At 68.8% G+C, this 56,348-nt stretch carries 54 protein-coding genes and 1 tRNA gene (2 of these 55 running past the window's edge); 24 read left to right on the forward strand and 31 right to left on the reverse strand.

Annotated features, from left to right (window positions below; all coding sequences use genetic code 11):
• The 5 genes in view from AB0P18_RS02305 to AB0P18_RS02325 are tightly spaced (at most 14 nt apart) and all read right to left on the reverse strand, a layout consistent with a single transcriptional unit that may run on beyond the window.
• Positions 1–226: the beginning of a penicillin-binding transpeptidase domain-containing protein gene (locus AB0P18_RS02305; RefSeq protein ID WP_363358708.1), read on the reverse strand. It extends 1,232 nt beyond the left edge of the window; only the first 226 of its 1,458 coding nucleotides appear in the window; it begins with the start codon at positions 224–226; its stop codon lies off the left edge, out of view.
• Positions 226–1,632 (reverse strand): FtsW/RodA/SpoVE family cell cycle protein, encoded by a 1,407-nt coding sequence (locus AB0P18_RS02310; protein ID WP_344050983.1) that lies wholly within the window; start codon positions 1,630–1,632, stop codon positions 226–228. The genes AB0P18_RS02305 and AB0P18_RS02310 overlap by 1 nt, the downstream gene beginning before the upstream one ends.
• The gene (locus tag AB0P18_RS02315) at positions 1,629–2,867 is read right to left on the reverse strand and encodes a PP2C family serine/threonine-protein phosphatase (protein WP_344050985.1); all 1,239 of its coding nucleotides are present in this window, start codon (positions 2,865–2,867) and stop codon (positions 1,629–1,631) included. The genes AB0P18_RS02310 and AB0P18_RS02315 overlap by 4 nt, the downstream gene beginning before the upstream one ends.
• 14 nt (positions 2,868–2,881) lie before the next feature.
• The gene (locus AB0P18_RS02320) at positions 2,882–3,406 is read right to left on the reverse strand and encodes an FHA domain-containing protein (RefSeq protein WP_363358709.1); all 525 of its coding nucleotides are present in this window, start codon (positions 3,404–3,406) and stop codon (positions 2,882–2,884) included.
• Positions 3,403–4,140 carry a DUF3662 and FHA domain-containing protein gene (locus AB0P18_RS02325; protein ID WP_363358710.1) on the reverse strand — a complete coding sequence of 246 codons (738 nt, stop codon included), beginning with the start codon at positions 4,138–4,140 and terminating at the stop codon, positions 3,403–3,405. Before AB0P18_RS02325 ends, AB0P18_RS02320 begins: the two co-directional genes overlap by 4 nt.
• A 158-nt stretch (positions 4,141–4,298) precedes the next feature.
• Here AB0P18_RS02325 and AB0P18_RS02330 point away from each other — a divergent pair.
• Positions 4,299–4,382, forward strand: a tRNA-Leu gene (locus AB0P18_RS02330).
• Positions 4,383–4,428: 46 nt separating this feature from the next.
• Here AB0P18_RS02330 and AB0P18_RS02335 read toward each other — a convergent pair.
• Both AB0P18_RS02335 and AB0P18_RS02340 read right to left on the reverse strand, forming a co-directional pair.
• On the reverse strand, positions 4,429–4,914 hold the full coding sequence (locus AB0P18_RS02335; protein ID WP_363358711.1) for a GNAT family N-acetyltransferase: 486 nt from the start codon (positions 4,912–4,914) through the stop codon (positions 4,429–4,431).
• Positions 4,915–5,061: 147 nt separating this feature from the next.
• Positions 5,062–5,700: a GntR family transcriptional regulator gene (locus AB0P18_RS02340; protein WP_363358712.1), complete on the reverse strand. Its 639-nt coding sequence runs from the start codon at positions 5,698–5,700 to the stop codon at positions 5,062–5,064.
• A gap of 261 nt (positions 5,701–5,961) precedes the next feature.
• Here AB0P18_RS02340 and AB0P18_RS02345 point away from each other — a divergent pair, with 261 nt between their 5' ends.
• Complete coding sequence (locus AB0P18_RS02345) at positions 5,962–6,168, forward strand: cold-shock protein (protein ID WP_091485579.1); 207 nt, start codon at positions 5,962–5,964, stop codon at positions 6,166–6,168.
• 67 nt (positions 6,169–6,235) lie between these two features.
• On the opposite strand, the gene AB0P18_RS02350 is transcribed toward AB0P18_RS02345, so the two are convergent.
• The 5 genes from AB0P18_RS02350 to AB0P18_RS02370 form a co-directional block, all read right to left on the reverse strand.
• On the reverse strand, positions 6,236–8,308 hold the full coding sequence (locus AB0P18_RS02350) for a DUF2156 domain-containing protein (protein WP_363358713.1): 2,073 nt from the start codon (positions 8,306–8,308) through the stop codon (positions 6,236–6,238).
• A gap of 76 nt (positions 8,309–8,384) precedes the next feature.
• Complete coding sequence (locus AB0P18_RS02355; protein ID WP_363358714.1) at positions 8,385–9,650, reverse strand: hypothetical protein; 1,266 nt, start codon at positions 9,648–9,650, stop codon at positions 8,385–8,387.
• Positions 9,643–10,326, reverse strand: a complete 684-nt coding sequence (locus AB0P18_RS02360) for an HAD hydrolase-like protein (RefSeq protein ID WP_363358715.1) — start codon at positions 10,324–10,326, stop codon at positions 9,643–9,645. Before AB0P18_RS02360 ends, AB0P18_RS02355 begins: the two co-directional genes overlap by 8 nt.
• Before the next feature lie 24 nt (positions 10,327–10,350).
• Entirely contained in the window at positions 10,351–11,046 is a 696-nt protein-coding gene (gene nucS / locus AB0P18_RS02365) for an endonuclease NucS (protein WP_344051003.1), read from the reverse strand.
• A gap of 29 nt (positions 11,047–11,075) precedes the next feature.
• Positions 11,076–12,329 carry an MFS transporter gene (locus tag AB0P18_RS02370; protein ID WP_344051005.1) on the reverse strand — a complete coding sequence of 418 codons (1,254 nt, stop codon included), beginning with the start codon at positions 12,327–12,329 and terminating at the stop codon, positions 11,076–11,078.
• A 60-nt stretch (positions 12,330–12,389) separates the two neighbouring features.
• Here AB0P18_RS02370 and AB0P18_RS02375 point away from each other — a divergent pair, with 60 nt between their 5' ends.
• The 7 genes from AB0P18_RS02375 (at position 12,390) to mnhG (ending at position 19,953) form a co-directional block, all read left to right on the forward strand.
• Positions 12,390–13,469 (forward strand): LacI family DNA-binding transcriptional regulator, encoded by a 1,080-nt coding sequence (locus AB0P18_RS02375; protein WP_363358716.1) that lies wholly within the window; start codon positions 12,390–12,392, stop codon positions 13,467–13,469.
• 108 nt (positions 13,470–13,577) lie between these two features.
• Positions 13,578–16,535, forward strand: coding sequence for a Na+/H+ antiporter subunit A (locus AB0P18_RS02380; protein WP_363358717.1), 2,958 nt, complete (start codon positions 13,578–13,580; stop codon positions 16,533–16,535).
• A complete protein-coding gene (locus AB0P18_RS02385) occupies positions 16,535–17,095 on the forward strand; it encodes a Na(+)/H(+) antiporter subunit C (protein ID WP_363358718.1) in 561 nt (186 codons plus the stop codon). Before AB0P18_RS02380 ends, AB0P18_RS02385 begins: the two co-directional genes overlap by 1 nt.
• Positions 17,092–18,654: a Na+/H+ antiporter subunit D gene (locus tag AB0P18_RS02390; RefSeq protein WP_363358719.1), complete on the forward strand. Its 1,563-nt coding sequence runs from the start codon at positions 17,092–17,094 to the stop codon at positions 18,652–18,654. Before AB0P18_RS02385 ends, AB0P18_RS02390 begins: the two co-directional genes overlap by 4 nt.
• The gene (locus AB0P18_RS02395; protein ID WP_363358720.1) at positions 18,651–19,325 is read left to right on the forward strand and encodes a Na+/H+ antiporter subunit E; all 675 of its coding nucleotides are present in this window, start codon (positions 18,651–18,653) and stop codon (positions 19,323–19,325) included. The genes AB0P18_RS02390 and AB0P18_RS02395 overlap by 4 nt, the downstream gene beginning before the upstream one ends.
• Entirely contained in the window at positions 19,322–19,591 is a 270-nt protein-coding gene (locus AB0P18_RS02400; RefSeq protein WP_344051017.1) for a monovalent cation/H+ antiporter complex subunit F, read from the forward strand. The genes AB0P18_RS02395 and AB0P18_RS02400 overlap by 4 nt, the downstream gene beginning before the upstream one ends.
• Entirely contained in the window at positions 19,588–19,953 is a 366-nt protein-coding gene (gene mnhG, locus AB0P18_RS02405; RefSeq protein WP_363358721.1) for a monovalent cation/H(+) antiporter subunit G, read from the forward strand. Before AB0P18_RS02400 ends, mnhG begins: the two co-directional genes overlap by 4 nt.
• 13 nt (positions 19,954–19,966) lie before the next feature.
• Here mnhG and AB0P18_RS02410 read toward each other — a convergent pair whose 3' ends face one another.
• The 7 genes from AB0P18_RS02410 to argG all read right to left on the reverse strand — a co-directional run bounded on the left by AB0P18_RS02410 (position 19,967) and on the right by argG (position 28,366).
• A complete protein-coding gene (locus AB0P18_RS02410) occupies positions 19,967–22,585 on the reverse strand; it encodes a penicillin acylase family protein (RefSeq protein ID WP_363358722.1) in 2,619 nt (872 codons plus the stop codon).
• 142 nt (positions 22,586–22,727) lie between these two features.
• On the reverse strand, positions 22,728–23,222 hold the full coding sequence (locus AB0P18_RS02415; protein WP_363358723.1) for an SRPBCC domain-containing protein: 495 nt from the start codon (positions 23,220–23,222) through the stop codon (positions 22,728–22,730).
• Positions 23,223–23,230: 8 nt separating this feature from the next.
• On the reverse strand, positions 23,231–23,554 hold the full coding sequence (locus AB0P18_RS02420; RefSeq protein ID WP_363358724.1) for a metalloregulator ArsR/SmtB family transcription factor: 324 nt from the start codon (positions 23,552–23,554) through the stop codon (positions 23,231–23,233).
• A gap of 50 nt (positions 23,555–23,604) precedes the next feature.
• A complete protein-coding gene (locus AB0P18_RS02425; protein ID WP_363358725.1) occupies positions 23,605–25,506 on the reverse strand; it encodes a YhgE/Pip family protein in 1,902 nt (633 codons plus the stop codon).
• Positions 25,503–26,258 carry a hypothetical protein gene (locus tag AB0P18_RS02430; protein ID WP_363358726.1) on the reverse strand — a complete coding sequence of 252 codons (756 nt, stop codon included), beginning with the start codon at positions 26,256–26,258 and terminating at the stop codon, positions 25,503–25,505. The genes AB0P18_RS02425 and AB0P18_RS02430 overlap by 4 nt, the downstream gene beginning before the upstream one ends.
• Complete coding sequence (locus AB0P18_RS02435) at positions 26,255–26,875, reverse strand: TetR family transcriptional regulator (protein ID WP_363358727.1); 621 nt, start codon at positions 26,873–26,875, stop codon at positions 26,255–26,257. The genes AB0P18_RS02430 and AB0P18_RS02435 overlap by 4 nt, the downstream gene beginning before the upstream one ends.
• A 48-nt stretch (positions 26,876–26,923) precedes the next feature.
• Positions 26,924–28,366 carry an argininosuccinate synthase gene (argG, locus tag AB0P18_RS02440; protein WP_363358728.1) on the reverse strand — a complete coding sequence of 481 codons (1,443 nt, stop codon included), beginning with the start codon at positions 28,364–28,366 and terminating at the stop codon, positions 26,924–26,926.
• 149 nt (positions 28,367–28,515) lie between these two features.
• Between argG and AB0P18_RS02445 the strand changes: the two genes are divergently transcribed.
• The 6 genes from AB0P18_RS02445 to AB0P18_RS02470 are packed head-to-tail and all read left to right on the forward strand — an operon-like array spanning position 28,516 to position 36,726.
• A complete protein-coding gene (locus AB0P18_RS02445) occupies positions 28,516–29,052 on the forward strand; it encodes a restriction endonuclease subunit S (RefSeq protein WP_363358729.1) in 537 nt (178 codons plus the stop codon).
• 11 nt (positions 29,053–29,063) lie between these two features.
• Positions 29,064–30,596, forward strand: a complete 1,533-nt coding sequence (locus tag AB0P18_RS02450) for a type I restriction-modification system subunit M (protein ID WP_363358730.1) — start codon at positions 29,064–29,066, stop codon at positions 30,594–30,596.
• Positions 30,589–31,599 carry a virulence RhuM family protein gene (locus AB0P18_RS02455; RefSeq protein ID WP_363358731.1) on the forward strand — a complete coding sequence of 337 codons (1,011 nt, stop codon included), beginning with the start codon at positions 30,589–30,591 and terminating at the stop codon, positions 31,597–31,599. The genes AB0P18_RS02450 and AB0P18_RS02455 overlap by 8 nt, the downstream gene beginning before the upstream one ends.
• A complete protein-coding gene (locus tag AB0P18_RS02460) occupies positions 31,596–32,789 on the forward strand; it encodes a restriction endonuclease subunit S (RefSeq protein ID WP_363358732.1) in 1,194 nt (397 codons plus the stop codon). The genes AB0P18_RS02455 and AB0P18_RS02460 overlap by 4 nt, the downstream gene beginning before the upstream one ends.
• Complete coding sequence (locus tag AB0P18_RS02465; RefSeq protein ID WP_363358733.1) at positions 32,786–36,016, forward strand: HsdR family type I site-specific deoxyribonuclease; 3,231 nt, start codon at positions 32,786–32,788, stop codon at positions 36,014–36,016. Before AB0P18_RS02460 ends, AB0P18_RS02465 begins: the two co-directional genes overlap by 4 nt.
• Complete coding sequence (locus tag AB0P18_RS02470; RefSeq protein ID WP_363358734.1) at positions 36,013–36,726, forward strand: SprT family zinc-dependent metalloprotease; 714 nt, start codon at positions 36,013–36,015, stop codon at positions 36,724–36,726. The genes AB0P18_RS02465 and AB0P18_RS02470 overlap by 4 nt, the downstream gene beginning before the upstream one ends.
• 19 nt (positions 36,727–36,745) lie before the next feature.
• Here the strand turns inward: AB0P18_RS02470 and AB0P18_RS02475 are convergent, their stop codons facing one another.
• The gene (locus AB0P18_RS02475; RefSeq protein ID WP_363358735.1) at positions 36,746–37,459 is read right to left on the reverse strand and encodes a Pr6Pr family membrane protein; all 714 of its coding nucleotides are present in this window, start codon (positions 37,457–37,459) and stop codon (positions 36,746–36,748) included.
• 106 nt (positions 37,460–37,565) lie between these two features.
• Between AB0P18_RS02475 and AB0P18_RS02480 the strand changes: the two genes are divergently transcribed.
• On the forward strand, positions 37,566–38,852 hold the full coding sequence (locus AB0P18_RS02480) for an adenylosuccinate synthase (protein WP_344051037.1): 1,287 nt from the start codon (positions 37,566–37,568) through the stop codon (positions 38,850–38,852).
• Positions 38,853–39,018: 166 nt separating this feature from the next.
• Positions 39,019–40,278 (forward strand): beta-propeller fold lactonase family protein, encoded by a 1,260-nt coding sequence (locus AB0P18_RS02485; RefSeq protein WP_363358736.1) that lies wholly within the window; start codon positions 39,019–39,021, stop codon positions 40,276–40,278.
• Here the strand turns inward: AB0P18_RS02485 and AB0P18_RS02490 are convergent.
• On the reverse strand, positions 40,275–41,477 hold the full coding sequence (locus tag AB0P18_RS02490; protein WP_363358737.1) for an AI-2E family transporter: 1,203 nt from the start codon (positions 41,475–41,477) through the stop codon (positions 40,275–40,277). The two genes, AB0P18_RS02485 and AB0P18_RS02490, sit on opposite strands and share 4 nt — an antisense overlap.
• Before the next feature lie 106 nt (positions 41,478–41,583).
• On the opposite strand from AB0P18_RS02490, the gene AB0P18_RS02495 reads away from it, so the two are divergent.
• Positions 41,584–41,907 (forward strand): chorismate mutase, encoded by a 324-nt coding sequence (locus AB0P18_RS02495; RefSeq protein WP_363358738.1) that lies wholly within the window; start codon positions 41,584–41,586, stop codon positions 41,905–41,907.
• 17 nt (positions 41,908–41,924) lie between these two features.
• A complete protein-coding gene (locus tag AB0P18_RS02500; RefSeq protein WP_363358739.1) occupies positions 41,925–43,013 on the forward strand; it encodes an ATP-binding protein in 1,089 nt (362 codons plus the stop codon).
• Positions 43,014–43,109: 96 nt separating this feature from the next.
• On the opposite strand, the gene AB0P18_RS02505 is transcribed toward AB0P18_RS02500, so the two are convergent.
• From AB0P18_RS02505 to AB0P18_RS02515, 3 genes are read right to left on the reverse strand one after another with little or no spacing between them, the layout of a single operon-like run.
• Complete coding sequence (locus tag AB0P18_RS02505; RefSeq protein WP_363358740.1) at positions 43,110–43,796, reverse strand: hypothetical protein; 687 nt, start codon at positions 43,794–43,796, stop codon at positions 43,110–43,112.
• Positions 43,793–44,698, reverse strand: coding sequence for an ABC transporter ATP-binding protein (locus tag AB0P18_RS02510; RefSeq protein ID WP_363358741.1), 906 nt, complete (start codon positions 44,696–44,698; stop codon positions 43,793–43,795). Before AB0P18_RS02510 ends, AB0P18_RS02505 begins: the two co-directional genes overlap by 4 nt.
• Entirely contained in the window at positions 44,695–45,090 is a 396-nt protein-coding gene (locus AB0P18_RS02515) for a GntR family transcriptional regulator (protein WP_344051057.1), read from the reverse strand. Before AB0P18_RS02515 ends, AB0P18_RS02510 begins: the two co-directional genes overlap by 4 nt.
• 311 nt (positions 45,091–45,401) lie before the next feature.
• Between AB0P18_RS02515 and AB0P18_RS02520 the strand changes: the two genes are divergently transcribed.
• From AB0P18_RS02520 to AB0P18_RS02530, 3 genes are read left to right on the forward strand one after another with little or no spacing between them, the layout of a single operon-like run.
• Positions 45,402–46,742 (forward strand): glycine betaine/L-proline ABC transporter ATP-binding protein, encoded by a 1,341-nt coding sequence (locus tag AB0P18_RS02520; RefSeq protein ID WP_363358742.1) that lies wholly within the window; start codon positions 45,402–45,404, stop codon positions 46,740–46,742.
• Entirely contained in the window at positions 46,739–47,644 is a 906-nt protein-coding gene (locus AB0P18_RS02525; RefSeq protein WP_363358743.1) for an ABC transporter permease subunit, read from the forward strand. Before AB0P18_RS02520 ends, AB0P18_RS02525 begins: the two co-directional genes overlap by 4 nt.
• Before the next feature lie 57 nt (positions 47,645–47,701).
• Positions 47,702–48,601 carry a glycine betaine ABC transporter substrate-binding protein gene (locus AB0P18_RS02530; protein ID WP_363358744.1) on the forward strand — a complete coding sequence of 300 codons (900 nt, stop codon included), beginning with the start codon at positions 47,702–47,704 and terminating at the stop codon, positions 48,599–48,601.
• A gap of 58 nt (positions 48,602–48,659) precedes the next feature.
• On the opposite strand, the gene AB0P18_RS02535 is transcribed toward AB0P18_RS02530, so the two are convergent.
• From AB0P18_RS02535 to purL, 7 genes are all read right to left on the reverse strand, one after another.
• Entirely contained in the window at positions 48,660–49,094 is a 435-nt protein-coding gene (locus AB0P18_RS02535) for a universal stress protein (RefSeq protein WP_363358745.1), read from the reverse strand.
• Between the two features lie 2 nt (positions 49,095–49,096).
• A complete protein-coding gene (locus AB0P18_RS02540) occupies positions 49,097–50,563 on the reverse strand; it encodes an APC family permease (protein WP_344051061.1) in 1,467 nt (488 codons plus the stop codon).
• Between the two features lie 77 nt (positions 50,564–50,640).
• A complete protein-coding gene (locus AB0P18_RS02545) occupies positions 50,641–51,297 on the reverse strand; it encodes a hypothetical protein (protein ID WP_363358746.1) in 657 nt (218 codons plus the stop codon).
• A 71-nt stretch (positions 51,298–51,368) separates the two neighbouring features.
• On the reverse strand, positions 51,369–52,283 hold the full coding sequence (locus AB0P18_RS02550) for a hypothetical protein (protein ID WP_363358747.1): 915 nt from the start codon (positions 52,281–52,283) through the stop codon (positions 51,369–51,371).
• Between the two features lie 46 nt (positions 52,284–52,329).
• Entirely contained in the window at positions 52,330–53,085 is a 756-nt protein-coding gene (locus AB0P18_RS02555; RefSeq protein WP_363358748.1) for a hypothetical protein, read from the reverse strand.
• Between the two features lie 57 nt (positions 53,086–53,142).
• Positions 53,143–53,274, reverse strand: a complete 132-nt coding sequence (locus tag AB0P18_RS02560) for a hypothetical protein (RefSeq protein WP_344051070.1) — start codon at positions 53,272–53,274, stop codon at positions 53,143–53,145.
• Between the two features lie 10 nt (positions 53,275–53,284).
• On the reverse strand, positions 53,285–55,618 hold the full coding sequence (purL, locus tag AB0P18_RS02565) for a phosphoribosylformylglycinamidine synthase subunit PurL (protein WP_363358749.1): 2,334 nt from the start codon (positions 55,616–55,618) through the stop codon (positions 53,285–53,287).
• 98 nt (positions 55,619–55,716) lie between these two features.
• Between purL and AB0P18_RS02570 the strand changes: the two genes are divergently transcribed.
• On the forward strand, positions 55,717–56,097 hold the full coding sequence (locus AB0P18_RS02570; RefSeq protein WP_344051076.1) for a metalloregulator ArsR/SmtB family transcription factor: 381 nt from the start codon (positions 55,717–55,719) through the stop codon (positions 56,095–56,097).
• Between the two features lie 2 nt (positions 56,098–56,099).
• A protein-coding gene (locus tag AB0P18_RS02575; protein WP_363358750.1) for an SRPBCC family protein crosses the window boundary here: on the forward strand, positions 56,100–56,348 show its 5' portion. 732 nt of this gene lie beyond the right edge of the window; only the first 249 of its 981 coding nucleotides appear in the window; its start codon is at positions 56,100–56,102; its stop codon lies off the right edge, out of view.

A 56,348-nucleotide genomic window follows, 5' to 3' on the forward strand; every position in this document is an offset into this window, starting at 1 on the left:
GCTGCCACGCGTAGACGTCGTCCGACGGCACGGAGCTCGCGATCGCGGCGCCGCTGGCGATGATCGATCCGCGCTGCACTTCGTACGAGTCGTACAGCGCACGCGTGTTGCGGCTGTTCTCGGCGAGGGTCTCGGCCTGCACGACCTGGATCACGCTGGTGGAGGCGAACAGCGCGAGGAACATGAGCAGCATGAGGATGCTGAGCCGTCGGAGCTCTTTCGTCATCAGCCGATCACCACCCGGGGGCGGCTGCGGACGGCATCCGAGATGCGGAGGAGGATCGCCACGATCAGCCAGTTCGCCACGAGCGACGAGCCGCCCGCGGCGAGGAACGGAGTCGTGAGGCCGGTCAGCGGGATGAGCCGGGTCACGCCGCCGACCATGATGAACACCTGCAGCGCGATCGTGAACGACAGTCCGGTCGCCAGGAGCTTGCCGAAGTCGTCCTGCCCCGCCAGCCCGATGCGGATGCCGCGGCTGGTGAACACCATGTACAGGCACAGGATCGCGAAGACGCCGATCAGTCCGAGCTCTTCGCCGAGGCTCGGCAGGATGTAGTCGCTCTGGGACAGCGGCGTGATGTACGGCCGCCCCTGCCCGAGACCGGTGCCGATCAGTCCGCCCTGGGCCAGACCGAAGATCCCCTGCACGAGCTGGTAGCTGCCACCGGAACGGTCGATCACCTCGGGGTTGAACGCGTCGAGCCAGTTCGCGAAGCGTCCGTTCACATACGGCAGGACGCGCGAAGCGAGGAACGCGCCGCCGGCCGCGAGGACGACACCGATCACGACCCAGCTCGTCTTGCCGGTGGCGACGTACAGCATCGCCACGAACATGCCGAAGATGAGCAGACCCGTGCCGAGGTCGCGCTGCAGCACGATGATGCCGAGCGAGATGAGCCAGATCACCAGGAGCGGTCCGAGCTCGCGGGCACGCGGCCACGTCATGCCGAGGAAGCGCGTGCCCACCGATGTGAGCGACTCGCGCGTGCGGACCAGGTAGCCGGCGAAGAAGATCGCGAGCGAGATCTTGGCGAGCTCGCCCGGCTGGAACGAGAAGAACCCGAGAGAGACCCACACGTCGGCGTTCGCGTCGGTGCCGAGTCCGGGGATGATCGGAAGGATCAGCAGCGCCACACCGGCGAAGCCGAAGATGTACGTGTAGCGGAACAGGATCCGGTAGTTGCGCAGGAGCACCACGACGGCGATCGCCCCCACGATCGCGATCGCCGACCACGCCAGCTGCTTCGTCGAGTACGCGTTCCAGCCTTCGAGTCCCACGGCGATGTCGATGCGGTAGATCATCGCGATGCCGAGCCCGGTGAGGATCGTCGCGATCGGCAGGACGAAGGGATCGGCATCCGGAGCACTCAGCCGCAGCACGATGTGCATCGCCGCGACGAGCACCGTCAGGCCGCCGCAGTAGAAGAGGAAGGTCGCCTCGATCGCACCCAGCGCACCGAGCTGGACGAGAGCGATCGCCGCGCCGGTGACGACGATGGCGAAGATCAGCAGGAACAGCTCGCGGTTGCGCTGCTTCTGCGGCACGCGGATGCGCTTGAGCGCCCGGATGACCGCCGTATCGGCCGAGATCGCCTCGGTCGAGGGGCGCGCGTCGGAGGGAGCGGTCATCGCGTGGCCTCCGAGGCGGAGCGGAGTCGGTCGACGATCGCTTCGGCGTCGGCGAGCGAGCGCGCCGAGATCGTGCGCTCGACCGTCGCCCGGCTGAACGACGGCAGGTCGGCCAACAGGATCTCGGTGTCCTCGTGCGGCGTCGAGAGCGAGATCGGCCCGATGTTCTGCTGGATGCCCTGGAAGATCACCACCGTGTCGTCGTCGGCCCCGACGAAATAGCGCGTCTGGGTCCACGAGTACGCGACCGCCAGGAGCGACGCGATGAGCGCGAGGACGAGGACGAAGCCCACGATCCAGCCGATCCGACGCCGGCGAGCACGGCGGCGATCCTCCTCGATGAGCTCCTCGAGGAATTCCGCGGCCGGCTCGAAGTGACTCGGCTCGTTCGCCGCCTGGCGGTTCGGGTGCAGCCAATTGCCGCGGCCGGAGCGGGCGGCGGGCACCTCGATGCCGAGCGGATTCGACGCGGAGCCCACGATCGTGGGCGTGCCGGAGAAGAGCGGATGCTGACCCCCCACGTCCACCAGGACGATGGTGACGTTGTCCGGGGCGCCGGCATCCAGGGCCTGCTTGAGCAGATTGTCGGCCGTCCGGCCCGGGGCGAGCCCGAGCCCGAGGGCCTTCGCGGTGTGCGCGTCGTCGACGACGCCCGACAGCCCGTCCGAGCACAGCAGCCAGCGGTCGCCCGGCTGGGTGGGCATGATGAACGTGTCCAGCTCGGGGTCGGGGTCCATATCGCCGAGCACGCGCATGAGGACCGACCGGCGCGGGTGGTAGCGCGCCTCCTCCGGCGTGATGCGGCCGGAGTCGACGAGACGCTGCACGAACGTGTGGTCGGTCGTGATCTGCGTGAGCGCGTCGTCGCGGTACAGGTAGATGCGCGAGTCGCCGATGTGTGCGATCACGGCGTACTGATCCACCATGACCAGCGCGCTCACCGTCGTGCCCATGCCGGCCAGCTCGGGTTTGACGTGCACGGTCTCGATCAGTTCGGAGGCGGCATCCGCGATCGCATCACGCAGGTCGCGCTCGGCGGCGGACGTGGAATCGAACGGGTGGTCGAGGCGCTCCAGCCGCGCGATCGCCAGGCTCGAGGCGACGTCGCCGCCGGCGTGCCCACCCATCCCGTCCGCGACGGCGAACAGGTTCGAGCCGGCATAGCCGGAGTCCTGGTTGTTGGAGCGCACCTTGCCGGTGTGCGAGATCGCGACGCTCGAGCCCTGGAAGACCATAGGTGACGGGTCCGCTACTTCCGCAGTTCGAATGTCGTCGCGCCGACCTTGATCGGCGCGCCGACCGTGATGGGGACGGGAGAGCTGACCCGGGCGCCGTCATGCCACGTGCCGTTCGTGGAGTCGAGGTCCTGGATCATCCACTGATCGCCCCACAGCACGAGACGCGCGTGGTGGCTGGAGGTGTAGTCGTCGCGGATCACGAGACCTGACTCGCTCGAGCGTCCGATCGTGAGGGGTTCGGTCCCGAGGGGAAGCTCCAGTCCTGCCTTCGGACCGCTCGTGATGACGATGCGCGAGACCGCGTCCGTCGTCGCCGGGCCGCCCTTCTTGCCGCTCGGAACCTTCGCGGGAGCCACAGGGGCGGTGTTCGAGCGAGGTGCCGACGCCGGGGGCGTCGCGGCGGCCGCGGGTTCCGGCATCCGTCGCACCTTCACTCCGAACAGATCCGCACGCAGCGAGTAGACGACGGCGAACACGAAGAACCACAGCAGCACCAGGAAGCCGATGCGCAGCAGCAGGAGGGTCAGTTCGCTCATCGCAGCGGTCCCTGATCGCGCACGTCGTACGCGCGGGTGACGTCGGCGGGCATGGCGGGGCGCGGGGCCGCCGTTTGGGCGACGACGCGGAAGACGATGTCCGTGCGCCCGATCGTGACGGTCGAGTCCGGCGGGAGGGCGGCTTCGGTCACCTTGCGGCCGTCCAGGAGCGTGCCGTTCGTGGACTGCATGTCGCGCACCATCGCGCGCTCGCCGTCCCACAGGATCTCGACGTGCTTGCGGCTCGTGCCGGCGTCGGAGATCGTGATGTCGGCGTCACTGCCCCGACCGATCACGGTGCGCGATTTCGTGAGCGGGTGGCGCTTGCCCTCGACGTCGACGACGCCGCGCCAGGCGACACGCCCTTCGGCGGTGCGGGATTCGACCTTGAGCGTGCCTGTGGACTGCTGCTCGTCACGGACGAGCGTGATCGAGACCGGCCCGGCGAACGAGTAGCCCTGGGTCTTCGCGTGGGCGTGCACGAGGGTGTCGAGTTCGTCGGTGAGCGCGCCGCCGAGCGTGCGCATGCGCTCATCGTCGGCGACGGAGAGGTACACCGTGAATTCGTTGGGCGCGAGGATGCGGTCGCGGCTCACGATCGCGGCCTTCTTGTCGAGCTCGCTGCGGAGCGCCGACGCGATCTCGACGGGTTGGATGCCGCTGCGGAAGGTCTTCGCGAACGCGCTGTTGACGGCGCGCTCGAGACCCTTCTCGAAGCTGTCAAGTAGTCCCACACGACTCCTCAGGCAGGTGGTGCCGGTCGGTACATGCTAATCGTCCCGGCTGTGATGCCCGTGGACGCGGGTCTCGGACGCTCCGTTCGGGGCGCGCGATCGCGCGTGATATCCTCGGGAAGTTGATTTGCACTGCACCCCCGGGTGCATCGCATCTCGCGCGAGTGGCGGAATAGGCAGACGCGCTGGCTTCAGGTGCCAGTGCCCGAAAGGGCGTGGGGGTTCAACTCCCCCCTCGCGCACAGCGACAGGAATGGGCTCCCCCGGGGGCCCATTCTTCGTTTCCGACTACTCGAGTGTCGGAACGAGCACCATCACGATCTCCTCGACCTCACGGCCGACGCCGGGGGCGAAGTCCACGTCGCGGGACACCTCGGTGAAACCCACCTTCTCGAGCACGGCGCGAGAGGCGGCGTTGTGCGTGGCGACCCGGGCGAACAGCGGCCGCTCCGGCTCGCGGGAGACCAGGATCCGCAGGGCTTCGGTCGCCACGCCCCGCCCCCAGGCATGCCGGGCGATCCAGTACGTGACTTCGCGGTCGCCGTCGACCGAGAAGACCGCCGCGGTGCCGGCGAAGCCGCCGTTCTCGGTCACGACGTAGGAGGAGACCTCGGCCGCGCCGCGCTGACGCGCGATCCACGCGTCGAAGGCGCCCCGGTCATCGGGATCCGCTGCCGTGAAGGCCGCCATGGCGACGGCATCCGGGTCGCGCATCATCTCGAACACCGCGTCGAGGTCGTCGTCGTCCAGCTCCCGGAGCTCGATGTGCGCCATGTGTTTCACGGTACCCACCCCCGCCCCCACGGGCGACCCGCTCGTCCGTGCCCTTCTCCCCGTGAAACGACATCTGCGCGTCGAGACTGTGGAGTTCACCCGCGGTCTCGACGCGCAGATGTCGTCTCAGGGAAAGGGGAGGAGGCGTCAGGGGATGCCGTGCAGAGTGCGCAGCAGCGACTCGGCCTCCGCGCCGTCGCGTGCGGCGACGGCATCCCGGAAGCGCACGTACAGCTCGGTGCGGCGGATCGGGCACTCGACGAACGGGTGCCAACCGGCGAGGTTGCGCCGGATCGCGATCTCGGCCTCGCGCATGACCCGCATGAACACGACGTTCTGCGTGTCGTCGATCACGTGCTCGAACAGGCGCGCACTCGCCGTCATGATGCCCTCGGCGTCGTCGATCCGGGATGCCGCCACGATCGCATCCGCGTGCTCGACGGTGTGCGCGAGTTCATCCTCCGTGCATCGCTGCAGCGCGAGTTGCAGTGCGCCGCCCATCAGATAGATGAAGAACTCGTGCGTATCGTCGTGCAGGCGCCGGCTCGGCACGGAGACGCGCGTGTACTTGTTCGGTGCGACCTCGACGAGTCCTGCGCGCTCCAGGCGCTGCAGGGCTTCGCGGACGGGTGTGCGTGATACGCCCAGGCGTTCGGCCAGATCCTGGTCGCGAAGGCGTTCGCCGGGAGCGAGGCGACCGTCCAGGATCGCCTCGCCGAGCACCTGGTACACCTCGCCCGCGAGCACAGCCCCACGGGGCTCCAGCGGCGCGAAGGCAGAGGACATCAGGACGCACATTCTACGTGCGACGGATCTTCTGCGACAGGCCGATATATCGGTAGAGTGTGCGGTGCCACGCTTCGCGTGGCCTATCCGGGGGGATCCGTCGACGCCCGGGCTTCGAGCTTCTGCTCAGCCCGGGCGTGCGATGGGCTGTGCAACGTTTGTGTCACCATATTTTCCCGCTCTTCCCCTCGTGCGGCCGTCCTTCGATAGCCTGGAGCGGACTCGACGCAGGTAGCTCGGGCACAACAGAATGGCAATTGAATGAGTACCCAGGGCACGGTCAAGTGGTTCAACGCGGAGAAGGGCTTCGGCTTCATCGCTCCTGATGACGGCGGCGCCGACGTCTTCGCGCACTACACCGCGATCCAGTCGGGCGGTTACCGCTCGCTCGAAGAGAACCAGCGCGTCGAGTTCGAAGTCGCCCAGGGCCCGAAGGGCCTGCAGGCTGAGAACATTCGTCCGGTCTGACCTAAGGCCGACCACGTGACGCCCCGAGCGTCGCGCCTCACGGGGCGAGCCCGGCAGAGCACACCGCTCAGTCGCGCTCGCCCCGTACCAATTCCACCCCGGCACCGGCGAACTGCCGCAGGGTCGCGTCGGGAAGGAAGGCGCGCGTCAGCCCCGCGCCGATGCGCGTGAGGTCGCTCTCGTCGCGGAACAGCAGGTACATCGTCTCGTAGCGCGGGTGGAACTTCTCCTTGAAGCGGTGCAGCGACCCGAAGCCGTAGACGGGCTCGAGCATGTTCGCCAGCCAGTCCGACAGGGTCGCGATCGCTCCCGCATCCGGCGGGTAGTCGTGCGCGAGCGGCGCACCGGACAGCGACAGCACCTGGGCGCCCTCGTCCGAGAAGTGCTTCGCGGACGATCCGATCAGGAACTCCATCACCGGGCCGAAGCCGCCTTCGCGCCGACGCATGAGATCGAGCGTCCAGCCGTGCACGACCCCGTCCCCGCGGTACACCGGCAGCCAGGAGAGAAATCCGTCGACGTCGCCGTTCGGTGAGACCGCGATCGCGAGCCGCACCTCGGGATCCATCGCCTCGTCGAGGGTGCCGAGCGTGAAGCCCATCTCGGGCAGGCCCTTGTCGCCGACCCACATCTCCGAGATCGCGCGCAGCTGCTGCTGCACACCCCAGGGCTCGTCGCGCAGCCGCGTCATCCGGAAGGTCACCTCTTCGCGGCCGGCGCGGTTGATCGAGGTGCGCACGGGCGCCCAGGCCTTGCCGGTGAACTCCAGGCCCGGGAGGTCGACGATCGTGTCGTCGGCGACCACGAGATTCCGCCAGGTCGACGGGACGGCATCCTTCGTCGCATCGCCCGCGCTGAAGAAGCACGGGATGAGGCCCGCGCGTTCGGCCGCGGCGATGAACTCCGTCACCGAGGCGCTCCGGGATGCCGCCGGCCCGAGCGGGTCGGCGAGGACGATCGCCACGCCCGCCCGCTTCTGGTACGCCACGATGCCCTCGGTCGTGCGGGCGTAGCTGTTGCCGCCCCACGTCGTCATCCAGGACAGCGTCCCGCCGCCGTGCGCGCGGATCATGTCCTTCACCTCATCGAGCGAGGGTTCGTCGCCGAGCCCGATCCGGGATTTGCGTCGCGCCCGGAACGCCGCCCGCACCCACAGGAGGTAGACGAGCACGAGCGCCCAGAGGGCGGACTGCGCGATCGCGACGTTGGGGTCGCCGAGGGACGTTTCCACGACTGCACCCGGAATGAACAGCAGCGTGAGGAAGAGGGCGCCGGTCAGCACGTTGAAGGACGCGAGGATCACGCCGAGCACCCACGCCCACCGTCGACCACGACGCAGCCCGTTGGCGATCAGGAGGATCACGACGATGTCGACGCCGATGTCCAGCAGCGACCCGCCGACGGCTTGGGTCGGACCGAACGGGCCGTCGGTGGGCACCAGGAAGGTGAGGACGTCGACCGCGAGCATCGTGAGAGCCGCGACGAACGCGATCAGGCGCTGCTCCCGCACCGTCGTGCGCTGCAGGCGCAGCGAGCGGTCGACGAACAGGACCAGACCGACCGCCAGGGCGTGCTCGAGGTCGGCGAGGGATCCCCAGAAGAACAGCGTGACGATCGTGAAGCCGATCACGAAGACCCACGCGCGCACACGCCACGGAGCTCGCAGCAGTCCCGCGGCCGCGGCGATGCACGCCATCGAGCCGCCCGACGGGCCCACGTCCAGCACGAGCGCCTCCTGCTGCGCCCACGGCCAGGGCAGGAACGCGAAGAGCCACAGCAGGAGCGCGCTCGCGAAGATCGCGAAGAGCTGACCGACGCCGAAGTAGGCCACCGCGACGCGCGAACCGCGACGGAACTCCAGATACGCCATCCCGATGAAGCTCGAGAGGGTGAAGAGGTAGACGAGCGGGTGGTTCACGAAGAACGTGCCGGTGATCGGCGTCCACCACCGTCCCTCCAGGAGCGCGGGCAGGCCGTACGCGACGGTGTCCCACAGTGGCGAGTCCTCGAAGGGGCGCCAGAGACCGGCGAAGACGACGCCGACCGCGAGGAGGACGGAGATGATCGTCAGCGTGGCGGGGACGCGGCGCACGAACGAGAGGACGGGATGGCGGGGCGGAGCCTCGACGATCTCGGTCATGGGCTTCACGATAGCGGCGACCGGATGCCGAGCCGCGGGCGACGCGGGATCCGGGATCCGCGGGGCGGCCGTCGCGTCAGCGCCCGCCCAGCCTGTCGAAGTCGGCGAGGGCCCGGGCGTCTTCCGCGTCGCGCATCGCCCGCCGGGCGGCATCCAGCGCCTCGACGGGGTCCGCGCTCTGCCGCGCGGCCGCGAGCTCGCGCTGCGCGGAGGCCAGCCGGGCGCGGGCGTCCGCCCCGGATCGGGCGTGCGTGAGCGCCGACTCCGCCTGGGCGACGGTGTTGCGCGCTGCGGCGAGGGTTCCGGGGAGCGCGGTGCGCGCACCGCGCAGGCGCTGCTGCGCGGTGCGCGCGTCGCCGAGCGCGAGGTCGAGGCGCCCGCGGAGCCGCGCGATGCGGTCGATCGTGCGGGTCGGCCGCCGTGCGGCGTCGATTTCGATCTCGCCGAGGTCCGCCTGCACGAGGCGCAGTTCCGCGCCCAGGCGCTCCGAGTCGGACGGCTCGAGCTGCTCGCGCGTGGCCGCCGCCTGACGCATGGCCGTGCGCGCGGCGTCCAGTTCGCCGGTGACGGCCTGCGCGGCCTGCGTCACCAGGCGATGCGTCTCCTCGAGCGTCCGGGCCTCCGCCTCCGCGCGGCGCAGCTCCCGCTCGGCGGCCGCGAGTTCGGGGAGGGCGGTCGCGGTGGGATCCGCGGCGCGCGCGGCCGCGGCATCCAGCGCCTTCTCCGCCTTGTCGGCGTGCTCGACGGCTGCTCGCGAGGCGGCATCGGCGTCGACCCACTCCTCCTCGGCATAGCGGGCGGACAGCTCGGCGACGAGGGCCCGCGGATCGCCCATGCTCTCGCGGAGGGCAGCCAGCCGGGCGCGCGCCGCGTCGACCTGTCCCGCCGCGGACACGTTCGCCCGGACCCAGTCGGCGTGCTCGGCCCGCGCGGCGGCGATCACCGCGAGGGCCTCGGTGCTGCGCCGTTCGATCCGGGCCGACACCCGGCGGATGTCCGCGGGTGCGGCATCCGGCTCGCAGATCGCGCGGTATTCGTCGAACGAGTCGTCGCGCACGTGCTGCGCCGTCAGGCGCGCGCGCCGGAGCGAGGTCGGCGCGCCGCCGCCGTAGAGGGCACCGGACAGTCCGACCTCGAGATCGAGTTCGTCGACCGCGTCATCGAGCTGCACGAGTACGCCGCCGGCCTTCGCGCGGAGGGCGTCCGCGGCCGCGCGCGCCCGCGGGGAGCGGCGCGCCGAACGGATCGCCCACGCGATCACGGCGATCGCGATCGCCGTTACGCCGAACACCACCACGGCCGGGATGACCCAGCCGAGGATGCCGGCGGCGGTGTCAGGCATCGGCGTCTCGCACGAGCAGCAGGTCGCGCAGCTGACCGATCGTGGACACCGAGGCCTGGGCACCCTCGGCCTCATGCGGCCAGCTGAAGCCCCACTGCACGAAGATCACCGGGACGCCCTGCTCGGCGCCCCCTTCGACGTCGTGGTGACGGTCGCCGACGAGTACCGGCCGGCTCGTGTCGACGCCGGCGACCTCGAGGCGACGCAGCGCCTCGGCGACGATGTCGGCCTTTCGGGCGAGCGTGCGCTCATCGGAGGTCGCGCCGACGACCGCGGTCAGGCACGGTGTCAGGTCGAAGTGGTCCATGAGGGCGGCGACCTGGATCTCGGGCTTGGAGCTGGCCGTCGCCTGCGGGATGCCGGCCGCGGCGACCTCGCGGATGACCTCGGCGACCCCGGGGAAGAGCTTGGCACCGGTCGTGTAGCCGTCGGCCTTGCCGAGCGTCCGGTAGTACGACACGGCCTCGGCCGCCTGCTCAGGCGTCATTCCGGCCGTCGCCTGGAACGACTGGAACATCGGGGGACCGATCCAGTGCACGAGCTCGGCTCGCGTCGGCGCGGTGCGCCCGAAGTGCTCGAGCGTGATCGTCAGACGCCGCAGGATGCCGTCGGAGGCGTCGACGATCGTCCCGTCGACGTCCCACAGCACGCACGTCCACGGTGATCTGCTCCCCATGGCACCCACGCTACCGGCGTCCGTTCAGAACAGCCGCGGGGCGCCGGAGTCCACGCCCTTCATGCCGTCGTAGTCCAGCGTCACGCAGCGGATCCCGCGGTCGGCGGCGAGGACCCGCGCCTGGGGCTTGATCTCCTGCGCGGCGAACACCCCCGTCACCGGGGCGAGGTGCGGGTCGCGTCCGAGCAGTTCGAGGTAGCGGGTGAGCTGTTCGACGCCGTCGATGTCGCCGCGCCGCTTCACCTCGACGGCGATCGTGCCACCCGCGGGATCCCGCAGCAGCAGGTCGACGGGGCCGATCGCGGTCGGGAACTCGCGGCGCACGAGCGTCAGACCGTCGCCGATCACGTCGACCTGTTCGGCGAGCAGGCGCTGGAGGTCCGCCTCGACGCCGTCCTTGACCAGGCCCGGGTCGACGCCCAGCTCGTGCGAGCTGTCGTGGAGCACCTCGTACAGGCGCACGAGCAGCGCGTCGCCGGTCTTGGCGTGCGTGACCTTCCACATCTCGATCACACCGTCCTCGGCATCCGCTTCGTCCGGCGTCTGCAACGACAGCGTGCACGGCGGGCTCATCCAGTTCAGCGGCTTGTAGGACCCGCCGTCGGAGTGCACGAGCAGACTGCCGTCGCCCTTGTGCACCAGCAGCCGCGTCGCCAGCGGGAGGTGCGCGTTCAGGCGACCGGTGTAATCCACGCTGCAGCGGGCGATGACAAGACGCACCCGTTGAGCCTAACCGGCGCCCACGGGGATCACTCCGCGTGCTGGCGGTGCGGCTGCGGGTGGCCCGCCCCGACGGTCGATCCGGCGATCGGGCGCGCCGCGGGGGAGGCGAGTCCGGACGCGATGATGAGCGCGACGAGGATGTAGAGCGTGTTCAGCAGACCGATGTGCTCGCTGATGAGGCCGAGGAGCGGGGGACCCGCGAGGAAGGCGATGTAGCCGATCGTCGCCGTCGCGCTCACGCGTGCCGCAGCCTTGGCCGGGTCGTCGGCGGCCGCGGACATGCCGAGGGGGAAGCCGAGCGACACGCCCGCTCCCCACAGGGCGGCGCCGAGGAAGATGAGCGGCACGGTCGGGGCGAGGATGAACAGCAGCAGACCCACGGTCGCCGTGACGGCGAGCACCCGGAGGGTGGCGACGCGGCCGAAGCGGTCCACGAGGGGTCCGCCGAAGACGCGCACCGCCGTCATGCTGACCGAGAACACCGCGAGGCCTGCGGCACCGAGCGCCGCGTCCGCTCCGTGGCCTTCGACGACGCCGAGCGCGAGCCAGTCGTTCGCGCCGCCCTCCGCGAAGGCCATCCCGAGCATGATGACGCCGAGCGCGTACGTCCGCGGCTCCCGCCAGGCCGACAGCGTCACCGAGAGGCGCTCGCGCAGCGTCTGCTTCGGAGCATCGCCGGGGACGTCGAGGGTCGCCTCCCGGGCGGGGACGTTCGCGATGCTGACGAACGCGATCACGACGATCACGACGGCCATGATGCTCAGGTGCGTGACGACGTCCATCCCGATCGCGATGGCCGCGACGCCGAGCCCTGCTCCGATCACGGTGCCGAAGCTGAAGAACGCGTGGAACAGCGGCAGGATCGTGCGGTCGGACTGCTTCTCGATCGCCGCGCCCTCGACGTTCATCATGACGTCCACGGCGCCGTTGCCGAAGCCCCACAGCAGCAGACCCGCCGTGACGACGATCGGCGAAGCGAAGACGGTCGCCCCGAAGCCGATGATCGCGACGCCGAGTCCGAACAGGAGCATCGCGCCCAGCATCCCGCGGCGCGCACCGAACCGGGCGAGAACGACGGAGGACACGGACACGCCCAGGATGGAGGCGATGCCGCCCGCGAGCAGCATCAGACCGAGCTGCGCGTTGTCGACGTCGATCGCGCTCTTGATGTCGGGCACTCGGGCCGCCCACGTCGCGATCGAGAGGCCGCTCGCGAGGAAGATCGCGAAGACGGCGGTGCGCCACCGCACGAGCTGGGCGCGCGAGATCGGAGTGTCCATGCGGATAGGCTACCGAATCGATTCGACTCGTCGGAACACGCGGGATACGATCGACGGGCCATGACATCCCGTCGCCCCACGATCTCCGACGTCGCCCGCACCGCGGGTGTGTCGTCCTCGACCGCCTCGGTGGTCTTCAGCGGCAAGGCGGCCGTTGCCGAGACCACTCGTCAGCGCGTGCTGGACGCCGCAGCATCCCTCGGCTACACGGGACCCGATCCGCGTGCCGCTTCGCTGCGCCGCGGCCGCTCGGGCATCGTCGGCGTCGTGTTCGAGGAGCACCTGGGCGCGGCGTTCCGCGACCCCGTGAAGACGCTCATGATGGACGGGCTCGCGGACGGCGTGGCCCCACTCGGCGCGGGGCTCCTGCTGCTGCGCGACCACAGCCCGGGCGGCACCGAGCCGACGCTCATGACCGCGCCGCTGGATGCCGCCGTGCTGATCGGGTGCAGCGGGATGCTGCGCGAATCGCTCGCGGTGGTCACGGCCCGCGGAATCCCGGTCGTGGTGATCGAGGGCGATGCCGGCGAGGGGATCCCCCGGATCGCGCTGGACAACCGCGAGGCCCAGCGGCAGGCCGCGAGTCATCTCCGCGCGCACGGTCACGCAGACGTCGCCGTCGTCGCCCTGCCCATCCGCGCCGGATGGGAGCGCGGCTGGATCGCCCACGACGAGCCGATCGAGATCGACGTGACCCGCGAGCGGCTCGCCGGTGCCCGGGACGTCTTCCCCCACGCCCGCGTCTTCTCGGCGGCGGGCAGCTTCATCGACGAGGGGCTCGCGGCGGGTCGCGCACTGTTCGCCGATCCCTCGGCTCGGCCGACCGCCGTCATCGCCCAGAGCGACCTGCTCGCCGCCGGCGTGATCCGCGCGGCGGAGGAGGCGGGACTGCGCGTACCGGAGGAGGTCAGCGTCACGGGCTTCGACGGCGTGGTGGTCGACGGTCTCGCACCGTACGAGCTCACCACCCTCGTCCAGCCGGCCGTGGACAAGGGCCGGGCGGCGGGTCATGCCGTCGCGGCGATGCTCGGGGGTGATCCGGCTGTCTCGATCCGCTTCACGTGCGATTTCCGCGAGGGGAACACCACCGGACCGGTCACAGCGCGAGCCGCCGAGCAGCCCATGAGCGTGCCCCGGTAGACTGGAGCGGACAACCCCGATCGCCCGAGCCGCCGCCCTGCGCCGTCTGCCACTGACATTCCGCCACTGACAACCGCGCCGTGAGGCCGAGCACCCCGAGGAGGCCGCATGCTGGTCCTCCTCGCCGCGTTCGCGATCGTTCCGATCGCGCTCCCCTGGCTCGTCGCGAGGATCGGGGCGCGGGCGTTCTACGTCGCCGCTCTCCTGCCGCTGGCCGCGTTCGTCTACACCGCGGTGCAGACGCCGGCCGTGCTGTCCGGACGCTTTCCGTTCGAAGCATTCGACTGGATCCCCGCGCTCGGCATCCAGCTCTCGATGCGGCTGGACACGCTCTCGTGGGTCATGGCGCTCATCGTCACCGGCGTGGGTGCACTCGTGCTGCTGTACTGCCGCTGGTACTTCCGCGGCAAGAGCGACGGGGTGGGTCAGTTCTCCGCCGTGCTGCTCGCATTCGCCGGGGCGATGTACGGGCTGGTGATCACGGACGACCTCGTGGTCCTCGTGATGTTCTGGGAGCTCACGAGCGTCCTGTCCTACCTCCTGATCGGCTTCTACAACCGCCGTGGAGCGAGCAGGCGCGCGGCCCTGCAGGCCCTCCTCGTCACGACGCTCGGCGGTCTGGTCATGCTGATCGGCGTCGTGCTCATGGTCGTCGAGACCGGCACCTCCAGCATCTCGCTCATCCTCGCCTCCGACCCGACCGGTCCGGTGATCGACGCCGCGCTCGTGCTGCTGCTCGTGGGCGCGCTGAGCAAGTCCGCGATCTTCCCGTTCCACTTCTGGCTGCCGGGGGCGATGGCCGCACCGACGCCGGTGAGCGCCTACCTGCACGCCGCGGCGATGGTGAAGGCCGGCATCTACCTGATCGCCCTGTTCGCACCCGTCTTCGGAGATTCGCCGGTCTGGCGGCCGATCGTCGTCGGTCTCGGCGTCTTCACGATGCTGCTCGGCGGCCTGCAGTCGCTGCGCGAATCCGACCTCAAGCGCATCCTCGCTTTCGGTACGGTCAGTCAACTCGGCTTCCTCACGGTCGTCCTGGGATACGGCACGCAGGATGCCGCACTCGCCGGCATGGCGCTGCTGATCAGCCATGCGCTGTTCAAGTCAGCGCTCTTCCTGATCGTCGGTGTGATCGACCGTCAGCTGTCCACGCGCGACATCGGAGAGCTGAGCGGTGTCGGGCGCCAGGCACCGGTGATGGCGACGTTCGCGACGATCGCGATCGCATCGATGATCGGTGTGATCCCCACGATCGGGTTCGTCGCGAAAGAGGGCGTGCTCGCGGCGTTCCTGCATGAGGCCGCCGCCGGAGCGGTGTGGGGCATCGTCGGCTTCGCGGGCATCGTCCTCGGCTCGATCCTGACGGCCGCGTACGGCATCCGCTTCCTGTGGGGCGCGTTCTGGACCAAGAAGCAGGCGGACGGATCAGCCGCTCAGCGCACCGAGTGGCCCGATCCTCCGATCGGCTTCCTCGGCGCCCCGGTTCTGCTCGCGGGACTCACGCTCGTCGCCGGCTTCGCCGCGCCGCTGCTGGACACCGCCCTCGCCCCGTACGCCGCGCTGTCGCCGGCGGCGTCCCCCGGCGTCGCGGCGCCGGAGTATCCCGCCCACCTCGAGCTCTGGCACGGCTTCGAGCCCGCCCTGGGGATCTCGCTCGGGACGATCGCCCTCGGCGCCGCCGTGTTCTGGCTCACGGCGTTCCGCACTTCTGTCAAGCGGATGCTGCCCTTCACCGCCCCCGACGTGTACAACGCCGTTCTGCGCGGGATCGCGCGCCTGTCGGTCGGCACGACGAGCCTCACCCAGCGCGGCTCGCTGCCGGTCTACGTCGGCACGATCTTCGTGGTCTTCGTCGCCGCGGAGGGCACCGCGCTGCTCGCCGGTGGGCAGTGGCAGGCCGAGCTGGACGCGTTCCACACGCCGACGCAGCTCGTCGCCGCGCCCATCATGATCGCTGCGGGCCTCGTCGCCGTCCGCGCGCGCAAGCGCTACACCGGCGTCGTCCTCGTCTCGGTCACCGGACTCGGCATGGTCCTGCTGTTCGCGACGAGCGGTGCGCCCGACCTCGCGCTCACGCAGATCCTCGTGGAGACCGTGACGCTCGTCGCCTTCGCGCTCGTGCTGCGCCGCATCCCCTCGCGCATGGGCGAGCACAACGCATCGGTGCGCCCGCTCGCCCGCGGAGTGCTCGCCGCGGCGGTCGGCGTCACGATGGCCGCCGTCGCGATCGTCGCGACCGCGGCGCGCGAAGCGCGGCCCGTCTCGGAGGCCTTCCCGAATCTCGCCTACGAGATCGGCCACGGCAAGAACGTCGTGAACGTCGCGCTGGTGGACCTCCGCGGGTGGGACACGATGGGCGAGCTGTCCGTGCTGATCCTCGCCGCGACCGGTGTCGCGTCCCTCGTGTTCGTCACGCACCGCGCCGACACGCTGTCGCGCATCATCGCGCCGCTGCCCCCGGCCGCGGCTCACACACGCCGCCCGCTCGTGGAGACGGAGGAGGGCGTCCGCCCGCGCGGCGAAGCGGCGGGGAGTCAGCGGATGGCGTGGCTCGTCGGGGGGCAGCGGGTGAAGCCCGAGAACAGGTCGATCCTGCTCGAGGTGATCGTCCGCGTGCTCTTCCACTCGATCATCATCGTGTCGCTGTACGTCCTGTTCGCCGGCCACAACCTTCCCGGCGGCGGGTTCGCCGGCGGCCTCATCGCGGGGATGGCGCTCGTGATGCGCTACGTCGCCGGTGGGCGCTACGAGCTCGGCGCCGCAGCGCCGACGGATGCGGGCAAGCTCCTGGGCGTGGGTATGTCGATCGCGCTCGCCTGCGCTCTCGTGCCTCTCCTGTTCGGCGCCGCACCGCTGACGAGCTTCTTCTTCGAGGTCGAGCTCCCCCTGATCGGGCACATCGAGTTCGTCACGTCGACGATCTTCGACATCGGCGTCTACCTCGTCGTGATCGGCCTCGTGCTCGACGTTCTGCGCAGTCTCGGCGCCGAGGTGGATCGGCAGGCGCAGGAGCTCCGCGAGACGTCCGGTCTGGGCGGCCCGGAACGCAGCGGGGTGATCGCCTGATGGATGTCTCCCTCGTCCTGATCGTCGTGATGGCGGTCCTGTTCGCGTGCGGCGTGTACGCAATGCTCGAGCGCAGCCTCACGCGTGTGCTCATCGGGTTCCTGCTGCTGGGCAATGCCACGAACCTCCTGCTGCTGATCGTGATGGGCCGGCCCGGGATCGCCCCGTTCTTCGGCGCAGGACCGGTCGAGGAGATGTCGGACCCGCTGCCGCAGGCGCTCACCCTCACCGCGATCGTCATCACGTTCGCGATCTCGGCGTTCCTGCTCGCGCTGATCTACCGGTCGTGGCAGCTCGGGCAGGCCGACACGGTCGAGGACGACGCCGAGGACATCGCGCTGCGCGCCCGGGGGGCGGCCGCCGAGGACGCGATGGACGACGAGACCGAGCTGGAGGCCGACGACTCCACGACCGACTTCGTGGGTCTCGCCAACACCCCGATCACCGTGCTCGGCAGCCGCGACTTCGCGGGGCTGCGCGACGATGCACCGACCGACCGTCCTGCGACGCGTCGCGACGCGCGGACGGATGCCGATCAGGACGGGAGGGATGACGCATGACCGTCGGAACCCTCGTGCCGCTCCTGGTCACCCTGCCGCTCCTCGGCGCGGCGGTCGCGCTGATCGCAGGCCGCCACCGCCGGACGCAGGTGGCCGTCTCGGTCATCACGCTCACGGTCGTCTGCGCGATCGCCGCGGTGCTCCTCGTGATCGTCGACGCGAGCAACGCGCCGATCGCGGTGTCGGTGGGCGACTGGCCGGTGCCGTTCGGCATCGTGCTGTACGTCGATCGGCTCGCCGCCCTGCTCGTAGTCGTCTCCAGCATCGTGCTGCTCGCGGTGCTGCTGTTCTCGGTCGGCCAGGGCGCCGCGGACGGCGACGACGACACCCCGGTCTCGATCTTCCACCCGTCCTACCTGATCCTCGCCGCCGGGATCTTCACGGCCTTCGTCGCGGGCGACCTGTTCAACCTGTACGTCGGATTCGAGATCCTGCTCGTCGCGTCCTATGTGCTCATCACCCTCGGAAGCACCGAGAACCGCATCCGCACCGGCGTCGTCTACATCGTCGTCTCGCTCGTCTCCTCGATCCTGTTTCTCGCCGCGATCGGCATGATCTACGGCGCCCTCGGCACCGTCAACATGGTGCAGATCTCCGAGCGGATGGGCGAGCTGCCCGTGCAGACGCAGACGGTGCTGCACATCGTGCTGCTGCTGGCGTTCAGCATCAAGGCCGCCGTGTTCCCGCTCTCGTTCTGGCTGCCCGACAGCTACCCGACCGCGCCCGCGCCGGTCACGGCGGTGTTCGCCGGCCTGCTGACCAAGGTCGGCGTCTACGCGATGATCCGCACCGAGACGCTCATCTTCCGTGAGAACGACCTGAACTTCGTGCTGATGATCGTGGCGCTCGCGACCATGATCGTCGGCGTCCTGGGTGCGCTGGCGCAGGCGGAGCTCAAGCGCATCCTGTCGTTCACGCTCGTGAGCCACGTGGGATACATGGTGTTCGGACTCGCGATCGCGACGCCGGCGGCGATCGGCGCGACGATCTACTACATGGTCCACCACATCGTGGTCCAGACGACGCTCTTCCTCGCGGTCGGGCTCATCGAGCGCCGCGCCGGCAGCACGTCCATTCTCCGGGTCAAGGGTCTGATGAGGGCCGCCCCGGTGATCGCGGTGCTGTACTTCATCCCCGCGGTCAACCTCGGCGGCCTCCCACCGTTCTCGGGTTTCATCGGCAAGTACGCCCTGTTCGACGCGGCGGCGGGCGTCGGGACACCCATCATGATCGTCCTGATCGTCGGTGGAGTGGTGACCTCGCTGCTGACTCTCTACGCGCTCATGCGGGCGTGGAACCTGTCGTTCTGGCGCGAGGAGGAGGAGTCGGACGACTCCGATTCGCGCATCGCCTACCTCGGCGACGCACCGGCGGCCGCCGTGGAGACCGAGCGTCGGGTGATCCCGCGCATCATGACCGCGGCCACCGCCGGCATGGTGGCCGTCACCGTCGCGCTCACCCTGTTCGCGGGGCCGTTGTACGACGTGTGCGCCCGCATCGGCGCCAGCCTTCTGGAACCCGTCACGATCTCCGAGCTGCAGAGTGAGGCAGGACAGTGACCGCGCCGATCCATCACACCTCGCGCGCGCGGCACAGCGCAGGCCAGGCCGCCGGCGAGCCCGCGCGCAACAGCAGCCGCAGACCGGAGCGCACGGGCAAGCGGAGCCTCCTGCAGCAGGTCTGGCGGCAGCTGCCGTTCTTCGTGTGGCTCATCGCCCTGTGGATGCTGCTCTGGGGCCAGTTCACCTTCGTCGCCTTCGTCACCGGACTGATCGCTGCGGTCGCCGTGACGCGGGTGTTCCGTCTGCCTCCGGTCGAGCTGTCGGGCCGCGTGAACCTCTGGTACGGCCTCGTGTTCGTCGTGACGTTCTTCGGCGCCCTCGTCCGCGGTTCGCTCCTGGTCGCGTGGCAGGTCCTGGACGTCCGGCGTCAGCCCGGCGCGTCGATCATCGCGGTGCACCTGCGGACCGACGACGACCTGATCATGGCGCACACCGCCGTGACGACCTCGCTCATCCCCGGTTCGCTCATCATCGAGGCCGACCGCGATCGCCGCATCCTGTACCTCCACGTGATCGGGGCGACCACCGCCGAGGAGGTCGAGGCGCAGCGCCGCGCGATCCTCGGCTGGGAGGCGCGCATCGTCCGGGCGGTCGGATCGCGCGCGCAGCTCGAGGTCATCCGCACAGCGACCGTCGACACGCCGCGGCAGGGAGGCGCGCCGGTATGAACGTGCTCCTGATCGCGATCTACGTCGTCTTCGGCGTCTCGGCGCTGCTGACGCTGTGGCGCATCGTCGTGGGACCGTCCATCCTCGACCGCGCCGTCGCCTCCGACGTCCTGCTGACCCTGGTGATGTGCGTCCTCGGCGCGGAGATGGCGATCAACCAGCACACCCGCACGCTCCCCGTCCTGCTGATCATCGCCGCGGTCGGGGTCTTCGGATCCATCTCGATCGCGCGGTTCGTTGCGAGGAAGGACAACGTGGACCGATGATCGACGTGGATGCCGCCCTGGATGTCACCGCACTCGTCCTGATCCTGATCGGGGCGCTGCTGTGCCTCACCGCGGCGATCGGACTCCTGCGCTTCCGCGACGTGCCGACCCGGCTGCATGCGGCGACCAAGCCCCAAGTGCTCGGGCTGATCCTGATCTGCCTCGCGATCGCGCTTTCGCTGCGCTCCTGGGCCGTGGTGGCCTTCCTCGTGCCCGTCGTCCTGATCCAGCTCGCGACCGCGCCGCTGTCCGCCCACATGGTCGGCAGGCAGGCCTACCGCAACGGCACGCTCGACGAGCGCTCCCTGTTCACGGACGAGCTCGCCGAGTCGAAGGAGACTCCGCCCGCCGCCGGCGGCTGAGCCGCGGCATCCGTCAGTCGGCGGGCCGCAGCGTCAGCTCGTGGGTCGTCGCCGCCGTGACCGCGGCGCGGCTGAAGGGCCACGCAGTGAGCTCGGCACGCTGCCACGCCGGGGTCTGGTCGACGTAGTTCGGGTGGTACGTGTGCCCGCTGTTGCCGGTCAGGTTGTTCCAGCTCGAGCGATCGAGGTCCGTGAGGTCGACGATCATGCGCATCGAGGGCACCGTGATCGTCTCGAAGCCGCCGCCGATGTCCCACCCGGTCGCATTCACGACCGATGAGCCACCGCCCACCGTGAACGGGCCGCGATTGAACAGCATCTCGATCGGGGCGATTCCGGATTCGCCGAACGTCGCGCTGTTCAGCGGCAGGGCGTGCAGTCCGCCCCAGTTCCACCGCCCCGGATCCTCACCCTGCAACGCCACGAGCCGGTCGTAGGCCGCGTCGGCCGCGTGCACGAGCATCTCGCGTTGCCCGTCGACTCCGAGCTCCTCGTTCGTCCACCACTCGGATGCCGGATCCTCGAGCAGATTCTGGACGACCAGGAACAGCCGCCCCTGGTCCGTCGTCGGCGCCGCACCGTCGCGGCCGGTGACGAAGAGACTCTCCACGAGTTCGTCCCACAGCACGTTCGCGTACGCCGCGGCACCGGAGTCCGCCGCGTTCTGGGCGTCCCAGGTCTGCAGCATCCCCAGCGCGGCATCCGGCCCCCGCCGTCCCGTCTCGATGTCGGCGTAGGCGGCGGCGAGCCGCTTGCCGACCGCGAACTCGTTGTCGGCCTGGATGTCGCGGAGGTCGGTCGACGTCAGAGGCCCCATCGCGATCTTCCGCTGGAGGAGGTCGGTGATGCGCGCCGCGCGCCAGCCATAGTCCCAGTCCCGCGTCAGGAAGTAGGGGTAGTCCTCACCGACGATCGCGTTGTTCGCCGTCACGATGTAGCCCTCCGCCGGGTTGTACGCGGTGGGCAGCTCGTCGAACGGGATGAAGCCCTGCCACGCGAACGCCGAATCCCAGCCCGGCTGCGGCATCGAGCCGTCGCCGGCGCCCCGGATCGGCAGGCGACCCGGCGTCTGATAGCCGATGTTGCCCTCGACGTCGGCGTACAGCAGATTCTGCGCGGGGACGTCGAAGAGCCGGGCGGCGGCGCGGAAGTCCTCGAAGTCCTGCGCGAGGTCCAGCGCGAAGATCGCGGAGGCGGTGGTCCCCGGCTCCAGGGCCGTCCATTTCAGGCTCACGGCGTACTCACCCTCCGGCGCATTCGCCGGCGGCTCGACCGACCCCCCCGTCCCGGTAAAGGGGTCGGCGGCGATCGCGCCGAAGTCGTCGGTGAGGTCGGAGAGGATCGGCCCGTTCTCGGTTGCACGGATGCGGAGCTCGACGTCTTCGGATCCAGCGACCTCGATCACCTCCGTGCGTTCCTGGAGCGGCACGAGCTGACCGTCGCGCCAGTACTGATCGCCCTCGATCTTCTCCAGGTAGAGATCCGTCACGTCCGTGGTGAGGTTCGTGAATCCCCACGCGACGCGGTCGTTGTGCCCGATCACGATGCCGGGGAGTCCCGAGAAGCTGAAGCCGGCGACATCGAACGGGCACGATTCGGTGACGGCGCGGCAGCGCAGCCCGATCTGATGCCAGACGCTGGGCAGCGCGGCACCCAGATGCGGGTCGTTCGCCAGGAGCGGCATCCCGCTCTCGGTGAGGTCGCCCGAGACGACCCATGAGTTCGACCCGATGCCTTCGCCCGCGTCGCCGACGAGCGCGCTGACGGCCTCGATCACGCCGTCGACCTCGCTCCACTGCACGGACGCCGTCGCCGTCGTCCCCTGGTTCGTCGTCGCGCTCGCCGGCTGTGCCGCGACGAGCGAGGGCACGATCACCGGGTTGTCCGCGAACGGGTAGCCGGGGTACAGCTCGTCGATCTGCGTCGCCGTGAAGTCGGGGGCGATCACGGCGCGCGCGGTCTCGTCCTCGATGTTCGCGCGGAGGTCCCAGGCCATCGCCTTCAGCCACGCCACCGAGTCCTCCGGCGTCCACGGCTCGATCTCGTAGTCGGGGTTCTGCAGACCCAGCACGGCGTATTCGAACGATGCGTCCGCCCCGCGATGCTCCGCGAGGTAGGCGTTGACGCCCGCCGCGTACGCGTCGTAGTACGACGCGACCTCGGGGTCGAGCGCCTCGACCTCCTGCGCCGCGACCTCGCGCCAGCCGAGCGTCCGCAGGAATCTGTCGGTCGAGAGTTGAGACTCCCCGAACAGCTCCGAGAGCCTGCCGCTCGTGACGTGCCGGCGGAAGTCCATCTCCCAGAACCGATCCTGCGCGTGCACGTAGCCCTGCGCGAAGAACAGGTCGTCCGTGTCGGAGGCGGTGATCGTCGGGATGCCGAGCGCGTCCCGCTGGACCGTCACGTCCGCAGCGAGTCCGTCGACGGCGATCGTGCCCTCCAGCTGCGGGAACGAACGCTGGATCGTCCAGACGATCGTGCCGGCGACGATCAGCGCGATGACGATGAGCCCGGCGACGACGCTGAACGCCGCGATGCCGATCACGCGCCCGACCGAGCGACGCGGCCGGTCGGCGGCGGGTGCGGAGGTGTCGTCGGCGGTGAGGATCGAGTCGGTGACGGTCTTCGACATTGAAGCGCTTTCGGAAGGATGCCGGAGGAACGCGGTGTCATGCACCGTGAGCCTCGGTCCCGGGCGTTCGGGCGCCAGGGTACCGTCAGGCATCGTAACCCGCGCGTAGTGCTCCGCGCCCCGGCGCGGGCCGGATGGGCCCTCAGGCCGCCGTCGTCGCCGGCACCGTCAGTCGTTCCACCGTCGCCCGCCAGCCGGCGCCGATGCCCTTCGAGAGCCACTCCCGGACCTCGGGTTCGGCCATCGTCTCGGGAAGCGCGAGGGTCATCGTCGCCCGGCAGGATGCGGGGTCGCCGTCGAGGTCCTCGAACTCGAGGGTTGCGATCGGACCGGCCCCGAGGTCGGCGCGATCGAGCTTCGGCCACCCGTCCTCGGCGCCCCACGCGAAGACGATGCGCTCGTCGCGGACGATCTCCAGGTAGATGCCGCCCGTCGTGTAGGACGTGTCCGCATCGATCACCATGGGCACCGTCCACGCGCCGCCGACGCGCAGATCGACCTCGATCGGTTGGTCCGGCCGAGGCTGATCGGGATTGAGGAACCACTCCAGTTCGGACGGAACGGTCCATGCGCGGAACACGGCCGCCCGCGATGCGGCGAACTCGCGCGTCACGACGATTCTGCGGTTCTCGGTCATCGGTCGTCCTACTCAGTGGGGTGTGCGCTGAGCTGGCGCGACAGCGCGTCGAAGCGACTCTCGAAGAAGTCGCGGTACTCGGCGATCCAGTCCTCGGCGTCGCGGAGCCGGTCGGTGTTCAGCGCGCAGGTGCGCTCCTGTCCCCGGCGCGCCTTGCGGACGAGCCCGGCACGCTCGAGCGACGCGATGTGGCGGGAGACGGTCGGCAGGCTGAGGGCGAACGGTTCGGCGAGTTCGGTCACCGTCGCCTCGCCCCGGGACAGGCGCGCGATGATCGCGCGCCGGGTCGGATCGGCCAGCGCCGTGAACGTCTCGCTGAGGACATCGGACATACTTGCATGGTAGCGTAATTACGCAATCACGCAAGTACTGCTCATCCGTCTCACCCGATGAGGCTGGGCTGCAGATCGCGGAGCGTCCGGGAGTGCATCATCCGCGTCACCCCGAGGGCAGCCAGGACGAGCGCCCCGAGCATCCAGATGAGCAGCACGCTCAGGTCGAACCACACCCTGCTCGCATCGCCCCCGTACATGACCTGCCGCATCGCGTCCACGACATAGCCCATCGGCAGCACGTGGTGCAGCGTCGTGAGCGGTGCAGGCAGCGTCTGCCACGGGAATGTGCCACCGGCGGTGACGAGTTGGAGGACCATGAGCACCAGACCCAGGAACTGGCCGACCGAGCCGAGCCAGACGTTGAGCGCGAGGATGATCGCCGCGTACGTGAACGAAGCGAGCACCATGATGCCGAGGGTTCCGAGCGGGTTCGCGAAGCCGAAGCCGAGCGCGATCGCGAGCACGCCGAACAGAACGATCATGGAGGCGGCGCCGAGCATCGCCGGAGTGAGCCAGCCCGCCACGGCGACCCGCACCGGCGTCCGCAGGGCCGTGACGGCGCGACGTGAGACGGGCTTGACGATCAGGAACAGCGCGTAGATGCCGATCCACCCGGCGAGTGCGACGAAGAACGGGGCCAGCCCCGCGCCGTAGTCTCCGGCCGCCGCGACCTTGCCCGTCTCGACCGCGACCGGGTCGGAGATGGTCTGCGCCTGCTGCAGGCGCAGTGTCGCGGACGAGTCCGGGATCTCGTCGACGCCGGATTCCAGTCCGTCCCGCAGTTCCGCGGCACCGCTGGAGAGCGCGGCGGTGCCGTCGGAGAGGGATGCCGCACCCCCGCTGACCTGTGCCGCTCCGCTCGCCGCGGCTGCGGCGCCGTCGGCGAGGGCCGCCGTGCCCGAGGCCAGCTGTGCGGCGCCGCCGGACAGGGTCGAGGCTCCGTCGGCGACCTGCCGGGCACCCGCTGCGAGGGCATCGACCTGGCCGACGGCATCCTGCACGCGCGCGTTCCCGTTCTGAATCGCCTCGCCGACCGGATCCAGGCGTGCGAGCACCGCGTCGATCTGGTCCTGATCGAGGCCCTGTTCGGCCAGGAGGGCCGCGATGTCCGTGCGCGCCTGCGGCACGGCGTCGGCCGCCTGCTGCACCGCCGTACCGGCTCGATCGGCATAGCCCGCGAGCGTCTCACTGCCGTCCGCGACCTGCGCGGCCCCGCCCGAGAGCTGCTGGGCGCCCGCGGCCAGGTCCGCCGAACCCGCGGCCGCCTGCTGCGCACCGGCGGAGAGCTGGGCCGTCCCGTCGGCGAGCGTCGCCGCCCCCGTGCTGAGCTGCTGCGCACCGGCGGCGGCCTGGGCGGCGCCGTCCGCGAGGCGCGCGCCGCCGTCCGCCGCGGTGACGAGATTCACCCGGATCTCCGCGATGCCGTCGAGGAGACGCCCCGCCGCCTCGCGGTTCACGAGTTCGGCGACCGACCGCCGGATCTTCTCGACGGCCTGCGTGCCGATCGTCGACGCGAGGTAGTTGTTGGCGTCGTTCGTCTCGAGCGAGATCGTCGCCTGACGCGGATCGTCCCCGCCGACCGAGGTCAGGGCGGCCGAGAAGTCCATCGGGAGGGTCACGGTGAAATCGACCGTGCCGTCGGCGAGCTCCTGCGCCGCCTCGGCAGCGGAGAGCGCACGCCAATCGAACGCGCCGCCCTCGAGGAGTTCGTCGGCGACCTGATCGCCGTAGTTCGCGGCAGGCTGGTCGCCCGACGCGGCCACGCCGGCGTCGTCGTTCACGAGCGCGACGGGGATGTCACCGAACTTGCCGTACGGGTCCTGATTGGCCCACAGGTACAGTCCGCCGTAGAGGATCGGCACGCACATGAGAGCGATCAGGGCGATCACCGACATGCGGCGGGAGGTGAGGCGCCGCAGTTCGGCGGCGATCATCGCGGGGATCTTCATCGCTGCCCGCCCTTCTCGTCGCGTTCGGGTTCGGGTTCGGGCTCTGGGTCGGGTTCGGGTTCTGGCGCCGGGTCCGGTTCGGGTTCTGGCTCGGGTTCGGGCTCGGACGCAGGTTCGACTGCGGGCTCCGGCGCGTCGGGCGCGAGATCCGCGCGCTCGGCACGGCCCGCCAGCGCGGCGGTCGATGCGACACCGCTGATCACGAGCATCCCGTAGCCGCGGCCGGCGAACTCCTCGACCAGGCTCCACCACTCGTCCGGATGCCCGCCGTGACGCTGCGGCGAGACCAGGACCATCGCCTCCACGCTCCGCCGGAGCGCCGTGAGCTCCAGCAGCAGCCGGAATCGCTCGCGCGGTGCGACGTCGGCGATCGGGACGCGCGCCAGCTCGCGCATTCCGGCGTCGTCGAGCCAGCGCAGGACCGCGACCGGGTGCGACGGGAGCCCCGCGAACATGAGCTCCTCGGCCGCGAGTCCGAACACGGCGACATCGGGTGCGGGATCGCACACATCGGGCGCGTCGACGAGGGCCACGCGGCGACGCAGCGCGGCGGCATCCGCTCTGCCGTCGATGCGCACGGCTCCGGCGTCGGGCTTCATACGGCCCGATGCGATGAGTCCGAGCACGGTCGGTCGCTGCTCGGTCTCGGCGGGCACGATGCGGGCCGCGCCGGTCTCGAACGCGAGGGAGATCGGGGGCAGGGCGAGGCCGTCGCGGCCCTTGTGCACGGCATCCAGCGTCACGCGCATCATCGTTCCTCCACGATCCCGGGGTGAGCGGCCAGCAGCCCCGCCTGTTCGGTCCACGACAGCCCGCTCACACTCAGCACGACGCGGACGACGACGGATGCCGCATCCGGCGTCTCCGCCGGCAGCTCGCGCAGCGTCGCTCGGGCCGTCTCCTCGATCAGGAATCCGAGGAGCTCCGGCGGAACGTCTGCGCGGAAGGCGCCGTCCGCGCACCCCCGCTCGACGAGGTCGCGGACGCGTCGCCGCAGTGGCGCGAGCGCGCGGACGGTGTCGGCGACATGCGCGTCGTCGAGCGCGATGTTCGCGGAGGCCTGCACCGTGGATGCCGCTCGCCACAGGTCGGCGGCGAGTCGGGCGAGGGCGACGCGGGCGTCAGGGTGATCCACCTGCTCGGCGATCGTGTTGAAGCGTGCCGCGCCCACCTCGATCACCGCGCGCAGCAGGGCCTCCCGGTCGGAGAAGTGGCCGTACAGGGCGCGACGGCTGAGCCCGGCCGCATGGGCGATCGCATCGAGCGACGCGTTCGGGTCGGTGGCGAGGACGCTCTGGGCGGCGGCGATGATGCCGGCGCGGTTTTCGAGCGCGTCACGGCGCGGTCGACGGGCGGCGGTGGTGGTCACCGCACGATTCTAGATAACTTGCACATGCCTGTGCAAGTTATGAGTGGTTCAGTCGGCTCCGAAGTCGAACGACGCCGACTCGGATGCCTCGTCCACCGCGTCGGCGAGCTGCTCGCGCTCGGCCGAGTAGCCGGTCGCGTGCTCGGTGATCTCGTCCGCCTCGCCCGAGGTCAGGCGTCCGACGAGCGCACCGGTCGCGCCGCCGATCAGGCCGAGTCCGGCGTACTGCTCCAGGCGCGAGCGAGAGTCGGCGATGTCGAGGTTGCGCATCGTCAGCTGTCCGATGCGGTCGGTCGGGCCGAAGGCCGCGTCACCGACGCGCTCCATCGAGAGCTTGTCCGGACCGTACGACAGGTTCGGGCTCGTGGTGTCCAGGATCGTGTAGTCGTCACCACGACGCAGACGCAGGGTCACGGTGCCGTTGATCGTCGACCCGACCCACTTCTGGATCGACTCGCGCAGCATGAGCGATTGCGGCTCGAGCCAGCGGCCCTCGTACATGAGACGACCGAGGCGGCGGCCCTGCTCGTGGTACGTCGCGAGCGTGTCCTCGTTCAGGATGCCGTTCACCAGGCGCTCGTATGCGATGAACAGCAGTGCCATCGCGGGCGCCTCGTAGATGCCGCGGCTCTTGGCCTCGATGATGCGGTTCTCGATCTGGTCGCTCATGCCGAGTCCGTGGCGGCCGCCGATGCGGTTCGCCTCGTGCACGAGCTCCACCGGGTCGGCGTACTCGACTCCGTTGATCGCGACAGGGCGACCGAGATCGAAGGTCACGGTGACGTCTTCGGTGTCGATCTGCACCGAGGGATCCCAGAAGCGGACGCCCATGATCGGCTCGACGGTCTCCAGCGAGACGTTCAGGTGCTCCAGGGTCTTCGCCTCGTGCGTCGCGCCCCAGATGTTCGCGTCGGTCGAATACGCCTTCTCGGCGCTGTCGCGGTAGGGGAAGCCGTGTTCGACGAGCCACGCCGACATCTCGGCGCGACCGCCGAGCTCGGTGACGAAGTCGGCGTCCAGCCAGGGCTTGTAGATGCGCAGCCGGGGGTTCGCGAGCAGGCCGTAGCGGTAGAAGCGCTCGATGTCGTTGCCCTTGTAGGTGGAGCCGTCGCCCCAGATGTCGACGCCGTCCTCCTTCATCGCGCGGACGAGCATCGTCCCGGTGACCGCGCGCCCGAGCGGAGTCGTGTTGAAGTAGGTCTTGCCGCCGGAGCGGATGTGGAACGCGCCGCACGCCAGCGCGCCGAAGCCTTCCTCCACGAGCGCCGTCTTGCAGTCGACGAGTCGCGAGACCTCGGCGCCGTACTCGAGCGCGCGACCCGGGATCGCGTCGATGTCGTCCTCGTCGGGCTGGCCGAGATCACCCGTATACGTGCAGGGGATCGCGCCCTTGTCGCGCATCCAGGCCACCGCCACCGAAGTGTCCAGCCCTCCGGAGAAGGCGATGCCGACGCGCTCGCCGACGGGCAGGGACTGGAGGACTTTCGACATGCCCCCGATTCTACTGAGCGGGAAGTCAGCGCTTCGTGGACAGAATATTGCAGTAATTGCGTACTGCGCAGAAAGCGCATAGTGTCTCACTCATGGAAACTGCGCGAGATACGATCCGAGTGAGGGACATTTGTAGCCTCCGGTCAGGCGTGACCTTGCGCGAACGCTCCGATTCGCCGGCCTCCAAGGTGCTCACACTCCAGATCGCAGACCTCGGTCCGACAGGTTCGGTGAGCACCCAGAAACTACTCCGGGTCCCGCTTCCCGCGTGGTCCAGTCGGCACATCGTCGCCACGGGTGAGGTGGTCTTCCGGTCGCGTGGTCCCTTCTGGTCTGCGTGGGCGGCTGAGGACCTGGGGGAACCGCTCGTGGCAGTCGCCCCGCTCTTCATCATCCGACCCGTCTCGGACATCCTCGACGCGCGTTATCTCGCGTGGTGGCTGGGGAGACCGTCCGCTCAGCAGCATTTCGCGGCGTCCGCGATGGGCACCGGTGTGAAGATGATCACGAAGTCCGCACTCGAGCAGACACCGATTGTGCTGCCTCCGCTCGATGAACAAGGCCGCATCGCTGACACTGCGGCGCTCGTCGCTCGCGAACTCGACCTCGCACTCTCACTTGCGCGCTTGCGCTCCGACGTCCGCTCCGCGCGCCTCGATCTCGCCGCGACCGATCCCGACCGATAAGGACTTCTCGCATGAGTAACTCCGCACCGAACAGTTCCGTGACGCAGCAGCGCATCAATCAGGCTGCCTGGTCGGCGTGCGATACCTTTCGCGGGGTCGTCGACGCCACCCAGTACAAGGACTACGTCCTCGTGATGCTGTTCCTGAAGTACATCTCCGACATCTGGCTCGACCACAAGGAGCAGTACGAGCGCGATTTCGCCGGAGACCAGCGGAAGATCGACGTGCGCCTGAGCCGCGAGCGATTTCCGCTGCCGGAGGGCGCGAGTTTCTACGACCTGTACGCACAGCGGTCGGCCGATGACATCGGCGATCGCATCAACATCGCGCTCGACAAGATCGAAGACAAGAACCGCGCGAAGCTCGACGGGGTGTTCCGAAACATCGACTTCAACTCCGAGGCGAATCTCGGCCAGGTCAAGGAGCGCAATCGGCGCTTGAAGCATCTGCTCGAAGACTTCCACAAGCCCGAACTCGACCTGCGCCCTTCGCGGGTGACAGAAGACATCATCGGTGAGACGTACATCTATCTCATCTCACGGTTCGCGTCGGATGCCGGCAAGAAGGCCGGCGAGTTCTACACCCCGCGATCGGTCTCGATGCTGCTCGCCAAGCTCGCCGCTCCGACGAGCGGCGACACGATCTTCGATCCGTCATGTGGCTCCGGTTCGCTGCTGATCGAGGCTGCCCGCGAGGTCGGCTCGAACAACTACCAGCTGTTCGGACAGGAGGTGAACGGTGCCACATGGGCGCTTGCCCGCATGAACATGTTCATGCACGCCAACGACGCCGCCTTCATCGAATGGGGCAATACGCTCACTGCTCCCACGCACGTCGTCGGCGATCGGCTGCGCACATTCGACGTGGTCGTCGCCAATCCCCCGTTCTCGCTCGACAAGTGGGGGGCGGATGAGGCCGCGAGCGATCAGCACGGGCGATTCTGGCGCGGTATTCCGCCCAAGAGCAAGGGCGACTACGCATTCATCACTCACATGGTCGAAGTGGCCAAGCCTCTCACGGGACGGGTGGCGGTGATCGTGCCGCACGGCGTGCTTTTCCGTGGTGGAGCGGAGGGTCGCATCCGCAAGGCGCTGATCGACGAGAATCTGCTCGATGCCGTCATCGGCCTTCCGGCGAACCTCTTCGCGACGACCGGTATCCCGGTCGCGATCCTCATCTTCGATCGCTCCCGCGAGCACAGCGGCACCAACTCCGACCGCGATGACGTGCTGTTCATCGACGCGAGTCGCGAGTTCACACCGGCGAAGTCGCAGAACCTTCTCGATGCGGGCCACCTCGAACGCGTCGTGCAGACCTATCGCTCTCGAGACGAGGTGGAGCGGTATTCGCATCGCGCGAGCCGGGCCGAGATCACCGAGAACGAGTACAACCTCAACATCCCGCGTTACGTCGACACGTTCGAGGCCGAGCCCGAGGTGGACATCGCGGCCGTGCAGCGCGAGATCGAACAGGTCGAGGCTGAGCTCGCCGAAGTGCGGGTGCGTATGGCCGGGTACCTCAAGGAACTTGGCATCGATGGCTGACGCGGACGCCGCGGGCGAGGTCGTGCTCTATACGACCGACGACGGGCTCGCCCGCGTCCAGCTGCGGGCGGTCGACGGATCGGCGTGGCTGGCGCAGCGAGACATCGCGGAGCTGTTTCAGGTGACGACCCAGGCGATCACGCAGCACATCGCAGCGATCTACGCGGAGGGCGAGTTGCAGGAGGAGGCAACCTGTAACGATTACTTACAGGTTCGCCGCGAAGGCGCGCGCGAGGTACGTCGCACCGTGAAGCACTACAACCTCGACGTGATCCTCGCGGTCGGGTACCGCGTGCGTTCGCCGCGCGGCACGCAGTTTCGCCGGTGGGCGACAACGGTCCTTGCCGAGTACCTCGTCAAAGGGTTCGCGATGGACGACGCGAAGCTCAAGGACGCGCCGCAGTGGGACTACTTCGACGAGTGGCTCGAGCGCATCCGCGACATCCGCGCGTCGGAGAAGCGGTTTTGGCAGAAAGTGCGCGACCTCTACACGACAGCCGTCGACTACGACCCGCAGTCCGACGCGGCGAAGCTGTTCTTCGCGCGTGTGCAGAACAAGATGCTGTTCGCCGTGACCGGGATGACCGCCGCCGAGATCATCAAGAGCCGCAGCGACGCTGACGCGCAGAACATGGGACTCACCAGCTGGGCCGGCGCGATCGTGCGCAAGGGCGATGTCTCGACGGGCAAGAACTACCTGTCGCAGGACGAGGTCGCCGAGCTCAACCGCATCGTGACGATGTACCTCGACTATGCCGAAGACCAGGCCACGCGCAGGCAGACCGTGACGATGCAGCAGTGGGCCGACAAGCTCGACGCGTTTCTGCAGTTCAACGACCGCGAGCTGCTCTCGGGCAACGGCAGCGTGCAGGCGGCTGTCGCAAAGAAGCTCGCCGAAGACCGCTATGCGCAGTTCGACGCGTCGCGTCGAGCCGTGAGCGCTGCCGTCGCAGATGACGCCGACTTCGCGGCGATCGAGGCACTGGGGAAGGATGCCGAGTGAAGAGCTACTTCAAACAGACTCAACTCGGCGAGCTCGTGCGGATTGCCACCGGTGGCACGCCATCACGGAATGATCCCGAAGGGTGGGTAGGCGGTCAGATTCCTTGGGTGACGACCTCCGAAGTAAGCTTCGGTCGGCTCGCAAAGACCCGAGAGAGCATCACCGACCACGGGCTTGCGAACTCCTCCGCCACGATCGTGCCCAGAGGATCTGTCCTCGTGGCCATGATTGGACAGGGGCGAACGCGTGGTCAGGTGGCACTGCTTGAGATGGATGCGTCGACGAACCAGAACTGTGCAAGCCTTGTGCCGGGCGATCGCGTCGACTCTGAGTACCTATTCCAGACGCTCGCATTCAGCTATAACGCTCTGCGGGGTCTCTCGAACGCGAGCGGTCAGGGAAATCTGAACGCTCGGCTGATCGCGAGCCTTCCGATTCCGGAGCCGCCGCTGCGGGAGCAACGGAAGATCGCCGAGATTCTCCGCGCGTGGGACGACGCGATCGACGCCGCGGAGCGAGAAGCGACCATGCGAAGGAGGCTTGCTCGGGATTCGTTGAACCGTATGATTTCGTCCGCGGAGCACGGAGCTGAGCATCGCAGACTTTGGGAAGTCAGTGAACCGGTCAGAAGGCGATCGGATGGAGCAGACCACCCCGTCATGACGATTTCGGCGCAGCGTGGTTTCGTCCGGCAGTCCGAGAAGTTCCGGCGCGACATGGCCGGCGACAGCCTGCGGACGTATACGTTGCTACGTCGCGGTGAGTTCGCGTACAACAAGGGGAACTCGGCGACCTTTCCACAGGGCTGTGTGTTCGCGCTTGGTCAGAACAGCGCCCTGGTGCCGAGCGTGTACGTATCCTTCGCGCTCGACTCGTCTCTCAACGGCCGCTTCTATCAGCACTACTTCTCTTCCGGCGCGTTGAATCGCCAGCTCGCGCAACGCATTAGCTCGAGCGTCCGGGGAAACGGGCTGCTGAACATCACGCCGAAGGCTTTCATGTCTGTCGAAGTGCCAGTTCCCGATCGAGCTCAACAGGACCTCATCGCGTTGGCTGCAGACCATCGCCAGCAAGAACTGACGCTGCTTCAACGTCGTACTGAGTTACTCCGCGAACAGAAGCGGGGACTCATGCAGAAGCTCCTCAGCGGCGAAATCCGCGTGGGCGAGAGCGGGGGAGGCGCATCATGACCGAGATCGCGTTCGACCCGGGTGAGAAACTGCAGTCGCAGTTGCCGGCGGTGCAGCTTCTGGCGGCCCTCGGCTACGTGCCGCTCTCGCCGGCAGAGGCCCTTGCCCTGCGGGGCGGGCGGCGACGCAACGCCGTTCTCGAAGATGTGCTTGCCGCGCAAATTATCAAGCTCAATACGTTCGAGTTCCGCGGGCGTCGCTACCCGCTCGATCCTGCAGATGCGCAAGACGCTATCCGCCAGCTACTCGCCCCCGATCAGATCAAAGGCCTGCAGGCCACGAACGAGGCTGTCTACGACCGGCTCGTGCTGGGCGCCACGGTCGCCAAGACCATCGACGGGGCGACCCGCAGCCACCAGGTGCGCTTCGTCGACTGGGCCGACCCCTCCAACAATGCGTTCCACGTCACCGTCGAATACTCCGTCGATCGCACAGGCTCGACCGACAGCGATCGTCTCGACGTCGTCGGGTTCGTCAACGGCATTCCGTTCGTCGCCATCGAATGCAAGCGGCCGTCCGAGCCCGTGAAGAAGGCCGACCACCAGCTGATCCGCTATCAGCGCGCGGATCACGTCCCGGCGTTCTTCCACGCGGCCCAGCTGCTCATCTCGACCAATCGTCGCGAAGCCCGGTACGCGACCGTCGGCGCGCCGTCGAAGTTCTGGAGCCCTTGGGTCGAAGTCGACGACGCTGAAGACGACGTGCGGGTTGCCGTCCAGCATCCGCTCGACCCCTCCATCATCGACGGGCTCTTCGTCGATGAGCGTGCCCGCGCGGCAGCACGCGATCAGCTCGGCGGGCTCGCCGACCGGACACCCAGCGACCAAGATGCCCTGCTCTACGCGTTGTGTCGCCCTGAGCGCCTCCTCGAGATCGTCCGCAGCTTCACGGTGTTCGACGGCGGGCAGCGCAAGATCGCGCGACACCAGCAGTACTTTGCCGTGCGGCGCACGATCGAGCGGGTCACGTCCGGCTCGGGTGGCGGACCGCGACCGGGGGGCGTCGTGTGGCACACCCAGGGGTCGGGAAAGTCGCTCACGATGGTCATGCTCGCCAAAGCGCTCGAGTTCGAACCGACGATCCACAACCCACGCATCATCCTCGTCACCGACCGTGACGACCTCGATCTGCAGATCCGCGACACCTTTCGGGCGTGCCAGCTCGAGCCGGTGCGCGCCAAGAGCGGCAAGCACCTCGCGCAGCTACTCGCCGACCGCACGCCGCTCATCACCACGATCGTCAACAAGTTCGACAATGCGGCGACGTGGATGTCGGCATCCACCTCCGATATGGACCCCAACGTGTTCGTACTCGTCGATGAGAGCCACCGTAGTCACTCCGCCCGCCAGGGCGAGTACGGGATCTTCGCGCAGCGGATGCGGCGGATGCTGCCCGTCGCCAACTACATCGGCTTCACCGGCACGCCGCTCCTGAAGCGCGAGAAGAGCACTTTCCGCACCTTCGGCGCTCCGATCCACACCTACACGATTCGTGACGCCCAGCGCGACGAAGCCGTCGTGCCCTTGCTCTATGAGGGCCGCATGATCGACCAGCAGATCGCGGATGCCGTGATCGACGCGTGGTTCGAGAAGATCTGCCAAGGCCTGACCCGCGAGCAGCAAGCCGACCTCAAACGCAAGTTCTCTCGAGCCGACGTGCTCTCAGGCGCCGGTCAGGTCGTGCGCGCCAAGGCCTTCGACATCTCGGAGCACTACCGGCAGCACTGGCAGGGGACCGGCCTGAAGGCCCAGCTCGTCGCACCGAACAAGGCCGCCGCGATCCGGTTCAAGAACGTGCTTGACGAGATCGGGCACGTGCGCAGCGAAGTCATGATCTCGCCCCCCGGTGACGACGAGACCAGCGAAGCCGGCGACCGCGAGTCGCGCGAGATCGTGCAGCGCTTCTGGGACGACGCCATGCAGCGCTACGGCGGTGAGGCCGCCTACAACCAGCAGGTCGTCACGGACTTCAAGGGACCCAACGGGCCCGAGATCCTGATCGTGGTCTCCAAGCTCCTCACGGGCTTCGACGCACCCCGCAACACCGTGCTCTACATCTGCCGCAGCCTGCGCGAGCACACCCTCCTTCAGGCGATCGCGCGGGTGAACCGGCTCTACGAACCCAATCACGACGAAGACCCGCCGAAAGACTTCGGCCACATCATCGACTACGAGGGCCTGCTCGGTGAGCTGAGCGATGCACTCACCACGTACTCCGCGCTCGACGGCTTCGACCTCGACGACCTACTCGGCGCCGTCGTCGACGTGCGCGCCGAAATCGCGATGCTGCCCGACCGGTGGGCCGCGGTGTGGGCGCTCTTCCGCGGCGTGCGACGCGATGACATGGAGGCACTCGAGCGCCATCTCGAACCGGATGAGGTGCGCGACGAGTTCTACGCGCTCCTCTCGGAGTTCACCCGCACCCTGCACATCGCGCTGTCGAGCGACAAGGTCGAAGACGATGTGCCGCGCGAACGACTCGATCTCTACAAGGCAGACTGGCGACGGTTCGTCGAGCTGAGGCGTTCCGCACAATGGCGATACAACGAACGCGTCGACCTGCGTGACTACGAACCGAAGATCCAGAAGCTGCTCGACGACCACCTCACGGCGCTCCCGGCCGAAGTAATCATCCCGGAGTTGGAGCTGAACGACCCCGCGTCGGTGCAGGCGACCGCCCAGGAGCACGGTCAGAGCGCGGCATCCCGCGCCGACCGTATTGCCAGCGCCACCCGCCGTCGCATCACAGAGCGCATGGACGAAGACCCGGTGCTCTACACGCGATTCGCAGCGCTCATCCGCGAGACACTCGAGGCCCACCGCGCGCACCGCCTGAGTGAGATCGAATACCTGGAGCGCATGCAGACGATCGCGCGGGATGTGGCAGCAGAACGACGAGGAACCGCGCTCCCGTCGAGCCTGACGCACCATGCGACGGCATCCGCGGTCTTCGAGGCCATCAACCGGCACTTCCCTGGGGTGGGCGCCGACCGCGACGTCGACCACGCGGTCGTTGCCGACATCGCCCTCCGGCTGGTCGCCATCGTAGAAGAGCATCACATCGTGGGTCTGTGGGAGAACGTGCCGGCCCAGAACGATCTCCTGAATGCGATCGACGACTATTTGTGGGACGACGCGCCACAGCTGCTGGGCGGCGCGCTCACCGCAGAGCAGGAGGATGCTATCCGCGCCGACCTGCTCACCATCGGGCGCGCGCGGTTGCCGTGAACCAACAGTTGACTGTTGAAGACAAAGGCCGGCGCCTCGTTATCCTCGTGAGTCGCAGCGATCGCTCAACACTTGAGATCGCTGTCACCCCGGCCGGCGAGGTCGAGGTTGCCGCGCCGCTGGCCGCCACGGACGCCGAGATCGCCGCTCGTGTCCATCGTCGATCCCGATGGATTCACACGCAGCTGCGCTACTTCGACCAATTCCGACCGCGGACCCCGACCCGACGATGGGTGCCCGGCGAAACACACCGTTATCTGGGCCGACCGTATCGCCTGCGCATCGGTGACACTAACGCGTCGAGTGGGGTGACGCGGACCCGCGGTTTCCTCATCGTGGACGGTGTCTCGTATGACGACTCAGACGGGATCAGATCGACGGTCGAAGCCTGGATGCGGCGTGAAAGCAGGACGGTCTTCACGGCTAGTATCTCCCGCTCAGCAGGCCGGTTCGTTCAGAGCGGCGTCACCCCCCACCGACTGATCATCCGTCCGATGTCGGCACGCTGGGGATCGATGTCTCCGAGCGGAACGTTGAGCATCAATCCGGCACTGGTGCAAGGTTCGATCGAGTTGATCGACTACGTCGTGACGCACGAATTGGCGCACCGCATCGAGCCAGACCACAGTGCTCGATTCGTCGAGTTGATGAATCACGTCATGCCGGACCATGCCGAACGAAAAGTGAAACTCGAGCGCGCGCTCGCCTGACTCGGAGCGCGCCGTGCAGTTAGGCGGCTGTTCCGGCACGCCGTCGCCCCACCCAAACCACGAAGAACGCGACGGCCACGATGCCGATCGCGATGCCGACGACGTAGACGGCGACCCCCGCGTAGCCCGGGGGGACGAGTTCGGGGTTGTTCGGGTTCAGGAACGGATAGGGATACCAGTAGGCCACGTCTGTGCCGGGCGAGATCACGAGCGGACCGCGCAGGAGGGTGTACACCACCCATACGACGGGATAGATCACGACGACGAGCACGCTCTTCCACGCGAGCGCGCGTCGGCGGGGACCCAAGAGGAGATCCGACAGCATCACGAGCGGGATCACGACGTGCAGGACCTCGTTCGACCAGGCGACGGTCTGCCCCTGGGGGAGCGGGATGTTGCGCAGCAGCAGGTTGTACACGACGCCGGTGGTGACCATGTAGGTCGTCGCGCACAGCAGCAGGACGGCGTACCCCTGCGGTTCGGCATCCTCGGTGACGCGCCCGCGCCGCCACCACCAGACCGCCCCGATCGTGAGCGTCACCGCCGCGATCAGGTTCGACTGGATCGTGAAGAAGCTCAGGAAGTTCGCCACGACGGTCGGCACGTGCCAGCCGAACTGCAGGGCGTTGGACGTGCTGCGCTGCAACTGCGCGATCACGGCCGCCACACCGAGGACAGCAGCGGCGATGCGGACGAACGACCAGATCCAGGCCCAACGGGCGGTGCGCAGCATGCGCTCACCCTATCGACGCCGAGACCCGGCGAGGCGGCATCCGGGGGCCGCCGGAGGGGCCCCGATAGGATGGGGTGTACCGTCGGATCCTTCCCGAGGAGTGAACATGCCCGCCATCGTGATCGTCGGAGTCCAGTGGGGCGATGAGGGCAAGGGAAAGGCCACCGATCTGCTCGGTGAGCGCACCGACGTGGTGGTGAAGTTCAACGGCGGCAACAACGCCGGCCACACGGTCGTGATCGGCGACGAGAAGTACGCGCTGCACCTGCTGCCCTCCGGCATCCTCTCGCCCGGTGTCACCCCCGTGATCGGCAACGGCGTCGTGGTCGACCTCGAGGTGCTGTTCGCCGAGCTCGAGGCGCTCAACGCCCGCGGCCTGGACACCACGAAGCTCAAGATCAGCGCGAACGCGCACATCATCACGCAGTACCACCGCACGCTCGACAAGGTCACCGAGCGCTTCCTCGGCAAGCGCATGATCGGCACGACGGGGCGGGGGATCGGGCCGGCGTACGCGGACAAGATCAACCGGGTCGGCATCCGCCTGCAGGACCTCTTCGACGAGAACATCCTGCGCCAGAAGGTCGAGGGGGCGCTCGACCAGAAGAACCATCTCCTGGTGAAGGTGTTCAACCGGCGCGCGATCACGATCGACGAGGTCGTGGAGGACCTGCTGTCTTATGCGCCGCGTCTGAAGGACATGGTGTGCGACACCTCGCTGCTGCTGAACGAAGCCCTGGATGCCGGTGAGGTCGTCGTGTTCGAGGGCGGCCAGGCGACGATGCTCGACATCGACCACGGCACGTACCCGTTCGTGACCTCCTCGTCGGCCACTGCGGGTGGCGCCGCCACCGGCTCGGGCGTCGGACCCAATCGCCTGGACCGCATCGTCGGCATCGTGAAGGCATACACGACGCGCGTCGGCTCCGGACCGTTCCCGACCGAGCTGTTCGACGAGCAGGGGGAGTGGCTGCGTTCGCGCGGGTTCGAGTTCGGCACGACCACCGGTCGCCCCCGCCGGGTGGGCTGGTACGACGCCCCGATCACGCGCTACGCGACTCGCATCAACGGGATCACCGACCTCGTGCTGACCAAGCTCGACATCCTCACGGGCCTGGACGAGATCCCGGTGTGCGTGGCGTATGACGTCGACGGCACGCGCTTCGACGAGGTGCCCGTCAACCAGTCCGACTTCCACCACGCCAAGCCGATCCTGGAGTACTTCCCGGGCTGGAAGGAGGACATCTCGGGTGCGCGCACCTTCGAGGACCTCCCGCTCGCGGCGCAGGACTACGTTCTGGCCCTCGAGGAGATGAGCGGCACGCGCATTTCGGTCATCGGCGTCGGGCCCTCCCGCGACGCCGTGATCGTGCGCCACGACCTCGTCGACTGATGCGCTTCCGGCGCGTCACGGCGTTCGTCCAGAACAGGAGTTTCGGCGGACGCAGGTCCAATGCCTTGCTGAACGGCCTGTGTCAGTCGAAACTCCTGATCTCGGCATGCGGGATCTCGGCATGCGGGATCTCGGGATGCGGGATCTCGGCACGGGGGATGGCGGCATGAGGTTCTGGGTCGGCGGATACACGGCCCGCTCCGGCGGGAACGCGACGGGCATCGGGGTCCTCGATGCGGGCGCGGCGGATGACATCCTGGCCGGTGGGCAGTTGCGTTTCGTCGGGGATGCGGTCGGCGCGGACGGCTCGCCGTCGTGGGTGGCGCAGCATCCCGAGCACGACGTGGTCTACGCCGCGATCGAGGACGCGGGGACCGTCCGTGCGTATCGCCGCACCGGTGAGCGAACGCTCGAACCGTTCGGCGGGCCGGTGGAGGCGGGTGAAGCCGTGTGCCACGTCGCCGTCGCCCCCGACGGCGGGTCGCTCGTGGCGAGCTGCTGGCGCGACGGCCGCGTCGTGCGGATGCGACTGGATGCCGCCGGCAGACCATCCGCGCCGGCGATCGGTGCCGCGGGGTCGGACCCCTACGGACCGGATGCCGAGCCCGCCGATTTCGGCGGCGCCGTCGATCTGTCCGCACGCGTCGACCCGTACCGGAGCGCCGATCTGAGCGCCGGCGTGGACCTCGGTCGCGGTGTGGATCTCGCCGCCGCGGCGCGGGCGCTGCGCGCGGCGGCCGGCGACGAATACGGGCACCTCGTGCCGGAGTACGACGCCGAGCCCGCCGACCCCGAGCCGGATGCGGAGTCCGCGGAGGCGGCATCCCGCGTCTCGCGCGCGCACCAGGCGGTCTTCCTCCCCGGAGGACTGATCGCGACCACCGACATGGGCTGGGATCTCGTGCGGTTCTGGCGGGCGGACGGCTCCGGGCTCCGCGAAGTGCAGCAGGTCGTCCTGCCGCGAGGCAGCGGCCCGCGCCACACGGTGTGGCACCCGGGCGGGCACCTCTACGTCGTGACCGAACTCAGTCGCGAGGTCTTCGCGCTCGCCCCCGACCCGAGCGGGCGCTGGCGGGTCGTCTCGGGTTCGGTCCTCGGAGCCGGGACGCTCGACGGCGACACGGCGGCCGAACTAGCGGCATCCCGCGACGGTCACTTCCTCTACGCAGGCGTGCGCGGCAGCAACACGATCGCCGTCGTGCGCGTGAAGGGTGCGGGCGACGCGCTCGCGCCGGTCGCCCTCGTCGACTCCGGTGTGGACTGGCCCCGCCACCACGCGATCGCCCGCGACACGCTTCTGGTGGCCGGTCAGCGCTCCGACGAGGTCGTGTCGCTGACGCTGGACGAACGCACGGGCGTGCCGGGACGGGTGCGCCACCGCGTTCCGGCACCGTCGCCGACGTGCCTGCTCCCTGCGCGGAACTAGACCTTCGCGTCCTGCCGCGGGATGTACACCTGTTTGATGATGAGCAGGATCGAGGCGGTGACCGGCACGGCGATCAGCGCGCCGAGCAGGCCCAGGAGCGTGCCGCCGATGAGCGCACCGATCACGACGAGCGAGCCCGGGATCGAGATCGCCTTGCTCATGACCTTCGGGGTGATCACGTAGGCCTCGATCTGGATGTAGATCAGGTAGCAGATCGCGAAGATGAGCGCCGAGACGGGGCTCGTGAACAGCGCGATCACGCTCGCGGTGATCCAGTACAGGACCGGACCCACGAGCGGGATGATTGTGATCATGAACGCGAGCACGCCCATCAGAAGCGGGTAGGGGAGCCCCAGGACCAGGTGCAGCAGGAAGGCCACGATCGAGTTGAAGAACGCGAGCACGACCATCCCCATCAGGTAGCTGCCGATGGACTCCGTGATCTCGTTCGTCATCGCGCGGACCTTGACGCGGTTGCGCGCAGGCGCGAACTGCATGAGCGACTCCTTGATCGCCGGGAGCGAGGCGACGAAGTACAGCGTGAGGACGACTACGATCAGTCCCCCCGAGATCGCCGCCGCGATGCCCGCGCCAATCTTGAGCAGCCCGCCCGAGATCGCGGCGATGTTCGACGGATTCGTGATGAAGGACTGGATCTCACTCGTGATCGTGTTCAGCCCCGTTCCGAAGATGCCCTCCAGCGTCGCGTAGACGTCGCTCTTCTGGAAGTCCGAGATCATCGAGGGGATGCCGGTGATGAACGAGCTCACCTGGCTGATGAGGGTGGGCACGACCAGGAGGATCACACCGGTGGCGATCACCCCCAGGATCAGGAACACGATCGTGATCGCCCACGGGCGCTTGACCTTGCGGCGCTCGAACCACCTGAGCACGGGATCCAGTCCCAGAGCCGCGAACATCGCCAGCGCGATGTAGATCAGGATCGTGGCGATGTTGGTGACCGCGATCCCGAGCAGGATCGCGACGAGGCCGCCGATCGTGAGCAGCAGGCCCGCGGTGAAGGGGCTGTCCAAGTGCGCCCAGAACGGGCGACCGCCCCGATCGCTGGCCCTCGTCGCGGCGACCATCACCTCGCCGGTGTCGGTGCTCTCGGCCGCGGGCGTCGCCGGAGCGGGCGCCGCGGCTGGCGCTCCGGCGGCATCCGAGCGGGCTGCGGGCGAAGGGGTGCCATCGGTCATGGCTCACACTCTAGGGCGCGGCATGGCGCGCATCACTCACCCGGGCCGGGTGAATGTGCGCCCGCCGTCCCGGGTCGCGGACGGCGGCGACCGGTATCGTCGGGGCATGACCGATCACTCCGCAGAGCCCGGCATCGCCGACGCCGAAGCGCTCGAGACGCTCAGAAGACTGCGCGGCAGCATCGACAACGTGGATGCCGCACTGGTGTATCTGCTCGCCGAGCGCTTCCGCGCCACGAAGCAGGTCGGCAAGCTCAAAGCGGAGCACGGGATGCCGGCATCCGACCCCGCCCGCGAGGAGCAGCAGCTCGCTCGTCTGCGCACTCTCGCGATCGATGCCGAGCTGGACCCCGAGTTCGCCCAGAAGTGGTTCTCGTTCGTCGTCGCCGAAGTGATCAGGCATCACGTCGAAGCCGCCGAAGAGCGCTGAGCGGAAGGACCCTCGCCATGGCCCATGAACTGACGATCGGCACGCTGCTCGAATCCGAGGATGCCGCCCCGGCCCACCTGCTCGCGAACAAGCTCAACCGCCACACATTCTGGTGCGGGCAGAGCGGCTCGGGCAAGACGTATGCGCTCGGCGTGGCCCTCGAGCAGATCATGCTGCACACGCGGTTGCCGCTGGTGATCCTCGATCCGAACTCGGACTTCGTCAAGCTCGGCGAGCTCCACGAATCGGCTCCCGCGAGCGAGGCGGCCGAGCTCGCGCAGCGCGACATCCGAGTGCTCCGGTCCAATCCCGGAGCCGAGAACCCCCTGCACGTGCGGTTCATGCAGCTCCCTCTGCGCTCGCGTGCCGCGATCCTGCAGATCGACCCGCTGCTGCATCCGCAGGACTTCAACGCGCTGCTGCGCCTGGAGCCCGAGCTCTCCCTGGTGCCCGACCACGACATCGTGGGGTTCATGCGCGCCCACCCCGACCGCGTGCGTCACGATCTCGCGATGCGCCTGGAGAACCTCGGCGTCGTGCAGTGGAACCTGTGGGCGTGGGGCAAGCGCGCCGTCACGGACGACATCGACGACAAGCCCGACGCGACGGTGGTGGACCTCGGCGGCTTCCCGACGCCGATGGAGTCCCGCGCCGCGGCGCTCGCGGTGCTCGACCACCTCTGGGAGACCCGCGAGCAGCGCATCGGCCGGCTCATCGTGATCGATGAGGCCCACAACCTCTGCACGCCCGACCCGGTCACCCCGGTGCAGAAGCTGCTGACCGAGCGGATCGTGCAGATCGCCGCGGAGGGCCGCAAGTACGGGTTGTGGCTGCTCCTGTCGACCCAGCGCCCGTCGAAAGTGCATGTGAACGCCCTGTCGCAGTGCGACAATCTCGCGCTCATGCGGATGAGCTCGCCGCGGGACCTCGCCGAGCTCGGCGGCATGTTCGGCTACGCGCCGGACTCGCTGCTCAACCGGGCGACCGCGTTCGCGCAAGGTCAGGCGCTGTTCGCCGGCGGCTTCGTGGAGCAGCCGAGCCTGGTGCAGATGGGTGCGCGCCTCACCCGCGAGGGCGGCAGCGACGTGCCCGTGCCGCTGCGCTGACCCGGCGGCGCCGGCGCCGCCGTCACCGAAACGGGTGATGTCGCCGAGGCAGGGCGTCGTGCGCCCCTGTTTCGACGACATCACCCGTTTCGAGGGTCAGGGAGTGGCGCGGCGCAGCGTGAGGAAGGCCGTCGTCGCCAGGACCGCCGTGATCAGGATGCCCCAGAGCGTCAAGCCGAGGGTGCCCTGGTCTGCCAGCCACCCGAACACCTGCGCCCACGCGTTCAGCCGTCCGGTGATCCAGAGGCCGCCGACCAGGAGCGCCCCGATGCCGACCATGGCGAGCGTGACCGCCAGGGCGCCCCAGCGCTTGTAGATCGTCGCCGCCCAGAAGCCGATCACGAACATGAACATCGCGATCGCGAAGAAGGCGATCCCGGCCGCCCACCACCCGGCATCCCACAGCCACGGGATGTAGAAGAAGTAGCCGCTCAGCCCGTAGCCGCCTGTGGCCTGCTCGATGAAGCCGCCGATGACGAAGACGATCGCGAGGATGCCGGCGGTGAGACCCGCGGTCAGCAGCGTGCCGAAGAAGAACTCCCGTCTGGTGATGCTCATCGCCTGGGAGAACGGGAACGAGTAGGCCATCGCCTGGATGCCGATCGCGAGGAAGTACCAGAGGGGCGCCTGGACCCCGCCGCCGTACTTCACCGCGCCGGGCGGGAGCATGCTGTACACGATCAGCGTGAACGCGAGCGTGCCGAACAGGATGATCAGCGGGATCCACAGGAAGGTCATCCTGTTGACCAGCTGCAGACGGACGACGTTCAGTGTGCGGCTCATCGGGCCACCTCCGGGGTCGGTGCCGCCTGTTCGGCGGCGTGCTGGGTGAGACGGACGATCAGCTGCTGCAGAGAGACGGGCGCGACATCGAGGCCGAGGTCGGAGAGTCGGACCCGGTCCGCCGCGCTCAGCGCTCCGAGCACGGTGACCGAGGCCACGCGGCCGAGGCTCTCGCGATGCAGGACCTCTCGTCCGGCCACGAAGGCGTCGACCTCGGCGCTGTCACCGACGATCGTGGAGGCGCGGTCGCGGACGGCATCCGTCGCCTCGTCCATGATGATGCGACCGGCATCGATCACGAGCACGCGCTCGATCAGGTTGGACACCTCGTCGATCAGGTGCGAGGACAGGATGATCGTCCGCGGGTGCAGGGAGTAGTCCTCGAGCAGCCGGTCGTAGAAGATCTGCCGGGCCACGGCGTCCAGGCCGAGGTAGGGCTCATCGAAGAACGTGATCTCGGCGCGCGAGGCGAGACCGATGATCACGCCGACCGCCGACAGCTGCCCGCGTGAGAGCTTCTTGATGCGGCGATTCGTCGGCAGCTGGAAGTCGGCGATCAGGCGCTGGGCGAGCTCTTCGTCCCACCGGGGGAAGAACAGCCGCGCCGACCGGAACGCGTGGACGGGCTTCGCGTCGTCCGGGTAGCGCTGGCTCTCGCGCACGAAGCACATGCGCTCGAGGACCCGCGCGTTCTCGTACGGGTGCTCGCCGAAGATGCGGATGTCACCGCTCGTGGCGAAGTTCTGGGCGGTGAGCATCGACATCACGGTCGTCTTGCCGGCGCCGTTGCGGCCGAGCAGGCCGTAGATCGTGTCCTGCTCGATCGCGAACGACACGTCATCGACGGCGGTGATGTCGCGGTAGCGCTTCGTGAGGTTCTGCACCTCGATGACAGCGGTCATCGGGCCGCTCCTTCCTGGGGGGATGCCGCGCCCTGGGCGTCGGCGCGGTCGAGGATCAGACGCGTGAGCTCGTCGGGACCGAGCCCGAGCTTGTCGGCTTCGGCGAGCAGGGGCGCGACGAAGCGGTCGGCGAAGACGGCGCGCCGCTCGGTCATCAGCAGTTCGCGTGCGCCCGGCGCGACGAACATGCCGATGCCGCGACGCTTGTAGAGCACTCCTTTGTCGACGAGCATGGCGACTCCTTTCGCGGCCGTAGCGGGGTTGATGCGGAAGAACGCGGCGAGTTCGTTTGTGGACGGGGCCTGCGCCTCTTCGGCGAGCGAACCGTCGATGATCGAGTCCTCGACGCTCTCGGCGATCTGGAGGAACAGCGCTTTGCCTTCTTCGATCACGTCGGCTCCGGTCTGTGGGTTAATTACTTGACTAAGTAACCATAGAACTCGACCGGCGTCAACCCGCCGATTTGACGGGCCCCGGGGCACCGCTGTTAGCGTGGAGAAGGCCATTCATGGCCAGACGACCCAGTCCGCGTCCGGCGGGGTGCGGCCTTTCGGATGGCGCTCCCGCAGGACGTACGGTCGACGATCTCGGCGGATGCCCGATGCATCCGCCTGCGCGGACGGAGCGTGAGCCCCCGCCTGTGATCGTCACCCGGGCGTAACCGATGCGGCTCCACGCGCAGCGGACCGCCGAGGTACACACAGTGACAGTCGCGCACGCTCTCGAGGCGGACAGCCTCTACAAGATCTTCGGACGCAACCCGTCCACCGTCCTCAAAGCCCTCCGCGCCGGCAAGGGGCGCAACGAGATCCGCGAAGCCGGAACCGCCGCAGTGATCGATGCCTCCTTCACGGTCGCGCCGGGGGAGATCTTCGTGATCATGGGTCTGTCCGGGTCCGGCAAGTCCACGCTCATCCGGATGCTCAACGGCCTGCTGCCCCCGACCGCGGGAGAAGTGAAGGTACAGGGTGAGAGCATCACGAAGGCCGCTCCCGCGGACGTGCGGCGCATCCGGCGGACGTCGATCTCGATGGTCTTCCAGCACTTCGCCCTCCTGCCGCACCGCACGGTTCTGGAGAACACCGCGTACGGCCTGGAGATCCAGGGCGTTCCTCTGCCCGAACGCCGGGAGCGCGCCTGCGCGATCCTGCAGAAGGTGGGTCTCGGCGACCGCGCCGATGCGATGCCCCATGAGCTGTCCGGCGGAATGCAGCAGCGGGTGGGTCTGGCCCGCGCCCTCACCGCCGAGACGGACATCCTCCTGATGGACGAGGCGTTCTCCGCACTGGATCCGCTCATCCGCCGTGAGATGCAGGAGCAGCTGATCGAGCTCCAGCAGGAGCTCGGCAAGACGATCATCTTCATCACCCACGACCTGAATGAGGCGATGTTCCTCGGCGATCGCATCGCGGTCATGCGCGACGGACGCATCGTGCAGCAGGGGACGGCGGAGGAGATCCTCACGGATCCCGCCGACGACTACGTCGCCCAGTTCGTCCAGGACGTCGACCGCGCCCGCGTGCTGCAGGCGGCGAACGTGATGGACAAGCCGCGCGCGGTGATGAGCGCGAGCGCAGGGCCACGAGCGGCGCTGCGGACGATGCGCGACCTGCAGACGTCTCTGCTGTACGTCGTGGGTGGCGGCCGCCGCCTGCTCGGCGTGGTGCACGACCGCGATGTCCTCGCACTCGTGCGCCGGGGCGTCCGGACGCTGGACTCCGTCATCCGCGACGACGTCCCGACCGTGGGACCGGACGAGTTCCTCTCCGACCTGCTCGGCAGCGCGGTGGAGTCGGAGCTTCCCCTGGCCGTCGTCGACGAGCAGCGGCGGCTCCTGGGGATCGTTCCCCGTCTCACGCTGCTCGCGGCCCTCGGCAACGTCACCACGGACACCGGTGAACTCCCCCAGGTCGAGCTGCCGCCGACCACGATCCCGCTCGAGGTCTTCACCTCGACACTGCACTCGTCCGCCGACGAGACCGACTCCCGCGCCGGAGCCGCCACGATGGTCGCGGCCGCGCCGACGGAAGGGGGCGCCCGATGACCGGCATCCGTCTGCCCCTCGGTGAGTGGGCCGAGGCTCTCGTCGAGATCGTCACCGTCACGCTGGGAGGCCTCTTCGACGGGATCCGCGCAGTCTTCCTCACCTTCTACGATCTGGTCGACCTCGCGCTCTCGGCGCCCCCGTTCTGGATCGTGATCCCGGCGCTGGCCGCCTTGGCCTGGATCATCAAGGGATGGCGCCTGGGCGTCGGCGCGCTGGTCGGACTGCTCGTCATCGTCGGCGTCGACCAGTGGGCAAACGCGATGGACACACTCGCCCTCGTGCTGGTCGCCAGCACGATCGCCGTCGTGATCGCGGTGCCGCTGGGCATCCTCGCCGCCCGGAACGACGCGGCGTCGCGGATCATCCGCCCGATCCTGGACTTCATGCAGACGATGCCGGCGTTCGTCTACCTGATCCCCGCGCTGATCCTCTTCCGTGTCGGCGTGGTCCCGGGCATCGTCGCGACGATCGTGTTCGCGATGGCCCCTGGGGTCCGGCTCACCGAGCTCGGCATCCGCGGGGTCGACAAGGAGGTCGTCGAGGCGGGCTTCGCCTTCGGCGCCTCGCCCGGCCGCATCCTGCGACAGATCCAATTGCCTCTCGCGATGCCGTCGATCATGGCGGGCGTGAACCAGGTGATCATGCTGTCGCTGTCGATGGTCGTCATCGCGGGGATGGTCGGGGCCGGCGGCCTGGGCGGTCAGGTCGTCCAGTCGCTCAACCGGATCGACGTCGGGCTCGGCTTCGAGGCCGGCCTGTCGGTCGTGATCCTCGCGATCCTGCTCGATCGCATCACCGGGGCTCTCGCGACGCGCCGCGTCCGTCGGCCCCGCAGCACGAAGACGGCCGATACGGATGCCGCACCCGACGCGCGGCAGACGGCCCCCGTGTCGGTCTGATCGCGGAACCCCATCCATTTCCCCACCCGCGCGCCGCGCGGGAGACAGGAGCATGACATGAAGAAGCACCACCTCACCCGCACCCTCTCCGTCGGAGTCGCCGCAGGCCTGGGCCTGGTCCTGGCCGGGTGCGCCGGCGGCGTTCCCGCCGCGACGCTGGACAACGGCGATCGCGAGTCGCTGAAGATCGCCGTCTTCAACGGCTGGGACGAGGGCATCGCCGCGAGCGAACTCTGGAAGGCGATCCTCGAGGACAAGGGATATGACGTCGAACTCGCGTACGCCGACCCCGCGCCCGTCTACCAGGGCCTGAGCGACGACGACTACGACGTCGTGCTGGACACCTGGCTGCCGATCACGCACGCGGACTACATCGACGAGTACGGCGATGAGATGGTCGACCTCGGTGCGTGGAACGAGGACGCCAAGCTCACGATCGCCGTGAACGAGGACGCGCCCGTCGACTCGTTGGCCGACCTGGCCGAGAACGCCGACCTGTTCGACGGACGGCTCGTCGGCATCGAGCCGGGATCGGGGCTGAATCGCGTGACACAGGACGAGGTCATCCCCGCCTACGGCCTCGAGGACATGGAGTACCTGACCTCGTCGACACCTGCGATGCTCGCCGAGCTCAGTGCCGCGACGGACGCGGGGGAGAACGTGGCCGTCACGCTCTGGCGCCCGCACTGGGCCTACGACGCGTTCCCGATCAAGGACCTGGAAGACCCGGACGGCGCGCTCGGCGACGCGGAGGGCATCCACTCGTTCGGCGGGAAGAGCTTCGAGGAGAACTTCCCGACGCTGAGCGGCTGGCTGAAGGACTTCGCGATGGACACCGACACGCTCGCCTCGCTCGAGAACGCCATGTTCAACGAAGCGGAGGGCAGCGATTACGGCCCGGCGGTGCAGAAGTGGATCGCCGAGAACCAGGAGTGGGTGGATTCGCTCACATCCTGAGTTCCGCAGACGGAACCCGTGCTCTGACTCAGAGCACGGGTTCCGTGCGTTCGGGACGTCAGCGACACACCAGCACGGCGCACGGCGCCGAGTGCTGGACGCGCGAGGCGGTGCTGCCGAGCAGGATCGTACGACTGAGCCCGCGGCTGCCCGCCGCGAGCACGATGAGTGCGGCGTCGGTCTCCTCCGCCGCCCGGATGATCTCCTGCGCCGGCGAGCCGCTGCGCACCTGGGTGTGCACGCGGGGTCCCCACGCGCTGAATTCCGCGGCCACGGTCTCCGCGGCGACGCGTGCGTCGTCGGCGAAGCTTAGCGAGGTCATGAGCGGTGTCCGGGTCGGGCCGATCTCATTCGCGAACGGGGCGGCGGCGTATGGGCTGACCACTGCCACGACGGTCACTTCGGTGACGGCATCCCCGTCCGCGAAGCCGATGAACTGGCGCGCCCCGTCGAGCGATGCCCGCGAGCCGTCGGTGGCGACGATGACGTGCACGGTCAGGCGTCTTTCTCGAGCGTCGCCGACGGGTCGCCGCGCTCGACTCCCGGCGGTCGGAGCCGCTTCTTGCCGAACAGGCGCTCGCAGATGTAGAGGACGAGTCCGACGGCAAGAAGCCCGGCCACCCAGAACAGCGCCTCGGGGTCGTCGATCAGCGTGTACGTGAGCACCGCGAGATTGCCGATGATGCCGGCGATCAACAGGGGCGTGTTCGCCCGATACGTGTCCGGTCGCTCGTCCTTGCCGCGCAGCTTCAGGCACGACACGATCACGAGCGCGTAGATGAACAGCAGGAAGACGACGGTGATCGTCGCGAGGCGATCGACGATGTCGAGCTGGTCCTCGGGTGCGAGCCCGCCCTGGCCGCTGCGGATGATCGCACCGACCACGAGGAGCGCACCCACCACCGCGCCGCCGAACAGCAGGGCGACGTAGGGGCTGCGCCGGACCGGATGCACTTTGGCGAACACGGCCGGCACCACGTCCTCGCGGGCCATGCCGTACAGGATGCGGGCCTGGGCCACGACGGTGACGAGCGTGGTGTTGCTGATCGCGATCATCGCGATGATCCCGAAGACGACGAGCATCACGGATGCCGGGATGAAGAAGAGGTCTGCGCGGATCACTTCGAGCAGGGTGTTCCCGGCGAGGGTCGAGATCGGAACGGCGAGTGCCGCGGCGATCGAGACCAGCACGTACACGATGCCGGCGGTCAGCATCCCGCCGATCAGGGCCCGCGGGAACGCGCGCGACGGGTCGATCGTCTCCTCGGCGACGTTCGCGGCGTTCTCGAATCCTGTCATCGCGAAGAACGCGAGCGAGACACCGGCGAGGACCGCGAGGATCGCCGAGCCGCCACCGCCGTCGACGTTGAACTGCAGCAGCACGGCCGGATCGCCCACGCCCTCGAAGAGCGCGATCGCGCCGATGATGATCACGATCACGAGACCCGTGAGCTCGATGAAGGTCATCACGACGTTCGCGACGACCGATTCGGTGATGCCGATGAGGTTGATGAGGGTGATGACCGCCACGAACGCGAGGGCGATGGCGGTCGCCGCCCAGATCGCGTCCTCGGGCAGGCCGATCAGACCCGCGAAGTAGCGGACGAACCCTGAGGCGAGTGAGCCGACGGCGGCCATGTTGGCGGAGAGCATGCAGATCGTCACGAAGAAGGTGAGGGCAGGGCTGCGGAACGCCTTGTTGACGTACAGTGACGCACCGGCGGCCTGCGGGTACTTCGTGACGAGCTCGGCGTAGGCGAGGCCGGTGACCGCGGCGATCGCAACGCCCACCAGGAACGCCATCCAGAACGCGCCGCCCACCGCCGCCGCGACGAGTCCGACGAGGACGTAGATGCCCGAGCCGAGGACGTCGCCCACGACGTAGAAGTAGAGCTGCTTGACCGTGATCGACCGCTTGAGCGGGCTCGGCGCGGACACGGATGCTTCGGCGGACGTAGCCATCCGCAGACCCTACCCCGCGAGCGGGTGGTCGCGGAGGGTCTGTCCCCAGGACGGGGTGGGGGGACGAGGGCGGGGTCCTAGAACGGAAGATCGCGGGAACCTGGCGGAGCGATGAGGATGCCGGTGATCTTGCCGGCGCCGTTGTAGGCGACGCGACCCATCCACTCGCCTGCCTCGTGGCGCAGGGTCGCTTGGATGATCGCTCCCGTGCTCAGGTGTCTGTTCGCCAGCTTGGTCAGCGGGGTGCGGCCGTCCGGTGTCTGCGCCGTCACCTCGGCGCATTCTTCGAGTCGACCGGAGTCGCTCCGGACCTGCTGCCAGACGCCCATCAGTGTGCGCTTGGTCAATGTGCGACCGCACGTGTACGTCATGTGGGATCGCACGGACTCGTAGTCCCCTGCATCCAGACTCGCGAACACGTCCCGGGTGCGCTCCAACAGGTCTGTCGTCTGCGCAGCCATCGTCTGCCCCTCGTCCCTGGTGCCGAATCTCTTGAACGCCGCTTGCCGGCTCACGCCGAGCGCGTCGCCGATCGTCTGCCAGGAGACACCCGATGAGCGTGCGGTCGACACGAGCTCGCTCAGTCGCTCCTGCGAACGTCGGACCAGCTCGTCGGCCCGACGGATCATCACGACCTCATCACCCGCCGGGCGCCGTAATTCCTCGTCCGCGGCATCGACGAGAGAAGCGAGATCGGCGAGGGAGGAACCGTTCGCCGAGGCTGGTCCGCTCATGGGTCGAACCTACGTACTCAAGTTGTGAATGTCAACCTTTGGATGACAGTCACAATTCGTCGCGCGTCGCGTCAGAGGTGCGGCTTGGGGCGGACAACCCGGCCGGGGGCGGTGTCCGCGCTCCGGGCCGGTACGGGCCACGGCGCCGGCTGTGGAGAGGGGGCCGGCGTCCGCGGACCCGCGGTCTGCGGGGCTTCCGTCGGCGAGGCCTCCGTTTCGCGCGGAGGTGCGGCATCCGTCACCGCGGGCTGCCGACCCGTCGTCAGCTCGAGCGTCACCTTCGCCTCGAGCACCTCGATCGCCTCGTCCGAGAGCGAGATGAGCCCATCGAGCTCTTCGCGGACCCGCCGGTACGCGACCTGGCGCTCGGCGGGGGTGGCGGCCTCATCGATCGCGATCGTGAGGAGCTGCTTCGCGGTGTCCAGGCGCTTGCGCTCGACCGTGGTGAACGACGAGTCCTTCACGCGGCGGGCGTCGCGCTCGGCCACGTCGAATGCGACTTCGTAGTCCACGACCGCGTCGCGGTACTCGGTGAGCTGCTCTTTCGTCAGACGTGCTTTCGCGGATGCCGGCCGCAGGCCGTCCGCGATGCGCTTGGCGCGCAGGAAGGCGGCCGTGAGGGGCTGGCGGCCGTCGCTCATCGCGGGGAACGCGATGAGCTTCGCCACGTCGAGCTCGTACTCGAGCCACCGTGCGGTCACGGCGTCGTGCGAGACGAACAGCCGCTCGAGCTGCGTTCCCTCCGGTGCGGATGCCGGGGCCGCAGTCGCCGTCTCGATCGGCGGCAGGTCGGCCGCCGCGACTGCGGGGGGACGTACGCCGGCCTTGGCGGCCGTGATCTCCGCTTTGGCGTGCAGAACCTCGAGCCGACGCTTGTGGCGGCGCCGGGCGCCGCGCTCCCAGGCGCTGCCGATGCCGCCCATCACTCCCATGAGCGGGAAGACGAGCCACCAGTAGCCCCCGAGGAACGAGAAGAAAGGTTCCACCCTGTCATGCTAACCGCCGCCTCCGGCAGGCTCGCCTGCTCGCAGGTCAGTCGGAGGTCGGCATCCGCAGCGGAATCCAGGCGGGCATCTGCCAGATCCCGGTCGGCGGTGCCGTCGGACGCGGCGCGGCACCCGCCGCGCGCTCGGCCTCGTCGAACGCGGCCTCGAGCGCGGCGACGGCGTCGCGATACGCGAGGTACTGCTCGGGAGGGATCCGCTCGCGCGCAGAGGCGGGACGCACGTCCTGCGCCGCGCGGTACGCGCGGAAGAACGCCAGGGTCGCGGGTTCGCGCGTATCGCTCAGCTGCGGGTAGGCGATCGCTTTCGCCGGATCGGTCTCGTAGTCCATCCAGCGGGCGACGACCGCGTCGTGCGCGCGGTACAGCCGCTCGATCGGCAGCGGATCGGTGGAGGACGCCGCGTGGTATTGGGCAGTGGTCGCCTTCACGCGGGCGCGGCGCGCACGCAACACCATCGCCGCGGACTTCTGCGCGAGCTTGGCCTCCTGCAGTGCGCGGCGCGCCTGCGCCGTCGCGGGGGTGCCGAGCAGGGCTTCGCCGAGCGTCGGGGGAGCGGACGAGGCGCGCGCGGCGAGCACGGCGGCCTGCGCTTCGCGCACCCGGACGCGCGCGGAGATGAGCGCCCGGGAGGCGAGCGCGACCTCGCGCCGCGCGGCATCCAGTTCGAGTCTCCTCGCACGGCGACCCCTGGCGGTCACTCCGGCGTACGTCGCGGCGCCGGCCCCGGCGGCCGCGGGTGCGACCCACCACCAGCTCTCGACGATCAGGAGGATCATCTCCACCAGGACATCGTAATCCGCGGACCCTCCGGCAGAACCGGGGGTCAGGCGATGCGCAGGTCAGCCGAAGATGAGGGCCAGGACCGTGGCGCCGCCGCCGACGAGGATGAGCGAGACGATGACCACCCAGGCGACGATCTTCACGCGGCGCTGGCGGGCTTCGTTGTAGTCGGCGTATTCGTCCTCGGACATGACCGACAGCCTACTTCGACGGCTCGGTGACGGTGGCACCGAAGACGGCGGGCAGCGTCTCGGTCGACAGGCTCCGCAGCTCGCTCAGCCGCAGCGTGAACAGGTCCTGGACCTCGAGGGCCGGCTCGCCGTCCTCGCCGGGCGCATCGGTCACCCCGATCCGCAGCACCGGGTAGCCTCGACCCTCGCACAAGCCACGGAACTTGACGTCGTCCTCGCGCGGCACGCTCACGATGACGCGACCCGTCGATTCCGAGAACAGCGCGGTGGCGGCATCCACCCCGTCGCGCTCCATGATCTCGCGCAGCCACACGCGGGCGCCCACGCCGAAGCGGAGCACGCCCTCGGCGAGCGTCTGCGCGAGGCCGCCGGCGGACAGGTCGTGCGCACTGGAGACCAGCGACTGCAGCGAAGCCGCGTGCAGCAGCTCGGCGAGCTTCTTCTCGGCGCCGAGATCCACTGCCGGGGGGCGACCGCCCAGGTGACCGTGCACGGTTCCGGCCCAGGCGGAGCCGTCGAGCTCGGTGCCTGTCACGCCGAGGAGGTAGAGGTTCTCGCCCTCGTCCTGCCACCCGCTCGGGATGCGGCGCGCCACGTCGTCGATGATGCCGAGGACACCGACGACGGGTGTCGGGAAGATCGGCTGGTCGCCGGTCTGGTTGTAGAAGCTGACGTTGCCGCCGGTCACGGGGATGCCGAGCTCGAGGCAGCCGTCCGCGAGGCCAGCGATGGCCTGCGAGAACTGCCACATGACTTCGGGGTTCTCCGGGCTGCCGAAATTCAGGCAGTCGGTGACGGCGGTGGGGACGGAGCCGCTCACGGCGACGTTGCGGTAGGCCTCGGCGAGGGCGAGCTTCGCGCCCTCGTACGGGTCGAGCTGGCAGAAGCGCCCGTTGCAGTCGGTGGCGATCGAGAAGCCGAGGCCCGATTCCTCGTCGACGCGGATCATGCCGGCGTCGTCGGGGAAGGCCAGCGCGGTGTTGCCCATGACGTAGTAGTCGTACTGGTTCGTCACCCACGACGTGTCGGCGAGGTTGGGGCTCGCGACGAGCTGCGTGAACTGGCGGCGGAGCGTCTCGGCGTCGTTCTCCCTCGGGAGCGCGCTCGCCGAGTCGTCGCGCAGCGCGTCGATCCAGGTCGGGTAGGCGACCGGGCGCTCGTACACGGGTCCGTCGACGGCGACGGTCGACGGGTCGACGTCGACGATGACCTCGCCGTGCCACTGGATCACCAGTCGCCCGTCGCCGGTGACCTCGCCGAGGACGCTCGTCTCGACATCCCACTTGTTCACGACCGCGTGGAAGGCATCGAGCTTCTCGGGCGCGACGATCGCCATCATGCGCTCCTGGCTCTCGCTCATGAGGATCTCCTCCGGCGTGAGCGACGGGTCGCGCAGCAGCACCTTCTCGAGGTCCACGCGCATTCCGCTGCCGCCGTTCGCGGCGAGCTCGCTCGTGGCGCACGAGATTCCGGCGGCGCCGAGGTCCTGGATCGCCTCGACGAGGTCGTCGCGATAGAGCTCGAGGCAGCACTCGATGAGCACCTTCTCGGCGAACGGGTCGCCGACCTGGACGGCGGGCCGCTTGGTCGGGCCGCCGTCGGCGAACGTGTCCGACGCGAGGATCGAGGCCCCGCCGATGCCGTCACCGCCGGTGCGCGCGCCGAAGAGCACGACCTGGTTGCCCGCACCGGTCGCGTTCGCGAGCTTGATGTCCTCGTGGCGCATGACGCCCACCGCGAGGGCGTTCACGAGCGGGTTGCCCTGATAGACGGCGTCGAACACGGTCTCGCCGCCGATGTTCGGCAGGCCCAGGCAGTTGCCGTAGAACGAGATGCCGCTCGTGACGCCGTGGACGACACGGGCGGTGTCCGGGTCGTCGATCGCGCCGAAGCGCAGCTGGTCCATCACGGCCACCGGGCGCGCGCCCATCGAGATGATGTCGCGGACGATGCCGCCGACACCGGTCGCGGCACCCTGGAAGGGCTCGATGTAGCTCGGGTGGTTGTGCGATTCGACCTTGAAGGTGACCGCCCAGCCCTCGCCGATGTCGACGACGCCGGCGTTCTGGCCCATGCCGACCATGAGCCGTTCCTTCATCTCGTCCGAGACCTTCTGACCGAACTGGCGCAGATAGATCTTGCTGGACTTGTAGGAGCAGTGCTCGCTCCACATGACCGAGTACATCGCCAGCTCGCCGCTCGTGGGGCGGCGTCCCAGGATCTCGCGGATCTGCCGGTACTCGTCGTCCTTGAGTCCGAGCGCGCCGTAGGGCTGCTCCTTCTCGGGCGTCGCGACGGCGTTCTCGACGGTGTCGGCCAGGGACTTTCGGGAGGGGGTGGTCACGCGGCTCAGCTCCAGGATTCGGGGACGCCGGACCGGAACAGTCTAGTTGCGCGGGTGAGGGTTGACGGATGCCGGTGCTCGGCGTAACGTACAACCAAATGGTTGCACAAATGGAGCTCAGCGATGAACGGATCGACCGCGTCTTCCACGCGCTGGCCGCGGCCACGCGGCGCGACATCCTGCGGCGCACGATCGAGCGCGAGCACTCGGTCTCGGCGCTCGCCCGGGAGTACGACATGTCCTTCGCCGCCGTGCAGAAGCACGTCGCCGTGCTCGAAGAGGCGGGCCTCATCGTCAAGCGTGCCGAGGGGCGCGAGCGCCTCGTGCGAGCGGACCCCGACATGATCGCCCGCGCCCGCGTGCTGCTCGCCCGCTTCGAAGAGCTGTGGCGGTCCCGCATCGACCGCCTCGACGCCCTCCTCGCCGAAACTCCGCCCGATACCGGGTCTTCCGATCGAACCGACACCGAAAGGGACTGACAATGCCTGTCACCGACGTCACGACCGACCCTGAAGCGCTCACCATGACGCTGACCGCCGAGGTGGCGGCATCCGTCGACCGCCTCTGGGGCGCCTTCACCGACCCCCGCCAGCTCGAGCGGTTCTGGGGCCCTCCCGGCTACCCCGCCACCTTCACCGAATTCGACCTGTCGGTCGGTGGGCGAGCGCACTACCGGATGACCAGCCCCCAGGGGGAGCAATATCACGGGGTGTGGGAGTTCCTCGAGATC

This window comes from Microbacterium sp. NPDC064584 (assembly GCF_040687315.1).
Classification (GTDB): Bacteria; Actinomycetota; Actinomycetes; order Actinomycetales; family Microbacteriaceae; genus Microbacterium; species Microbacterium lacus.

What these genes read in the sequence shown, in the direction of transcription:
- AB0P18_RS02500 (WP_363358739.1), top strand. Translation starts at nt 41,925, where the DNA reads ATGGCCCATGAACTGACGATCGGCACGCTGCTCGAATCCGAGGATGCC.
- AB0P18_RS02360 (WP_363358715.1), bottom strand. Translation starts at nt 10,326, where the DNA reads ATGGGGAGCAGATCACCGTGGACGTGCGTGCTGTGGGACGTCGACGGG.
- AB0P18_RS02380 (WP_363358717.1), top strand. Translation starts at nt 13,578, where the DNA reads ATGCTGGTCCTCCTCGCCGCGTTCGCGATCGTTCCGATCGCGCTCCCC.
- AB0P18_RS02495 (WP_363358738.1), top strand. Translation starts at nt 41,584, where the DNA reads ATGACCGATCACTCCGCAGAGCCCGGCATCGCCGACGCCGAAGCGCTC.
- AB0P18_RS02390 (WP_363358719.1), top strand. Translation starts at nt 17,092, where the DNA reads ATGACCGTCGGAACCCTCGTGCCGCTCCTGGTCACCCTGCCGCTCCTC.
- AB0P18_RS02485 (WP_363358736.1), top strand. Translation starts at nt 39,019, where the DNA reads ATGAGGTTCTGGGTCGGCGGATACACGGCCCGCTCCGGCGGGAACGCG.
- AB0P18_RS02455 (WP_363358731.1), top strand. Translation starts at nt 30,589, where the DNA reads ATGGCTGACGCGGACGCCGCGGGCGAGGTCGTGCTCTATACGACCGAC.
- AB0P18_RS02420 (WP_363358724.1), bottom strand. Translation starts at nt 23,554, where the DNA reads ATGTCCGATGTCCTCAGCGAGACGTTCACGGCGCTGGCCGATCCGACC.
- AB0P18_RS02490 (WP_363358737.1), bottom strand. Translation starts at nt 41,477, where the DNA reads ATGACCGATGGCACCCCTTCGCCCGCAGCCCGCTCGGATGCCGCCGGA.
- AB0P18_RS02370 (WP_344051005.1), bottom strand. Translation starts at nt 12,329, where the DNA reads ATGGACACTCCGATCTCGCGCGCCCAGCTCGTGCGGTGGCGCACCGCC.
- AB0P18_RS02410 (WP_363358722.1), bottom strand. Translation starts at nt 22,585, where the DNA reads ATGTCGAAGACCGTCACCGACTCGATCCTCACCGCCGACGACACCTCC.
- AB0P18_RS02310 (WP_344050983.1), bottom strand. Translation starts at nt 1,632, where the DNA reads ATGACCGCTCCCTCCGACGCGCGCCCCTCGACCGAGGCGATCTCGGCC.
- AB0P18_RS02345 (WP_091485579.1), top strand. Translation starts at nt 5,962, where the DNA reads ATGAGTACCCAGGGCACGGTCAAGTGGTTCAACGCGGAGAAGGGCTTC.
- AB0P18_RS02400 (WP_344051017.1), top strand. Translation starts at nt 19,322, where the DNA reads ATGAACGTGCTCCTGATCGCGATCTACGTCGTCTTCGGCGTCTCGGCG.
- AB0P18_RS02475 (WP_363358735.1), bottom strand. Translation starts at nt 37,459, where the DNA reads ATGCTGCGCACCGCCCGTTGGGCCTGGATCTGGTCGTTCGTCCGCATC.
- AB0P18_RS02570 (WP_344051076.1), top strand. Translation starts at nt 55,717, where the DNA reads ATGGTTGCACAAATGGAGCTCAGCGATGAACGGATCGACCGCGTCTTC.
- AB0P18_RS02430 (WP_363358726.1), bottom strand. Translation starts at nt 26,258, where the DNA reads ATGATGCGCGTGACGCTGGATGCCGTGCACAAGGGCCGCGACGGCCTC.
- AB0P18_RS02480 (WP_344051037.1), top strand. Translation starts at nt 37,566, where the DNA reads ATGCCCGCCATCGTGATCGTCGGAGTCCAGTGGGGCGATGAGGGCAAG.
- AB0P18_RS02415 (WP_363358723.1), bottom strand. Translation starts at nt 23,222, where the DNA reads ATGACCGAGAACCGCAGAATCGTCGTGACGCGCGAGTTCGCCGCATCG.
- AB0P18_RS02530 (WP_363358744.1), top strand. Translation starts at nt 47,702, where the DNA reads ATGAAGAAGCACCACCTCACCCGCACCCTCTCCGTCGGAGTCGCCGCA.
- AB0P18_RS02450 (WP_363358730.1), top strand. Translation starts at nt 29,064, where the DNA reads ATGAGTAACTCCGCACCGAACAGTTCCGTGACGCAGCAGCGCATCAAT.
- AB0P18_RS02385 (WP_363358718.1), top strand. Translation starts at nt 16,535, where the DNA reads ATGGATGTCTCCCTCGTCCTGATCGTCGTGATGGCGGTCCTGTTCGCG.
- AB0P18_RS02320 (WP_363358709.1), bottom strand. Translation starts at nt 3,406, where the DNA reads ATGAGCGAACTGACCCTCCTGCTGCTGCGCATCGGCTTCCTGGTGCTG.
- AB0P18_RS02505 (WP_363358740.1), bottom strand. Translation starts at nt 43,796, where the DNA reads ATGAGCCGCACACTGAACGTCGTCCGTCTGCAGCTGGTCAACAGGATG.
- AB0P18_RS02355 (WP_363358714.1), bottom strand. Translation starts at nt 9,650, where the DNA reads ATGCCTGACACCGCCGCCGGCATCCTCGGCTGGGTCATCCCGGCCGTG.
- AB0P18_RS02465 (WP_363358733.1), top strand. Translation starts at nt 32,786, where the DNA reads ATGACCGAGATCGCGTTCGACCCGGGTGAGAAACTGCAGTCGCAGTTG.
- AB0P18_RS02425 (WP_363358725.1), bottom strand. Translation starts at nt 25,506, where the DNA reads ATGAAGATCCCCGCGATGATCGCCGCCGAACTGCGGCGCCTCACCTCC.
- AB0P18_RS02545 (WP_363358746.1), bottom strand. Translation starts at nt 51,297, where the DNA reads ATGAGCGGACCAGCCTCGGCGAACGGTTCCTCCCTCGCCGATCTCGCT.
- AB0P18_RS02350 (WP_363358713.1), bottom strand. Translation starts at nt 8,308, where the DNA reads ATGACCGAGATCGTCGAGGCTCCGCCCCGCCATCCCGTCCTCTCGTTC.
- AB0P18_RS02525 (WP_363358743.1), top strand. Translation starts at nt 46,739, where the DNA reads ATGACCGGCATCCGTCTGCCCCTCGGTGAGTGGGCCGAGGCTCTCGTC.
- AB0P18_RS02540 (WP_344051061.1), bottom strand. Translation starts at nt 50,563, where the DNA reads ATGGCTACGTCCGCCGAAGCATCCGTGTCCGCGCCGAGCCCGCTCAAG.
- AB0P18_RS02340 (WP_363358712.1), bottom strand. Translation starts at nt 5,700, where the DNA reads ATGTCCTCTGCCTTCGCGCCGCTGGAGCCCCGTGGGGCTGTGCTCGCG.
- AB0P18_RS02510 (WP_363358741.1), bottom strand. Translation starts at nt 44,698, where the DNA reads ATGACCGCTGTCATCGAGGTGCAGAACCTCACGAAGCGCTACCGCGAC.
- mnhG (WP_363358721.1), top strand. Translation starts at nt 19,588, where the DNA reads ATGATCGACGTGGATGCCGCCCTGGATGTCACCGCACTCGTCCTGATC.
- AB0P18_RS02335 (WP_363358711.1), bottom strand. Translation starts at nt 4,914, where the DNA reads ATGGCGCACATCGAGCTCCGGGAGCTGGACGACGACGACCTCGACGCG.
- AB0P18_RS02375 (WP_363358716.1), top strand. Translation starts at nt 12,390, where the DNA reads ATGACATCCCGTCGCCCCACGATCTCCGACGTCGCCCGCACCGCGGGT.
- argG (WP_363358728.1), bottom strand. Translation starts at nt 28,366, where the DNA reads ATGTCGAAAGTCCTCCAGTCCCTGCCCGTCGGCGAGCGCGTCGGCATC.
- AB0P18_RS02560 (WP_344051070.1), bottom strand. Translation starts at nt 53,274, where the DNA reads ATGTCCGAGGACGAATACGCCGACTACAACGAAGCCCGCCAGCGCCGC.
- AB0P18_RS02315 (WP_344050985.1), bottom strand. Translation starts at nt 2,867, where the DNA reads ATGGTCTTCCAGGGCTCGAGCGTCGCGATCTCGCACACCGGCAAGGTG.